Annotated in this window: 54 protein-coding genes, 1 rRNA gene and 2 pseudogenes (1 of these 57 running past the window's edge); 24 read left to right on the forward strand and 33 right to left on the reverse strand. The window is 58.4% G+C overall.

Going from position 1 to position 57671, the window contains the following annotated elements; genetic code table 11:
* Positions 1-167 precede the first annotated feature (167 nt).
* Positions 168-290 (forward strand): 5S ribosomal RNA (gene rrf / locus G9463_RS09015).
* Positions 291-675: 385 nt separating this feature from the next.
* Here the strand turns inward: rrf and G9463_RS09020 are convergent.
* The 3 genes from G9463_RS09020 to G9463_RS09030 all read right to left on the reverse strand — a co-directional run bounded on the left by G9463_RS09020 (position 676) and on the right by G9463_RS09030 (position 2960).
* On the reverse strand, positions 676-1191 hold the full coding sequence (locus G9463_RS09020; protein WP_165896512.1) for a hypothetical protein: 516 nt from the start codon (positions 1189-1191) through the stop codon (positions 676-678).
* Positions 1191-2183 (reverse strand): ParA family protein, encoded by a 993-nt coding sequence (locus tag G9463_RS09025; protein ID WP_004966660.1) that lies wholly within the window; start codon positions 2181-2183, stop codon positions 1191-1193. Before G9463_RS09025 ends, G9463_RS09020 begins: the two co-directional genes overlap by 1 nt.
* A gap of 414 nt (positions 2184-2597) precedes the next feature.
* Entirely contained in the window at positions 2598-2960 is a 363-nt protein-coding gene (locus tag G9463_RS09030; protein ID WP_165896513.1) for a hypothetical protein, read from the reverse strand.
* Positions 2961-3141: 181 nt separating this feature from the next.
* On the opposite strand from G9463_RS09030, the gene G9463_RS09035 reads away from it, so the two are divergent.
* On the forward strand, positions 3142-3906 hold the full coding sequence (locus tag G9463_RS09035) for an IS200/IS605 family accessory protein TnpB-related protein (RefSeq protein WP_165896514.1): 765 nt from the start codon (positions 3142-3144) through the stop codon (positions 3904-3906).
* A 304-nt stretch (positions 3907-4210) separates the two neighbouring features.
* On the opposite strand, the gene G9463_RS09040 is transcribed toward G9463_RS09035, so the two are convergent.
* From G9463_RS09040 to G9463_RS09050, 3 genes are all read right to left on the reverse strand, one after another.
* Positions 4211-4534, reverse strand: a complete 324-nt coding sequence (locus G9463_RS09040) for a hypothetical protein (RefSeq protein ID WP_011224875.1) — start codon at positions 4532-4534, stop codon at positions 4211-4213.
* Positions 4535-4856: 322 nt separating this feature from the next.
* Positions 4857-5060 (reverse strand): hypothetical protein, encoded by a 204-nt coding sequence (locus G9463_RS09045; protein ID WP_165896515.1) that lies wholly within the window; start codon positions 5058-5060, stop codon positions 4857-4859.
* Positions 5057-5230, reverse strand: a complete 174-nt coding sequence (locus G9463_RS09050) for a hypothetical protein (protein WP_011224876.1) — start codon at positions 5228-5230, stop codon at positions 5057-5059. Before G9463_RS09050 ends, G9463_RS09045 begins: the two co-directional genes overlap by 4 nt.
* 370 nt (positions 5231-5600) lie before the next feature.
* Here G9463_RS09050 and G9463_RS09055 point away from each other — a divergent pair.
* A pseudogene (locus G9463_RS09055) lies at positions 5601-6121 on the forward strand (GrpB family protein).
* Between the two features lie 51 nt (positions 6122-6172).
* On the opposite strand, the gene G9463_RS09060 reads toward G9463_RS09055, so the two are convergent.
* The 3 genes from G9463_RS09060 to G9463_RS09070 all read right to left on the reverse strand — a co-directional run bounded on the left by G9463_RS09060 (position 6173) and on the right by G9463_RS09070 (position 8966).
* A complete protein-coding gene (locus G9463_RS09060; RefSeq protein ID WP_164734796.1) occupies positions 6173-6331 on the reverse strand; it encodes a hypothetical protein in 159 nt (52 codons plus the stop codon).
* A complete protein-coding gene (locus G9463_RS09065; protein WP_165896516.1) occupies positions 6325-7689 on the reverse strand; it encodes a bifunctional UDP-sugar hydrolase/5'-nucleotidase in 1365 nt (454 codons plus the stop codon). Before G9463_RS09065 ends, G9463_RS09060 begins: the two co-directional genes overlap by 7 nt.
* A 170-nt stretch (positions 7690-7859) precedes the next feature.
* Positions 7860-8966 (reverse strand): tubulin/FtsZ family protein, encoded by a 1107-nt coding sequence (locus G9463_RS09070; protein ID WP_165896517.1) that lies wholly within the window; start codon positions 8964-8966, stop codon positions 7860-7862.
* A 193-nt stretch (positions 8967-9159) separates the two neighbouring features.
* Here G9463_RS09070 and G9463_RS09075 point away from each other — a divergent pair, with 193 nt between their 5' ends.
* Both G9463_RS09075 and G9463_RS09080 read left to right on the forward strand, forming a co-directional pair.
* Entirely contained in the window at positions 9160-10308 is a 1149-nt protein-coding gene (locus tag G9463_RS09075) for an FAD binding domain-containing protein (RefSeq protein ID WP_165896518.1), read from the forward strand.
* Between the two features lie 129 nt (positions 10309-10437).
* A complete protein-coding gene (locus G9463_RS09080) occupies positions 10438-10947 on the forward strand; it encodes a universal stress protein (protein WP_165896519.1) in 510 nt (169 codons plus the stop codon).
* 1152 nt (positions 10948-12099) lie between these two features.
* On the opposite strand, the gene phnE (G9463_RS09085) is transcribed toward G9463_RS09080, so the two are convergent.
* From phnE (G9463_RS09085) to phnD, 4 genes are read right to left on the reverse strand one after another with little or no spacing between them, the layout of a single operon-like run.
* Complete coding sequence (phnE, locus tag G9463_RS09085) at positions 12100-12894, reverse strand: phosphonate ABC transporter, permease protein PhnE (RefSeq protein ID WP_004966651.1); 795 nt, start codon at positions 12892-12894, stop codon at positions 12100-12102.
* Positions 12894-13709 carry a phosphonate ABC transporter, permease protein PhnE gene (gene phnE, locus G9463_RS09090; protein ID WP_004966650.1) on the reverse strand — a complete coding sequence of 272 codons (816 nt, stop codon included), beginning with the start codon at positions 13707-13709 and terminating at the stop codon, positions 12894-12896. Before phnE (G9463_RS09090) ends, phnE (G9463_RS09085) begins: the two co-directional genes overlap by 1 nt.
* Before the next feature lie 5 nt (positions 13710-13714).
* Complete coding sequence (gene phnC, locus G9463_RS09095) at positions 13715-14530, reverse strand: phosphonate ABC transporter ATP-binding protein (protein ID WP_004966649.1); 816 nt, start codon at positions 14528-14530, stop codon at positions 13715-13717.
* Positions 14531-14545: 15 nt separating this feature from the next.
* On the reverse strand, positions 14546-15715 hold the full coding sequence (gene phnD, locus G9463_RS09100) for a phosphate/phosphite/phosphonate ABC transporter substrate-binding protein (RefSeq protein ID WP_007187975.1): 1170 nt from the start codon (positions 15713-15715) through the stop codon (positions 14546-14548).
* Positions 15716-16015: 300 nt separating this feature from the next.
* Here phnD and G9463_RS09105 point away from each other — a divergent pair, with 300 nt between their 5' ends.
* Complete coding sequence (locus tag G9463_RS09105) at positions 16016-17317, forward strand: DUF4010 domain-containing protein (protein ID WP_011224882.1); 1302 nt, start codon at positions 16016-16018, stop codon at positions 17315-17317.
* A 121-nt stretch (positions 17318-17438) separates the two neighbouring features.
* Positions 17439-18227: an HAD-IIA family hydrolase gene (locus G9463_RS09110; protein WP_165896520.1), complete on the forward strand. Its 789-nt coding sequence runs from the start codon at positions 17439-17441 to the stop codon at positions 18225-18227.
* A gap of 59 nt (positions 18228-18286) precedes the next feature.
* On the opposite strand, the gene G9463_RS09115 is transcribed toward G9463_RS09110, so the two are convergent.
* The 5 genes from G9463_RS09115 to G9463_RS09135 all read right to left on the reverse strand — a co-directional run bounded on the left by G9463_RS09115 (position 18287) and on the right by G9463_RS09135 (position 23670).
* Positions 18287-19231 carry a glycerophosphodiester phosphodiesterase gene (locus G9463_RS09115; RefSeq protein WP_240149986.1) on the reverse strand — a complete coding sequence of 315 codons (945 nt, stop codon included), beginning with the start codon at positions 19229-19231 and terminating at the stop codon, positions 18287-18289.
* 305 nt (positions 19232-19536) lie between these two features.
* Entirely contained in the window at positions 19537-20676 is a 1140-nt protein-coding gene (locus G9463_RS09120; RefSeq protein ID WP_165896521.1) for an ABC transporter ATP-binding protein, read from the reverse strand.
* A 9-nt stretch (positions 20677-20685) separates the two neighbouring features.
* Positions 20686-21588 carry a carbohydrate ABC transporter permease gene (locus G9463_RS09125; RefSeq protein WP_004966643.1) on the reverse strand — a complete coding sequence of 301 codons (903 nt, stop codon included), beginning with the start codon at positions 21586-21588 and terminating at the stop codon, positions 20686-20688.
* A gap of 1 nt (position 21589) precedes the next feature.
* Positions 21590-22474, reverse strand: a complete 885-nt coding sequence (locus tag G9463_RS09130) for a carbohydrate ABC transporter permease (RefSeq protein ID WP_165896522.1) — start codon at positions 22472-22474, stop codon at positions 21590-21592.
* On the reverse strand, positions 22474-23670 hold the full coding sequence (locus G9463_RS09135) for an ABC transporter substrate-binding protein (RefSeq protein WP_127015090.1): 1197 nt from the start codon (positions 23668-23670) through the stop codon (positions 22474-22476). Before G9463_RS09135 ends, G9463_RS09130 begins: the two co-directional genes overlap by 1 nt.
* 454 nt (positions 23671-24124) lie before the next feature.
* Here G9463_RS09135 and G9463_RS09140 point away from each other — a divergent pair, with 454 nt between their 5' ends.
* The 3 genes from G9463_RS09140 to G9463_RS09150 all read left to right on the forward strand — a co-directional run bounded on the left by G9463_RS09140 (position 24125) and on the right by G9463_RS09150 (position 27079).
* Positions 24125-25243, forward strand: coding sequence for an NADH:flavin oxidoreductase (locus tag G9463_RS09140; RefSeq protein WP_165896523.1), 1119 nt, complete (start codon positions 24125-24127; stop codon positions 25241-25243).
* A 238-nt stretch (positions 25244-25481) separates the two neighbouring features.
* Entirely contained in the window at positions 25482-26651 is a 1170-nt protein-coding gene (locus G9463_RS09145) for a beta-ketoacyl synthase N-terminal-like domain-containing protein (protein WP_007188612.1), read from the forward strand.
* A complete protein-coding gene (locus G9463_RS09150; RefSeq protein WP_004966638.1) occupies positions 26648-27079 on the forward strand; it encodes a Zn-ribbon domain-containing OB-fold protein in 432 nt (143 codons plus the stop codon). The genes G9463_RS09145 and G9463_RS09150 overlap by 4 nt, the downstream gene beginning before the upstream one ends.
* A 113-nt stretch (positions 27080-27192) precedes the next feature.
* Here G9463_RS09150 and G9463_RS09155 read toward each other — a convergent pair whose 3' ends face one another.
* From G9463_RS09155 to G9463_RS09170, 3 genes are all read right to left on the reverse strand, one after another.
* Entirely contained in the window at positions 27193-28209 is a 1017-nt protein-coding gene (locus G9463_RS09155) for an AI-2E family transporter (protein ID WP_049919476.1), read from the reverse strand.
* Between the two features lie 175 nt (positions 28210-28384).
* Complete coding sequence (locus G9463_RS09160) at positions 28385-28672, reverse strand: amphi-Trp domain-containing protein (RefSeq protein ID WP_004966636.1); 288 nt, start codon at positions 28670-28672, stop codon at positions 28385-28387.
* 480 nt (positions 28673-29152) lie between these two features.
* Positions 29153-30232, reverse strand: coding sequence for a CNNM domain-containing protein (locus G9463_RS09170; RefSeq protein ID WP_165896524.1), 1080 nt, complete (start codon positions 30230-30232; stop codon positions 29153-29155).
* A gap of 729 nt (positions 30233-30961) precedes the next feature.
* Between G9463_RS09170 and G9463_RS09175 the strand changes: the two genes are divergently transcribed.
* Genes G9463_RS09175 through G9463_RS09195 form a run of 5 tightly spaced genes read left to right on the forward strand, consistent with a single transcriptional unit; the run spans position 30962 to position 39786 of the window.
* Positions 30962-31462 (forward strand): response regulator, encoded by a 501-nt coding sequence (locus G9463_RS09175; RefSeq protein ID WP_011224893.1) that lies wholly within the window; start codon positions 30962-30964, stop codon positions 31460-31462.
* Positions 31455-32351, forward strand: a complete 897-nt coding sequence (locus G9463_RS09180; RefSeq protein WP_121304015.1) for a winged helix-turn-helix transcriptional regulator — start codon at positions 31455-31457, stop codon at positions 32349-32351. Before G9463_RS09175 ends, G9463_RS09180 begins: the two co-directional genes overlap by 8 nt.
* Entirely contained in the window at positions 32348-38263 is a 5916-nt protein-coding gene (locus G9463_RS09185; RefSeq protein ID WP_165896525.1) for a PAS domain S-box protein, read from the forward strand. The genes G9463_RS09180 and G9463_RS09185 overlap by 4 nt, the downstream gene beginning before the upstream one ends.
* The gene (locus G9463_RS09190; RefSeq protein ID WP_165896526.1) at positions 38256-38693 is read left to right on the forward strand and encodes a response regulator; all 438 of its coding nucleotides are present in this window, start codon (positions 38256-38258) and stop codon (positions 38691-38693) included. Before G9463_RS09185 ends, G9463_RS09190 begins: the two co-directional genes overlap by 8 nt.
* A complete protein-coding gene (locus G9463_RS09195) occupies positions 38686-39786 on the forward strand; it encodes a hybrid sensor histidine kinase/response regulator (RefSeq protein ID WP_004966629.1) in 1101 nt (366 codons plus the stop codon). Before G9463_RS09190 ends, G9463_RS09195 begins: the two co-directional genes overlap by 8 nt.
* A gap of 125 nt (positions 39787-39911) precedes the next feature.
* Here the strand turns inward: G9463_RS09195 and G9463_RS09200 are convergent, their stop codons facing one another.
* From G9463_RS09200 to G9463_RS09210, 3 genes are all read right to left on the reverse strand, one after another.
* Positions 39912-41843 (reverse strand): ATP-binding protein, encoded by a 1932-nt coding sequence (locus G9463_RS09200; RefSeq protein ID WP_370457905.1) that lies wholly within the window; start codon positions 41841-41843, stop codon positions 39912-39914.
* 237 nt (positions 41844-42080) lie between these two features.
* Complete coding sequence (locus G9463_RS09205; RefSeq protein WP_011224898.1) at positions 42081-43109, reverse strand: sulfite exporter TauE/SafE family protein; 1029 nt, start codon at positions 43107-43109, stop codon at positions 42081-42083.
* Between the two features lie 3 nt (positions 43110-43112).
* A complete protein-coding gene (locus G9463_RS09210) occupies positions 43113-43274 on the reverse strand; it encodes a hypothetical protein (protein WP_004966626.1) in 162 nt (53 codons plus the stop codon).
* Positions 43275-43652: 378 nt separating this feature from the next.
* On the opposite strand from G9463_RS09210, the gene G9463_RS09215 reads away from it, so the two are divergent.
* Entirely contained in the window at positions 43653-44492 is an 840-nt protein-coding gene (locus tag G9463_RS09215) for a universal stress protein (RefSeq protein WP_165896528.1), read from the forward strand.
* A gap of 9 nt (positions 44493-44501) precedes the next feature.
* On the opposite strand, the gene G9463_RS09220 is transcribed toward G9463_RS09215, so the two are convergent.
* The 4 genes from G9463_RS09220 to G9463_RS09235 are packed head-to-tail and all read right to left on the reverse strand — an operon-like array spanning position 44502 to position 47912.
* Positions 44502-45683, reverse strand: a complete 1182-nt coding sequence (locus tag G9463_RS09220) for an inorganic phosphate transporter (RefSeq protein ID WP_165896529.1) — start codon at positions 45681-45683, stop codon at positions 44502-44504.
* A gap of 19 nt (positions 45684-45702) precedes the next feature.
* Positions 45703-46173, reverse strand: coding sequence for a YeeE/YedE family protein (locus G9463_RS09225; RefSeq protein ID WP_004966623.1), 471 nt, complete (start codon positions 46171-46173; stop codon positions 45703-45705).
* Positions 46173-46664 (reverse strand): YeeE/YedE family protein, encoded by a 492-nt coding sequence (locus tag G9463_RS09230; RefSeq protein ID WP_004966622.1) that lies wholly within the window; start codon positions 46662-46664, stop codon positions 46173-46175. Before G9463_RS09230 ends, G9463_RS09225 begins: the two co-directional genes overlap by 1 nt.
* Before the next feature lie 6 nt (positions 46665-46670).
* Complete coding sequence (locus G9463_RS09235; RefSeq protein ID WP_165896530.1) at positions 46671-47912, reverse strand: MBL fold metallo-hydrolase; 1242 nt, start codon at positions 47910-47912, stop codon at positions 46671-46673.
* Between the two features lie 249 nt (positions 47913-48161).
* Here G9463_RS09235 and G9463_RS09240 point away from each other — a divergent pair, with 249 nt between their 5' ends.
* From G9463_RS09240 to G9463_RS09250, 3 genes are read left to right on the forward strand one after another with little or no spacing between them, the layout of a single operon-like run.
* Positions 48162-48407, forward strand: a complete 246-nt coding sequence (locus G9463_RS09240; RefSeq protein WP_004966620.1) for a sulfurtransferase TusA family protein — start codon at positions 48162-48164, stop codon at positions 48405-48407.
* Position 48408: 1 nt separating this feature from the next.
* On the forward strand, positions 48409-48981 hold the full coding sequence (locus G9463_RS09245; protein WP_004966619.1) for a DsrE/DsrF/DrsH-like family protein: 573 nt from the start codon (positions 48409-48411) through the stop codon (positions 48979-48981).
* A 41-nt stretch (positions 48982-49022) separates the two neighbouring features.
* On the forward strand, positions 49023-49733 hold the full coding sequence (locus G9463_RS09250) for a type 1 glutamine amidotransferase (protein WP_007188604.1): 711 nt from the start codon (positions 49023-49025) through the stop codon (positions 49731-49733).
* A 9-nt stretch (positions 49734-49742) separates the two neighbouring features.
* On the opposite strand, the pseudogene G9463_RS23990 reads toward G9463_RS09250, so the two are convergent.
* Positions 49743-49874 (reverse strand): annotated as a pseudogene (locus G9463_RS23990) (aminotransferase class V-fold PLP-dependent enzyme); the annotation flags it as partial.
* A gap of 183 nt (positions 49875-50057) precedes the next feature.
* Here G9463_RS23990 and G9463_RS09255 point away from each other — a divergent pair.
* The 3 genes from G9463_RS09255 to G9463_RS09265 are packed head-to-tail and all read left to right on the forward strand — an operon-like array spanning position 50058 to position 51858.
* The gene (locus G9463_RS09255; protein WP_165896531.1) at positions 50058-50306 is read left to right on the forward strand and encodes a sulfurtransferase TusA family protein; all 249 of its coding nucleotides are present in this window, start codon (positions 50058-50060) and stop codon (positions 50304-50306) included.
* Positions 50303-51448, forward strand: a complete 1146-nt coding sequence (locus G9463_RS09260) for an NAD(P)/FAD-dependent oxidoreductase (RefSeq protein WP_165896532.1) — start codon at positions 50303-50305, stop codon at positions 51446-51448. The genes G9463_RS09255 and G9463_RS09260 overlap by 4 nt, the downstream gene beginning before the upstream one ends.
* 11 nt (positions 51449-51459) lie before the next feature.
* Positions 51460-51858, forward strand: a complete 399-nt coding sequence (locus G9463_RS09265) for a hypothetical protein (protein WP_007188601.1) — start codon at positions 51460-51462, stop codon at positions 51856-51858.
* Positions 51859-51980: 122 nt separating this feature from the next.
* Here G9463_RS09265 and G9463_RS09270 read toward each other — a convergent pair whose 3' ends face one another.
* The 3 genes from G9463_RS09270 to G9463_RS09280 all read right to left on the reverse strand — a co-directional run bounded on the left by G9463_RS09270 (position 51981) and on the right by G9463_RS09280 (position 53453).
* On the reverse strand, positions 51981-52205 hold the full coding sequence (locus G9463_RS09270) for a DUF2892 domain-containing protein (protein ID WP_004966614.1): 225 nt from the start codon (positions 52203-52205) through the stop codon (positions 51981-51983).
* 220 nt (positions 52206-52425) lie between these two features.
* Positions 52426-52836: a thioredoxin gene (trxA, locus tag G9463_RS09275; protein WP_007188600.1), complete on the reverse strand. Its 411-nt coding sequence runs from the start codon at positions 52834-52836 to the stop codon at positions 52426-52428.
* Positions 52837-53159: 323 nt separating this feature from the next.
* Positions 53160-53453, reverse strand: a complete 294-nt coding sequence (locus G9463_RS09280; RefSeq protein ID WP_240149991.1) for a hypothetical protein — start codon at positions 53451-53453, stop codon at positions 53160-53162.
* A 495-nt stretch (positions 53454-53948) separates the two neighbouring features.
* Here G9463_RS09280 and G9463_RS09285 point away from each other — a divergent pair, with 495 nt between their 5' ends.
* A complete protein-coding gene (locus G9463_RS09285) occupies positions 53949-55514 on the forward strand; it encodes an AarF/ABC1/UbiB kinase family protein (protein ID WP_165896533.1) in 1566 nt (521 codons plus the stop codon).
* A gap of 219 nt (positions 55515-55733) precedes the next feature.
* Positions 55734-56972 (forward strand): MgtC/SapB family protein, encoded by a 1239-nt coding sequence (locus tag G9463_RS09290; RefSeq protein ID WP_165896534.1) that lies wholly within the window; start codon positions 55734-55736, stop codon positions 56970-56972.
* A 133-nt stretch (positions 56973-57105) separates the two neighbouring features.
* Here G9463_RS09290 and G9463_RS09295 read toward each other — a convergent pair whose 3' ends face one another.
* Positions 57106-57671 carry the final stretch of a cation-translocating P-type ATPase gene (locus G9463_RS09295; RefSeq protein WP_165896535.1) on the reverse strand. Its footprint extends 1855 nt past the window's final position, so the window shows 566 of its 2421 coding nt (coding positions 1856-2421); the start codon falls outside the window, past its right edge — the gene reads right to left on this strand; it ends in the stop codon at positions 57106-57108.

Consider the following 57671-nt stretch of genomic DNA (forward strand, 5'->3'; position numbering starts at 1 on the left):
CACGAGCACTAACAGACCAAAGCCATCATTCATACGCACTGTGACTCATTCACCGACGATTCGCTCGTCGCTGAACGAGTCCAGGCGCAAACTGGGTCGCACGTAATCACACGGTGGAAGAGTTAATCGAGACTGGTACCCTCGTGGTTCGATTCCACGACTCGACGTTAGGCGGCCACAGCGGTGGGGTTGCCTCCCGTACCCATCCCGAACACGGAAGATAAGCCCACCAGCGTTCCGGGGAGTACTGGAGTGCGCGAGCCTCTGGGAAACGCGGTTCGCCGCCACCATTCATACCTTTCATAGCCCACTCAAGAGAGATATCTCTCCCGAGTGGGCTTTCCGTATTTAAACAGAGCCGAACCACTCAGTAAATGACCGGTTCTCGTACTCTGTGGAATACGGCTTCAATCGGTGAGATCAGACGTGCGACTAGTGATCGTGATCGAGTCGTTGAGTCACAGCCTAGGCGTTTGCAGACAACGGTCCGGATCTTGTTGCATGACTCGTCGAATCTCGGATCAACGAACAGGATGGCTCCCGTGTTGTCAAAATATCGAATGATAGCATCCAGAACAGTCTATCTAGTTCGATTACTGTCAGCAGCGTTATACTAGTGGATGAGAATGTGCGAGATACACCCTGTTTCGAGTGTAAGCCAGCCGTCTGTTACGATTAATCGAGTTCTCCGTATCCGTCTCCTCTCATGAGCTCTGCAACGGCCTCTACGTTGTCGAACGCTGCAAGAAGCGCATACTCACGGGCGTCCGTCTTCGCAATGTCGTCCGTTCCGAGTTCCGAAGCAAGCTGGCTCCGAAACTCCGCTTCTCGCGAAACGACTTTATCGCGAGCGAAGAGTTCGAGGCGGTTGTCTCGTTCGTCCCCGACGTTACTCCGACGGACGAAGTACGGATACTGGTGAGCACTCGTTTGGTGTGGTTCGGCATCGTTGGCCGTGAGAGTGCTTGTCGTACTCTCTTTGTTGGGACTATTGGCCCCCTTCGCTTCAGAGAAGTCCCGGCTGTCATCTACCTCCTCAGGGGTGGCTTCCTTGGGTTCCCGATCGTCCGCCTCCTCGTCTGCGATGTCATCGATTTCCTCACCGGCTTCCGCTGGCTCGTCGTCTGCTTCTTCCTGATCATCTCCGAAGCTGAGGTTACCTGATCCTGATTTGAATGAATCGCCCCCCATTAGTCAGCCACCTCCGGCTTAGCGGTGAGGTCAAACTGCATCGTCTCGGTTCCATAGTCGTCGATATCTAAGACCAGTTTGTCATCAACGTCGACATCGAACGTCTCAGTCGCAATGAACCCCGCCAGTTGCCAAAGTTTATCGAGAGTCTCGAGTTCACGGTCGGGCACTCGCCGCTCTCCCTTTTTTGAGACCATCTCCTCGTCCTCTTCGTAGGTCTTCCACCGCTCCTCTACTACTTTGAACGCAGAGCCACGGGCTTCCCACATGGCGTCCATCAAACTCTCGCGTGACCCGATCGACACTGGCGTTGCGAAGGCGTCCGTATTTTCGAACTGATCGCGATACTGCCTGTGGGCGTTTGTCTGGCCGACTCCGGATGGAACCACGCACGAAAGCCCGATTTCGATGTCCAACGCAGTCCCCATGTTCCCGACCATCTCTTCGAGACCATCAAGACTGAGACTTCCCTTTCCAGCTGGCTTGACAGGTGCCACTAATGTCCGAAGCGCGTAGATGGCATTGTAGAGCAGGTCTTCAGCGCGTGCGTTAGGGTCGATGAGGACCGCGTCGTATTCTTCGTTCAACTGCTCTTGCTCCCAGAGAAGATTGTAGAGAAGTTCAAAGCGGGGATACTCGTCTCGAGAAATTCCCTTCATACCCGTTTCGTAGGAAATCTTCTGCTCAAGATTGGAAGTGAAATCGCCCAGCATATCGTGACTTGGAATAATATCAACACCCTCTTCAGAGGTCTCGATGAGGTTGTCGAAGTCCCCGTCTGGCATTTCAAGAATGTGCTTTACGAGATTGTCAGCCTCCGGGTCTCCACGGTTCTTACCGACGTCGAAGAGTGAGGTGAGGTTGCCCGTTTGTGGGTCCAAATCGATCACGAGGACATCAAGTCCCATCCGTTTGAACCCAACCGCGAGATTTGCTGTCATGGTCGTTTTGTATGTCCCCCCAGACTCAGCGTAGACGACGGTCGTTATCATACGCTTCCTCATTTGAAGTTCTGTTAGATATATCTGTGTCAGACATTCGTGACTTCTGCCTGTACCAGTTGTCTGTATCTATTATCTGTAATTGCACCTCTACCGCAAGACAGACATCGGATTGCGCCTGATCTGGAACGTTTGTCTGTAGCAATTATCTGTAATAGATGTCTGTACTAAACGCCTGTAACGGCTGTATGGAACAGATGTTCGGTACAGATAATCGTCTGGAGTTACTTTAGATAGCAAGTCGCATTGATGCCAGAACAGCAATTTGTTACAGACAGCAATTACAGCTTTTTGTCTGTAATTGGTTTGGGCTAAACGTCTACACTAGCTAATGAGGGCGAGTGCCTCGCCCAACCGTGGGCGGGGGTGAAGCCCAGCAGCCACGCCGCAGCTTTTAGCAGATAATCACACGACACAACGGGTATGGAGCAGACCCTTTTCCTCACCTTCCAACTCACTGTTGAAGAGGGCGAGGAGCTGCTTGAACCCACCCTCCTCAAAGCCCGTCGCCTCCGAAACGAAATCATCTGTCTCCACTACCAAGGATAGAGTTGGGGCGAAATCAAAGACGCCGTGGTCGGGAAAGCCGCCCTCATCAACAACACCTGCCAGCAAATCATCGACAAAGCCTAACAGGAACTCACGAACTACGACGAGGGCGATGACGAGGACTGGGGCGCACCCAACCCCTACATCCACGAACCCTATCCAATGCGGATGAACCATCGCGAAGGCTACCGCATCACCGAAACCGACGATAACACGCACCGCTTCCCCATCTCAGCGAAACCATACCACCACGCCAAAGGCAAGTTGAAGGGCAGTCCTGACCACCACAATCTTCTCACGACTGCTCTCAACAAGTCCGCGTGGCGTGTCGGTACCGCGGAACCCCTCCAACATCGTGGCGACTGACAGTTCCACATCACCGTCACCAACACAGACGCCAATGTCCACACGCCAGCGAATCCAATACGTGGTCGGCGTGGACATCAACGAGAACCGCGTCGCACTCGCCGCGATGAACTGGGAAAGCGGCAACGTACAGGACTCGCTCGTTCTCGAATACCTGGACGTGAAGCGTCGACGGCACGAGTGCTTCACGAAGCGCAGGTGGATACGAGAGGCAGGTCAGAACGCGTTCAAGACGGTCGTGGGACAGGAGAAACGAGACTCTGTTCACGACCAGCTCCACAAGATGTCGCGTGACGTCGTTAGGTGGGTCTCGCAGTTCGAGAATCAGGCCATCGTCTTTGGAGACCCCAAAGACATGCGAGACTCGATTAACTACGGGACCCGGATGAACCGCCACCTGCACTCGGTGCCGTTCGCTAAGCTTCGAGATCTGATCACGTACAAGATGGCTCGTGACGGTGTGTCGTCGGATGACGTAGATCCGGAGTACACGAGTCAGCGGTGTCCTCGCACCGCGTGTTTATACACGGAGCGTGGGAACAGGCGGGAAAAGCGGTTCAAATGCCGAGACCGTGGGTTTCAGAACCTGATCCAGAATCCTGTCACAGATAATTACTACAGACGAGTATTACAGACAAAATTTACTTTGAAGCAGGCAAAAATAATAGTGGCCGCAGGCGGGGGGAGTGGCGTGCAACGCACCGTTTGGGGTCGTCATCTACGACGACAGGTTCTAGCCCCGGACCAGTCGATGCGTTTGGGGTGGAGTAGGGAGCGATTGAGCGGGGCCAGTACCTAACTAATCAATATCTGGTTGGTATGGAAAAGTTTTGTGACTCAGAGTTACAATCTTTCTATCTGCCATTACGTCGCATTTTATCCGCAAGGTGTGAACGCAACCAATCTCCACTCGCCGGCAGCACTCTCAAAGACGCTCGCAACCGGTGGTGTTCCGTGGTTGTCGGCGACAGGTTCCTTCTGTAGGTCGCGCTCCGACACTAAATTGATGCCACAGAACGAGCACCCGTCTGCTTCAAGTTGCTAGAGCAGGAGCTTTCGGCTCTGGTCGGTTTTGAGTTCGGCCAGCAATACATTGGCGCTACTCACACAACTTTCTGCCAGGCTGGGCTCGCTTCGAGTTCTTGAAGCGCCGAGCGGAGCTCTGACTGAATTGCCCCATAATACCGCTTTCGGCCAACTGGTGTCTGGATACGGATAATGGCGGTCTCACTTGTCACCTCAAACAGCGATAGCGACCACTGTCCAGCTTGATAGGACCATTTGCCGAGCTCCACCGTTTGCTCATCTTGAATAGAGCGTGTGCCCAATTCCCAGCTCTGCCGTGTCAAATGAGGTAAATGGAATGGAACAACATCAGGAAGCGTGGCAGCACGGCCGGTCTCACATCGATTGTTATCTACTGCCATAACACGAAATCTAGAATCGATCAGTAAAAACGTGTCTACTTCCCCGGCTGGAAGCGCCGACTGAGGTTCCCCTACGACGAGTCCTCGGAGGAAGGTATTTGTCGACATTCAGATACGTGGGCTGAGTTTGAGGGCACGCTCGACTTTGTGGACAGACACGAACTCCGAGACGCTGGCCTAAGGGACATTCCAAAACAGGAGTACCACGCGGGACCCCTGAAAATCGCGATGGAATACCCCCGGCTTACAAAACTCGTCACGGAAGACCAGAAGTCGTGAAATAACGCGTATTGGGGCGAGTGGATCAGCCGACAGTCGCTGTTTATCGCTTCGCATTGGGATCGAGCCAGTAGTAGACCACCGTCATTGTGAGTCCGAGCATCATTGCGTCGGAGCCGAGTGGCTTCCCGATGGCTACGCCAATCCCAAACAGTATCGACGCCGTCATGGCTCCTGTGAGGAGTGCGTATTCAGCGCGCGAACGGTTGCGGAGCCACTGGTCGAGACGGTTGTAGAGGTTGTTCATTGCTCTGTTGCATCCCGCTGATAGCTGGTGAGTACTGTCGGCAACACGACGCCAAAGCCAACGAGAACGGCCCAAGATACCCACGTGGCGACACTGCCCAGTGAGACGTACCAGAGCAGCATTGCGACGACAATGAATGGGAGGGTGGTTTTCGTCTGTCTGGAGACCATGACTTAGAGTTGTTGGATAGAAAGTGTAAGTCCACCGCTCCCGCAACTAGGCTGTTACCCGACCGACTCCAACCCAGCTATTGTGCAGTGCTGTGTTGTGTCGCTGGAAACGGCGCAAAGTTGCCCATACCATCCTATAGCTGGCCGACACTGCCGGGGTTGACGGCGAGTCCGTCACCGAAGGGCTCGGCGTATTGGATACTTCTAGACGGTCCCCTTCGGGAACTGGCCGTCCCAGAACTTCTCTGTAGTAAGGGTGTTATAGAACTGTTCACACACCATCTCCAAGACTCCTGAATCACTCAGCGCAGAGCAAAATTCTATCAGTTCGTGTAACAAACATTTGCTTGAAACGCAGCTCACGGCACTAATGCTTGGATTAGAACGCGGGACAGTCGAACTCGTCCCGCATCAAGAGGAGTGGAAACACCGCTATGAAAACGAAGTTGCACACCTGAAAGCCGTTGCAGGTGAGCGACTGCTCGATTTCGAACACATCGGTAGTACCGCAATCGAAGGAGTGCCAGCGAAACCGATAATTGACATACTCGCTGTTGTCGAAGACTTGGAAGCTGTGAGAGACCTGATTCCGGCTTTTGAAGAGAACGGGTATGAATACCGAGCCGATGACGACGTACGCGGCCGGCTATTCTTCGCCAAAGGACCACGCACGAACCGGACGCACTACCTTTCACTCGCGGAACGGGATAGTGACTTTTATCACGAAAAAATCGCCTTCAGAGAGTACCTTAGAGCCCATCCAGAGGTTGCCGAACAATATGCGTCGATAAAGCGGGCACTAGCGGAGAAGTACCCGGAAACGAGAGAGAAATACACTGCTGAAAAAGTGATTTCATCCGGGACGTACTTGACCGTGCAATGAGGACGTAGCTCATATTGAGCGGGTATTTCACGTAGCTTCTGGTGGAACTGCCCCGAGAACTACGGCTCTTCGGCGAGCGGCGCAAGGTCGTCTACGACCATCCTGATGAGCGAGACCGGGACACAGAACCCGAGGACTTCGCGCCAGCACTCCTTGCGGCTGGAGACGCTCCCGTTCCGGGCCATGCACAGGGATTCGTTGCGGATACTGGTCAGCATTCTTGGAGTCTCCCATCCACTCGGACAGTAAGGCCTTCTTCACGAGCGTAGTCTGCGACGGCCTTGAACGGGAGACCGAACGAATCAACGGTTGCCTCATGTGGGATTGGCCAGTCATCGCTGTAGGCGACATAGGAGTTGGTGGCAAGCCTGTACTCTTGACTGGCTTCGATAGGCTGCCCGTTGACGGCAACCCCCAGTAGCCGTCCAGCCTCGGTGTCGTACTCAACAGTCATTCCGCTGATGTCGCCGTGCCAGAGCCGTCCGTCCTCGCGGTGGGGACGGAAGGCAGCCTGCAAGAGGGTTCGTAGTTGTTCACCCGAGACATGGAGGACGTCTACCCTGCCGCCGAATGGGTTTACGCTGGCCACCTCGCCAGCGGTGACCTCGCCGGACAGGGGGCGACCTGTTCGGAGACCGCCATTGTGGACGAAGCTGACGTCGGTATCAGCCGCCCAGCGATAGGCGTCAGCCACGAGGTTGCCAACACGACTTTCGCCGCAGGTTCGCCGGTCAAGGTCCCGATGGATCGGGTCGTCGACAGTGGCAACAGTCTCCAGCAGACCAACATCGTCCAGCTGTTCGCGGGTCGTGTCAGCCACGGACTCGTCGATAGGTCCCTCGGCTGTCGAATGACGGGTGGCAATCGGCGAGCGATTCCCGTTGAAGAGTTCGACTTCCCAGACCACCTGTCCGTTCGCTCCGGGACGGACGACCAGTGTTCCGTCGACAACCTCGTGGCGTTCCCTGTGGACGTGGCCGCCAAGGACCGCGTCAACGCCGTCAACGGCCGCAACGTCGGTCTCTAAGTCGCTCCGCAAGTGTGCGAGAACGACGAACTGGTCGACACTGTGACCGAGTTCGCTGACCGCTGTCCGCACGCTCTCGACAGGACTGGTCACGGTCAGCTCTGACGCGCCGGTGGGTGCAATTTGGGGAGTCGCAGGATCGATTACGCCGACGAATCCGACTCGCTGGTCATCTCGATGCAGGACTGTCGTTCCGTCTAACCCAGCGAAGGGAACGCCACGCCCGCCCTCCCTCTCCCCTTCAAAAACGTTCGCGACGATCCACTTCTGTGGACTCTCTGAAACCACGTCCAGAATGGGAGCAGTCCCGAAGTCGAAATCGTGGTTCCCTACCGTCCCGATGTCGGTACTCACTGCCCGGAAAAACGGTATCACTTGACGCCCTTCGCAGTAATGGGCGAGGACACCCGGTGCAGTGTTGTCGCCGGTGCCAGCGACTACTGCGTCCTCCCCGCGGATCGACTGGATGGTTCCGGCAAGCCGACCCATTCGCACAGGGTCGTCACAGGCGTTCTCAATGTCAGAGTAGTGGAGCAACCGGACCGACATCGCTCAAAGCTGATTCCAGCGGGGCATAAAAGTGTATTTCGCTTGTGATATATTAGCCCAGGGCTCCCGCTCTGGCCCCCTCTGTGAAACCGCCTCTATTGCTGGGCGAGATACGCTTTCGAAAAATAGCCTTGACTGGCGCGTCCACCACCTGTTCCGATCCGAGTTCTTTAGCTCGATTGTTCGGCCAGCGTTTTGAGTTCCACCAGCCGCGGCAGTTCCGTGACGCCGCTAACTACGACCAGAACCGACAGCGTGTTCCGGTCGGGTGTCGGCATATCGCCGCTCCGCACCTCGGGTGACTGGAGTTCCTCCGTGAGCCATCGTCGCCCGTCGGTAACAGCATCCCGAATCAACCACGCGGGCGGCCCGGCAAACACAGCCAGGGCTCTATCAGCTGAATCCAGCTCGCACTGGGCCGTCAGTTTACCACGCACCGCTCGGCGAAGTGTCGTCTCGACGGCGTTGTACGCCTCGATTTCGTCGACATCGTCTGCGTTGTCACCGAGAAAGCGGTTCTTGAGTTGGTCTATGACCGTTCCGTCACCGCTGCCAGCACCCGGTTGCAGATCCTGACTGGCGTAGCCAAGCGTTGTGAAACCCGCGTCTGAGAGGGTATTGATTATTTCGCTGGCGTCGACGACACTCTGGCCGACAGCGTCGGGTGCCGTCGCCTCACCTGCTGCGAATAGCGCCCCCAGCCGCGCCACAACGGTCTCGTTCAGCGTCTCGGAGGCCGACTCGACCGTCTGTCCACTCCCGAGCCACGCTTCGTTGTCGAACAGTATTTGCCCGTCGACGGTCGATTCCAGCGCCCGGAGTGCCTGCATCGTGTTCGCGGCTGCGTCGTCGTCCCTGCCGGCGGGTAACACCGACAGACAGTAGACTGGAATCGAGTAAACCTCTCTGAGTGCATCAGCGATGTGGGCCGTGGCGCCGCTCCCCGTCCCGCCTGCAAGCCCGGCCACGAGGACGACGGCGTCGATATCGCTTGTCACCAGTTCGTCTATCGCCCGACGAACTTCGAGCCGTTCGTCTTCGATGGCGGCGGTGCCGCTCGTTCGGTCCCCGTTCGTTCCGGTCCCATTTGTTTCGGAGAGTCCGAAGGCATACCGCCGGTCGGCCGGGAGTGCGTCGAGTTCGTCGAGCGCTTCGGTGTCCGTGTCGACGGCACAGGCTGCGCCGAGATACGTTGTTTCGCGGCGTTCATTGTCCTGCCATAGCCGCTCAACGATCCGGCCCCCAGCACCACCGATTCCGACTGCCGCGACTCGCATACGTCGAGTTTGGTGTAGACTGACATTAATAGTCCGACTCGGTATGGCGCCCCACTGGCACTTCGTGGCATGATGAATTACAGCGGAATAGCGTCTGATTTGCACTGGCGCTTCCCAAAGCTGGTGTCCGGGAAGATACTGTCGCGTGTCGGAGGAACAGAGGCCTTTCATACGGCAAGCGCTGAGAGGGGCCGTGTCTCAGGACCTCGCCAACGAACCATCTGATACCCTCTCTGTTACTATCTCCGGCGGGTCGATGGGTGGCCTGTTTACCGGCATCGCGCTCGACAGTGCAGGTCACGACGTGACTATCGCTGAGCAATCGGCCGGCGACCTCCGAAGTCGCGGCGGCGGCATCGTCGCCCAGCAGTCAATCCGCCAGTTCCTCTCGCGCCACGACATCGTCGACCCGGCGAACATAACCACCCGAGCCAGTGAGCGGCGCTTTCTGACCGCTGACGGCGATGTGCGAACGTCGACGCCGGATTCAATGGTGTTCACCTCCTGGGACGCCGTCTATCGTCAGCTGCGAGCGGCGTTCCCGGACGACCGGTACCACACCGGCCAGACTGTCACGGGTGTCAGGGCCACAGACGGCACGGTTACATTTTCTGACGGGGACCGGACCGCCGCCGATCTGGTCGTCGCTGCCGACGGCGGGCAGTCTACAGCCCGTGCGCAACTGTTTCCCGACGCCAACCCGGAGTTTGCCGACTACGTCGCTTGGCGTGGTGTCGTCTCAGAAGCGGAGCTATCGGACGCAGTCATCGACGCGTTCGACGGCCGGTTCACGTTTTATCAGGGGGAACAGATGCTCATCCTCGCGTACTTCATCCCCGGCGAAGACGGCAACACCGCCCCGGGAGACCGCCGTCTCAACTGGGTCTGGTACGACACACTCTCCGGGCGAGAGCGTGAGACCATCTTCACCGACACAACAGGCACGAGCCAGCAGTTCAGCGTGTCGCCGGGACAGCTCCGAGACCCAGTTGAAAGTCACCAGCGCGAGCGGGCCGCCGAGACACTGCCGCCCGTGTTTACCGACCTCGTTGCAACAACAGCAGCCCCCTTCGTGCAGGCAATTTACGACCTGCAAAGCCCCCAGATGACAGTCGACAGAGTCTGTCTGGTTGGAGATGCGGCGTTCGTCGCCCGTCCGCACACTGCCGCTGGCACTTCGAAGGCGGCGAGTGATGCCGTTGAACTCAAAGCCGCTCTCGACCGCCACAGTTCCCTTGGAGGCGCACTGGCGTCCTGGGATGATGCCCGAACCGACTACGGAGCGCGTCTCGTTGCACAGGGCAAGCGAATGGGTGACGAACGGCTGTCCCTCGGGAGTTGATGGACTACCGTTCTGTGTGCAGGTTTTCTCGGGCAGATGCTTGGTACTGATTCTTAGACGCTGGCACTGTCTTCCCGCGTTGTAAGAATTGAGGGGGTGTTACTTGCCTGCTGCTTCGCTAGTCAGCATGTGACACTCGTTGTGCCGTTCGACGGCTCCGAACTGGCCGAGGCAGCACTCGTCCGGGCGGCGGAGTTCGGCACCGTCTTCGAAGAGGATGTGCTGGCCGTCAGTGTCATCCGGAACGGGAATGTCAAATACGCACGGGAACACGACTGGATCGGGCCAAACGAGGACTTCGATCTGGAGACGGTCATCACCTCACTACACGAACAGGTGATGGACCTGTGTCCGAGTTCGGATTTCCGCCATACAGTCGTGGATCGATACGCGCCGGCCGGGGCTGTAGCGAAAGCCATCCGCAAGCTGGCCAAGAGAGAAGACGCCTCAATGGTATTCATCGGAAGCGAAAACGCCGGGCACCTCGTTACAAGCATCAGCAGCATTGGCGGGTCGATTGCCTCGGACGACGCCTACGATGTCGTCATCGTTCGACATCGTAACCCGTCCAAGATCGCCAAGCTCAGGAACACGTCCCCGCACAGACAACCGAAATCCGACTTCTATCTCCCGGAATAGGTAACGTCGGTTGTTCAAGCAAGCCAAGTGGTACGAACGGGCACGGCGACTTTCTGGAGCAGTGGTAGCGAGGCATCTATCTGGTCACAGCTTCGGGAAGCATCTGAACGACTTGGTGATGGGCACCTGAACCATCCGGTCACAACCGATGTGAGCGAGATGTGAATAGTCTAAAAGAGAAGCACTACCCGTGACACAGCCAGAGAGGGTGTCACTCTGGGACTGTTTCGGTGTTCCCGTAAACGAGTGGGCATAATTGCGACAGTCTCGCTGACAGTTGACCGGACAATTCGCCGCTTCTGATAGCGCGTGCGTGCTGCACAGAAATCACAGAATCGACAGACAGCAAGCAGATATCACAACCGTTTTTATTACCAACTGTATACTGGTCGGTTGGGTTCTGGTCCTCGCTCCATTTCCCCTTGAATCCAATCCAGATCATCGATTGGCCCGAGTCCAGAACCTGTCGTCGTGGATGACGACTTCGAATGGTGCGTGCATGCCACTCCCCCCGGCTGCCCACCATTTCTTTGCTGACCTGCAGTGAGGAGCTGGTGGTTCTCGTGACACTTGTGCGGCTATTCGGCTGCCGCCATGCCGTGGCTCTCCAGCAGCGAAGCGGCTACAGTGCGACTTGGGCATGACGGCGTGGCTCTGGAATGCGTGTATACATTAGAATCAATCGTATACATAGTGGTGCAAGTGCCAGGGTCGGACGGGATATTCAATTCGGGAATCTAGCCTGCTCCAGTGAATCAGGGGCACTGCTGAAATCAAAACCACCGACTTGGACCCGTACTCGCAAGTTCTGGTTTGATCACTGCATCGCCTATCTGACCATGCTTTGCCCGGAGTCAGCGTGGTCAATTTTCCGACGGCGAAAGCAACGAGCGGACTGTAGCAGACTGCTCTGGTATTCGGGCCCAGACAACAGGTCGATGTCCTATGCATCTATCCAGAAGGACCCATCTCGCGAAACTGTCTCTGGCGAAAAGAGGTCTGTCAAAACGGAGAAGGGGAAAACCAGGTTGGCAGACACTGGCGTTGGCCCCACTGGCTATATATACTCCAAATACATAAGTCTTTTGACAATAGTTCTATAATATTATCTAAACAGATATCAGAATAATAGGCGATGCGAGCTGCGATCGCCTACATTACTTTCTTGCGCAGATAGGCCGAGATACCTTCACTGATGAGCACAAGGCCCAGAATCGAGATGAGGATCGTCAGGACTGCTTCCCAGTTGAAGTAGTTGATCTCAGTCTGCAGCGGGACGCCGATACCGCCTGCACCGACGAACCCGATGATCGTTGACGCTCTGACGTTGATGTCCCATCGAAGCGTCGCGACGCTGATGAACGCCGGCTTGATCTGTGGAACGATACTGTAGATGAGTACATCAACGGGCGATGCCCCAGCTGCAGTGACCGCCTCAACAGACCCGCGGTCGATCTCTTCGATGGCTTCCGCGATTAGCTTTGCAGTGAACCCGATAGATCTGATCGAAATCGCCAGCACGCCAGCGAGGGCCCCCGGGCCGAAGATGACCACGAAGATCAGTGCCCAGATGATGACGTTCACCGAACGGGTAAACGAGATGATGAACTTACCCAGCAGGTACGCCGGCTTGTTGGGTGTCGTGTTGCTGGCACCGAGGAACGCGACCGGAATCGCCATCACGATAGCCAGTGCCGTGCCGAGGATCGAGATATTGATCGTCTCAAGCAGCGGCCCGACAATCTTTCGCGAGTATCCGACATTGGGCGGATACATCCGACCGAAGAGGTCAGCCAACTCACGCGGGGCAGTCACGGCGTAGCCGTAATTCACTTCCATGGCGCGCCAGGCTGCGACCAGAATGACGAGGCCAGCCAGCAGCCCGAAGAACCGGAGTAAGCGCTCACGGCGATCGAACCGACTCCAGGAGTCAGTGCTGTTTGACATTATTGGATCCGCCTCCGGGCGAGAGCGCTGACACCTTCACCGACCATGACGATCGCGACGATGACAGCGATAATCGCCATGCTGAACTGGTAATCGTACTTATCGAAGGAGTTCAGCAGCGTGATCCCGATACCACCGGCTCCGACAATTCCGACGACAGTGCTGTGACGGAGATTGATGTCGAGCCGGTAAATCGACAGCCCGACGATCCGGGGCATCACCTGCGGGAGGACGCCGTAGAGATACGTCTGGACGGGCGTCCCACCGGCGGCAGTGATTGCCTCCATCTGCCCACGGTCGATATCTTCGATCTCCTCTGCGAGGAGTTTCGCGAAGAATCCGATCGTTTTGAACGCAAGTGCAAGGACACCAGCGAGTGGACCGAACCCGACCGCTTTGACCATGATGATCGCAACAATGAGCTCGTGGAGCGAGCGCGTGACGGCAACGATGCTGCGACCGACATAGTAGACTGGCTTCGGCGAGAGGTTATTCGAAGCCATAATCGCGACCGGCACGCTGACGATGATGCCGATTGTCGTGGCGACAATCGTCATCACGATGCTCTCGACGATGCCCTGAATGAGGAGTTCCCGTTGCGACGGAGTGTATGCCGGTGGTAGCATACTCGTGATGAGTTCGACACCGGCTCCGATCCCGCGAACAAATCGGCTGGGGGAAATCCGAAGGTTCCAGAAGCTATACGCGAAGAACAACAAGATAAGCCCGTAGATGAGATACTTGACTTTCTTGTTGTAGAAGACTGTGGGCCGCTCCCAAGATCCTTCAACGGTCGATCCAGATTCAGCAGCCATATTGATTAGTCACCTCGTTCGGCAATGACGTCATCAGCGTCAGTGCTGTTACCAGCACTCGGCTCTTCACGGTCCGCAATTGATTCACCGCCGCGATAGATCTCGTCTCTGGCTGCCTGATCTAGGTCGTCAGGTGGGCCGTTAAAGACGATTTCACCGTCACTGAGGCCGATTATCCGGTCCGCGTAGTCGACCGCTAGATCGACTTCGTGGATGTTGATGATGATCGGGATATCGTCTTCGTGGGCGATGTCCGTCAAGAGGCTCATGACCTCTCGGGAGGTGTCAGGGTCCAGCGCGCTCGTCGGCTCGTCAGCGAGCAGGATTTTCGGCCGCTGAATGACGGCACGGGCGATACCAACGCGCTGTCGCTGGCCACCGGAGAGTTCATCTGCACGGTTGTTCTCGACACCCTCCAGATTCACCCGGCTGAGAATCTCGCGTGCGCGCCTGATGTCCTCCGGAGGGAAGTTCCGCCGGAACGCGTTCCACGTACTGAGATAGCCCAGGCGACCGGAGAGGATGTTCTCCATGACCGTCAGGCGCTCTACGAGATTGAACTCCTGGAAGATCATGCCCATATCGCGACGGACATCGCGAAGGGCTGATTTCTCCAGCCCGGTCACCTCTGTATCGTCAAGCGAGATGCGCCCGCCAGTTGGCTCGGTCAGCCTGTTGATGCTACGAACGAGCGTGCTTTTTCCGGCCCCGCTTGGCCCGATAATCGCAACGATCTCGTTACCACTGACTTCGAATGAGACACCTTTGAGTGCTCGATCACCGGAGTCGTACGTTTTTTCCAAATTATCTACAGTGAGCATTATTTGGGTCTCTTCTTAGCCTTCGATGTTGTCGATCTGGTACGTGATATCGTTGTTCTCCTGAATCTGGAGGATGATATCGTAGGTCGTAGCGTAATCAATCTCCGTCCACGTTCCGCGACCACCGAACACCTCCGCGATTTTGGTGTCCGAGTAGTCGTAGTCGATGAACGCCGCCCTGATACCCTCCTGAAGTTCCGGCTTCAGGTTGTAGCGGTAACAGAAACTCGTCGTGGGGAACGGATTGCTGGCCCACACGACTTTGAGGTTCGTCGGGTCGATGTTGTCTGCTTCTGCAACGCGCGTGACACAGGTGCTACAAACGGGGGCAGCGTCGTAGTCGTCGTTTGCAACGCCCAGAATGCTCTGTTCGTGGCCGCCGGAATAACTCACCTCGTAGTCTTCGCCCGGAGTGACGCCCTGGTTCGAGAACAGCGCACGCGGGGCGAGGTTCCCGGAGTTGGACGAGGGCTCGGCATGTGCGACGCGCTTGCCTTCGAGGTCCGCCAGCGAGGAGATATCGTCGTTATCTGCCTGCGTAGCCAGCCACAGCCGATAGCCGAAGTCACCTGCCTTCGAAATCTGGAGCGAGAACGGGACAGCACCGGCCAGGTTCACAGCAAAGGGCGTCGGCCCAGTAGAGAACCCGGCGACGTGGAGGCGTTCGGACCGCATCGCCTCGACCTGGGACGCGTACGAGTTGAGGGGGAAGTATTTAACGGATTTCCCGGTCTCTTCGGCGATGTTGTCCATCAGCGGCTGCATCGTATCTCGATAGACCGCCGGGTCTTCCGTCGGCGTCATCGCAAACGCAATACGGTCCGGGTCAATGAGCTCGTCTTCATTATCGGGAGTACTCTGAACGGGGTCACCGTAGCGAGGCTTCTCGCGTTCCTCCATGTTCTTCAGGTCCTGTAGAGACCCTGTCTCGAACCCGGCCTCGATGAGCGTCTGCATCAACTGCGGGAACTCCGGATTCGACGGATCGAACTCGGGGTAATCGTTACTCTGTCCGGACCCACCGTCACCGCTACTGGACCCGTCACTACCGTCTCCGCCGGATGTTTCGGTGCTCTGACTGCTCTCCTGAGAACAGCCTGCAACGCCTGCTGCGAGCGCAGTAGCGCCGATTTTTAACACAGATCGTCGGTCAACTGGGTTCTGTTTCATTGTCGACGCAGACATATGCGAAATCTGGGTTAAAAAGTATTTATGTTTAAATCTGACAAAACTATAATTACCTCTTATCGGGTTTTAGGCTCTCTTCATATAGAATTTAGAATAAGCATCAGAATTCAATATATGACAGGCTCTATATACTAGCCGGTAATCGAGGGGGATTTTCCGGTCTCCGCAGGGGCCATGGCGATATTCAAGCTAGCCTCAAGGCCAACACCTATTACCCATCAGTATATTTGTCTCCATATAGAACATAGTAGTATATAGACTATATAAAAATGACGGAACCACCGTTTGTAAGATAAGATGACTGTAATGAGTGCAATCGCGAATACGGCTGTTTTCGGAGGTATAGAGGGGATAACTGTCGATACTGAGATACTACACCTTTTTATTGCAGGTGCACTGGGTATGCTGCTTGGGCTTGAACGAGAGTGGGCAAACAAGTCAGCAGGAATCCGCACGTTTACGCTGACCAGTCTGGTCGGCGCTGCCGCAATGTCTCTCAACGAGACGATACTACTTGCTTCGGGAGGGGCACTGGTACTCGTACAGGGCGGATTACTCGGAATCCGGGGCATAGTCGCACAGTGGACCGGCGACGATGGTGAGCTAGATTCTGGCCTGTCCCTGACAACATCGACTTCACTCCTTGTCGCGTACGCGGTCGGGATTCTGGTTGGAGCCAACCACGTCCTTATCGGCGTCATTATTGGCATCACGTCGTCATTCCTGCTCGTCCTTCGAAGGGAGTTACACGAGTTTGCGAACCAGCTATCGCGAGAGGAAGTACGCAGCGCCGGTGAGTTTGCGATTATTTCATTTGTCGTGTATCCGCTCTTGCCCGGCGGAACGTACGGGCCATGGGATGCGATTGATCCGAAACTGGTCTGGATGCTCGTGATCGCAGTCAGCGGGATCGGGTTTGTGAACTATATCGTGATGCAGCGATACGGCAGTAAAGGGATCGCTGTCACCGGCTTCTTCGGCGGCTTGGTGAACTCAACTGCAGTGATCGGCGAAATCGCGGGCCGGGCAAAGAACAACACTGGGATCACAGAGCTCGCGGTGGGAACGATACTGATCGCTGATGCGGCGATGGCGGTCCGTAATTTAGCGATCATCGTTGCGTTCGTCCCCGAGTCGGCAGTCAGTGTTGGACTACCACTCGGCCTGATCGCTATCAGTGGCGTCGGACTCGCATATTACGATAGCGACTGGGAGGGTGATCTGGAACTGGATTTCGACTCGCCGTTTAGCAGCGCGAACGCGCTAAAATTCGGCGTGCTCTTCCTTGCCGTCTTGATTCTCACTGCTGGCGCACAGCGCATATTCGGAACAGCCGGATTCCTGATTACGAGCTTCCTCAGTGGCATCGTCTCGAGCGGCACGACGACAACGACTGCAGTGACGCTGACGTCGACAGGACAGATATCGCCGACAGTCGCGGCACAGGGTGTGCTGGCTGGGACGCTCTCCAGTATCCTCGTGAAAATCGGGTTTGCAACGAGTATCAACCGTTCATTGCTGTCACCGGTCGTACGAAAATCGCTCTACTTGTCCCTCATCGGGATCGGTGGCGTGGTCATCAGCGTCCAATTAGTATGAACGGGCAAAGCTATCGGCGTGTTTCGAGGGTTGTCGCGGTCCCTACAGCCAAGAAAGCGCCTGTGATCTCGCCAGCAGCGGCTGCTGCGGAAGCGTCACGGTTTGAGACGGAGGATTCTAGATGACATACACAAGTGCAATTATCGACCTCGACGGTACGGTATATCGTGGTGATTCGTTAGTTGAAAACGCCGCCGAAGGCGTACAGACAGTGCGTGAAGCGGGGCTTTCGACGCTATTTGTTACTAACAAGCCGATTGACCGGCGAGAGAAGTATTGTGAGAAGCTGAACGCGCTGGGCATTGATTGCAGCAGTGATGACATAATCACGTCCGCCACTGCAGCAGCGGATTATCTATCCGCGCAGTATCCGGAGCGCAAAATCTATGTTATCGGCGAGGACGCCTTGGTTGCGGAATTGCGCGCCGCTGGGCTGGACACGACAACCGCCCCAGAGCGAGCAGGCACCGTGATCGCGTCACTTGATTTCGGTTTTGATTACCAGACGCTACAGGATGCGCTAATTGCACTCACTGAGAACAACGCGGTTTTCGTTGCCACCAATCCGGACCGGACGTGTCCTGTAGAGGGGGGTGAGATACCCGATGCGGCAGGGATGATCGGAGCGATAGAGGGAGTGACTGGGCAGGAATTGGACCAGTTGATCGGTAAACCGTCCAACGTAATCCTGCAGATGGCTCTGGAACGGGTCGGTGGAGAGCCGGACCGCTGTCTTATGATCGGTGACCGGCTTGGGACAGACATCAGGATGGGAAACCAAGCTGGAATGGAGACGGTACTGCCACTAACTGGCGTTACCAGTCCGGCGGACTTAGCGGAAAGTGACGTGATTGCTGACCACGTTGTGACCGACCTGTCAGAGCTGGCAGCGATCGTAGAAAACGGATGATAGGGCCGGGCGGGAACGAGGGGCGGTAACCCGTTCCCACTGCGCCGCTGCATCAAATATCAGTCGAGCACGCCGGGGTAGTCAGCGATGATGCCGTCAACACCGGCCTCGACCAGTTTCTCCGCCTGATGCCATGTCGTTATCGTGTACGGGATTACTTTCCGACCTTCCTCGTGAGCGGTCTCGACCAGATCGATCTCAGCGAAACCTGGGTCTTCGAGGTAATAATCCTCGTTGAAGAAGGGGGTGTTCATAATCATGTTGTACGGCGGCTGGATGTACTCTGCGTCCAGGTCACGGACAACAGCAAGGCCCTCTTCGATTGAATCCCAGAGCAAGTACGCTATCGGAATATCGGGGTCTGAGTTTTGGACAGACTGCAGCGCAGCCTTTTGGAACGACTGGACAATAAAGTCGTTCTCGTGAGTGGAGAGGACATCAAGTGCCTGTTCGGTAAACGGGTCCCAGGTCTCGACAGCGGATGCTGACGCGTCATCATCGGGCGAGACACCTGCAGCTTTCCACTCAATGTTGAGCGGGATGCTATCCGGAGTGGCTTCGACGAACTCGTCTAATCGGGGTATCGTCTGACCGCTGTCACGGATTTCGGCGTTCAGCACAGTCTCTACATCGTTCTCCCAGACGTATCCGGATTCATCTGTCAGGTTATCCAGCTTATCGTCGTGGAAAACGACGATTTCGAAGTCTTCGCCCTTCCAGGGCTTACCGCCCGCAGGAACGAGGTCACACTCCATCATGTCGGTGTCGTACCCCTGACTGCGACGCCCACCGTACGCTGCCTGTTGGACGGCAGCAATGGTGTTTTGAGGATACAGACCGCGGTAGCCGCGGTGTGCAGCCAGAATCGGTGTGGTAGCGATAGGCGGCTCGGTACTGTCGTGGTCGTTTTCCCTGGCAGCCCCAGTTCCAACGATGGACCCCAGAGCGGCGGCAGACGTACTCTTCAGCACAGTTCGACGGCATATGTCTGGTATTCGAACCATTCCGTGGGCCATTACCTACACAATCTATATATAACTATTTATTGGTAATATTGGTATATACCGTTTTGTTTACCTGAGTTTATTTACGCTGTAGAGAGCCAGCAATGGCTGTAGAATGAGAGTATATATTGGTATATAGTATAAATATTAGTAGAAGGGACGCTGTAGTTATGTTGGAACGACAGGTAGCGCCCGAAATAGCCGGAAGTGTCGGTGTTTGGCTTTCTCGCCAGCAACGACTCTGCGATAGGGCTCCCCTGTTATCAGGTGAGCCCAGTGTTTGTCTCGGGTTTACAGCTGTGAATTCAGGTGGTACAATCGATAGTGCCGGCTTGTTCGAGTGATTGTGCCGCCGCTGCGTGATAGATGGCTTCGCCCGTCTGTGAATCGAACAGGTGGAGTCGCTCAGCATCAAGCGTCAACGCGACTTGGTCTCCCGGCTCGACGGCGGTTCGAGGCTCTGCGTGCAGCTTGAACGCCTGATCGCCAGTCCGACACTCCAGCAAGAGGCTATCACCGAGCGGTTCGGTAACCGTTATCTCAGCGGTAAACGAACTTCGGTCGGCCGAATCAGCTAACGACAGGCTCTCGGGCCGAATGCCCAGCAGTGCCTGTCCTCCGGCTGCTGTTTCCAGTCCGTCACCCTCGGGTAGCGGTACGCGAAACGTCGGACCGACGGCCTCGTATTCGCTTCCGTCATGGATGATATCCACAGAGAGCATATTCATCGCGGGGTCGCCGATGAACTCCGCGACAAACCGGGTCTCTGGATAGTCATACAGCCGCTGTGGACTGTCGACCTGCTGGATGCGGCCGTCGTTCATCACGACCACCCGATCACCAAGCGTCATCGCTTCCGTCTGGTCGTGAGTAACGTAGATAGTCGTGGTGCCAAATTCGCTGTGGAGTTTCGCCAGCTCAGCCCGCATTTTGATGCGGAGTTTGGCATCAAGGTTCGACAGCGGCTCGTCCATGAGGAACACCTCTGGGTCCCGGACCAGTGCCCGACCGAGTGCGACTCGCTGTCGTTCGCCGCCGGATAACTCACCGGGCGTCCGGTCGAGGAGATTCTCGATGTCAAGCACCGCTGCGGCTTCCGCCACTTGGCGGTCGATTTCCTCGTCACTGAAGTCGCCGGCGGACTTCATCCCGAACGTGATGTTCCGGCGCGCGGTCATGTGAGGGTACAGCGCGTAGTTCTGGAACACCATCGCAACGTCCCGGTCTTTTGGTTCAACCCCGGTGACATCCTGATTGCCCATCTGAATCGTGCCGTCAGTGGCCTGCTCTAGCCCGGCGATCAGCCGGAGCGTGGTGCTTTTGCCACAGCCACTCGGCCCGACCACGGTCACGAACGCTCCGTCCGGGATCTGGAGGTCGATATTTTTCACAGCGACGACACCATCGAATTCCTTTCGTACGTCCTGTAAGGTTACGTCAGTCATAATTTTCTCTCATTTTTGTTGAATCGTGAACGTCTCCAGCAGCTGTCGTCGGAACAGCACTAGCAGCGCCAGCGGTGGCAACAGGGTCAGCATCGACCCGGTCATCACCATGGACCAGGCCACTTCACCGGTGCTGGCCTGGCCGCGAAGCAGACTCAGCCCGACCTGTGCGACCTGCAGGCTTTCAGCGTTGATGATCACCAGCGGCCAGAGGTACTGGTTCCACGTGTAGACGAACATGATCACCGACACGCCCACGAGAACGGCGCGGGACATCGGAACCAGTACCGACCACAGAAACCGCAGCGGCCCGACACCGTCGACCTTTGCCGTCTCAACGAGCGAGGCTGGAATCGACAAGAAGTGCTGGCGCAGGATGAACACGGTCGTCGCGCTGGCCAGATACGGGACCGTGATCGCGAAGAAGGTGTTACTCATGCCGAGCTCTGTCGTCAGGCGATACAGCGGCACAAACCTGACCGGGACCGGGAGCAAGAGAGTAAAGAGGATAAACAGGAACACGGCGTTCTTGTACGGGAACCTGTAGTAGACGATCACCAGCGCGGCCAGCAGCGACACGACCAGTTTCCCGACGACGACGGCAACAGACATCAGGAACGAATTGAGCATAAATCGCCAGAATTCGAGGCCAATGAGCGCACGCCGGTAGTTCGACAGCGCGTGGCCGCCGGGAGCCAGATCGCCGATAGACGTAACGATACCCGCCCGCTTCGTGGAGACGAGTGCCGCGATCAACACTGGCAGTATGATCAGGAACACGATTGTCGCTGCAAGCACGTGCAGCGTGAGCTGCTCCGTCTCGAATCGCCGAATGCGTTCACTGGTAGTTCGTCCCGCAGACCGGGAGCGCTCAGCAGCGGCGGTCAACGCAGTAAGGAGTGAGCCGAGCATTTTATCCTCCGTAGTAGGCATATCTGTCGCTCAGCCGGAACTGACCGTACATCAACAGCCCGACGGCGACGAACAGCACAACGGACTTCGCCGAGGCGAAGCCGAACTCGTAGAACTGGAAGGCGGTCCGGTAAAGGTCATAGATGAGGATGTTCGTCGCACCGGCGGGCCCACCCTTGGTCATGAGGTCGACCATCGCGAACGTCCCGAAAAAGCCGTAGATCGTGTTCATGATGACCAGAAACACGAGCGTCGGCGAGATGATCGGGACGTACACGCGGAGCAGTCGCCGCGTTCGGGAAACGCCATCGAGTTCGGCGGTCTCAGTCAGCGACTCGGGGACGTTGCCGAGTGCGGCTGTCATGAAGATAACGTTGTACCCGACCTGCTTCCACACCGCGGCGATCAGCACGACGACGAACGCCTGCGGACCATTGCTGAACCAGTTGACATCGACGCCAAAGGCCTCGATGTAGCTCGTGAAGATGCCGATGTTCGGGTGTGCAATGAACAGGAACACAAGCCCGGCGACGGCCGGCGGCAGTGCGTACGGCCAGATAACCGCCACCAGATACAGTCCCTTTCCGACATCAATCTCGTGGATAAGGAAGGAGACGCACAGGGCAACGGCCATCACGCCGACGACGACACACGCAGCGAACAGTACCGATATCAGGACGCTCCGGAGATACTCCGAGGAGCTGGCTAACCGTCTGTAGTTCTCTAGCCCGACGAACACGTCACCTCGGGCAAGCGAGGCCCGGTACAAACTGAGTCCAACTGCACGGACCGTCGGGTAGTAGAGGAACACCAGCGATACGACCATCGTCGGTAACAGCAACACGCCGGCCTGCAGGCGGTCTGTGAAGACTTCGCGCGTGGACATTAGCTGTAGTATCGGTCCAGTTCGTCCTCGACAGCCGACTTCAGCTCGGAGAGCCCCTCGTCGACGCTGACATCGCCACTGAACAGCTCGACTGACATATCTTGAATTGTTGTCTGGACCTGTCGAGCTGGGCCGATGAGCATCCGCTTCGTCGCCGGCGTGCTCTCGGCCTGTGTCAACTGGTCGAATGCGGTTCGGTACATTGGGTTCTCCGCAAACCAGCCGTCGTTTTCGAGCTGTTCGACAGCGCTCTGTCGGATCGGGTAGTAGCCGGTCCCCTTGTGCCAGGTGATCTGTGACTCCGGTCGTCCCATGAATTCGAGGAAGCTGCCGATGTCGTCCTGGCGCTCCTGTGGCAGTCCGGAGGGAACGAACCACGAAGCACCACCGATAACCGGCCCGGTTCGGTCACCGTCAATTGTTGGGTAGAAGGCGTTGTCCACCTCGAATCCGTTCTCCTCCGCGCCGGAGCGGATACCAGTGACCGATGCTGTCGAGGTCATCAACATAGCGGCTTTCCCGGTAAGGAATGTGGACGTTGCTTCCCCCCAGGCCTCGATCCCGGGGTTGCTGAACAGACCGTTGTCAGCCATTTCGTGCCACCACTCGTACAGCGACCGGGCCGTACTGTTGTCCGTCTGCATCGTCGTCGGTTGGCCGGCATGGCCGTTCTCGGCGTCAAGTAGCGTCTGTCCGTCGACGGAGTAGAAGTGCTCGACGAACCAGACGTGGTTCGGCCAGGTGAGCCCGGCTTCGGTGACTCCTTCGTCGACGAGCGTCTGTGAGTAGCTACGCACTTCCTCCAGCGTGGTCGGTGGGCTGTCCGGGTCAAGCCCGGCTTCCTTGAACGCCGACCGGTTGTAATAGAGAATAGCGTTTGAGTTGTTGAACGGCATCGATGTGAGCGTATCATCGATGGTGAAAAACGAGGTCACGTTCGACAGAAAGTCATCGACCGGGTAGTCGTCGGAGAGCAAGTTCTCGACGGGCTCGACTGCGTCCGTATCGAGGACTTGCTGGGCGAACAGACTGTCGATCTGGAAGACATCAGGGACCTCGCCGGAGTCGAGTGCGCTCAGTGTGTTCGTCAGCACTCCCTCGTAGGAGTCCTGAAACACGAGGTTGGCGTTGATGTCTGTCTCGGACTGGAACTGGTCGACCAGCCCCTGCAGCGTCTCACCGTTGGTCCCGCCCATGGCATGCCAGATAGTGAGACTGTCTTCATTGACCGGTCGGACGCTGGCACCGCTGCTACTGCTACACCCCGCTAAGCCCACGGTCCCGACCGTGAGCGCAGTCCCTGAGGCTTTCAACACCGACCGCCGCGATACACCGTCGTACCCGCCACCACTTTGCACCATATTCTGTGCGACCAAGGCATGAAGAATGAATGATTATAATTGATCTCTATACTGTCCAATATGTATATAAAGGTATTATGATAGGACAGTAGGCGCTGTCCGTTGCGATGGCGGCTACTGCGTGTCTGTCGGTCCGGAAACACGCTACCGAAGTTCCGGTCCAGTCACGTCATATCAGAAACGCATGAATCGTACCCACACCGTTAGTGTGCGCCTTTTGACAATTATAGGCACTGATTCGGCGTATGCTGAACCAGCCGTTAATTACGTTATCCGCTTACCGGGCGGTGTGACACTGTTCGACTCGACGACACTCAACGAGCTGCCATTAGATAACCGAGTTGGCCTTGCTCCGATGACACGGGTGAGCGCCACTGACGACGGCCGTGCGACGGCGGAGATGGCCCAGTACTATCAGCGGTTCGCTGACGGTGGGTTCTCGTTTCTCATTACAGAGGGGACGTATCCCGACGAAGCACATAGCCAGGGGTATCTGAACCAGCCCGGACTGGCGACCGACACGCAGGCAGCGTCTTGGCAACAGGTTACGGAGACAGTCCACGAGGCTGGTGTCCCGATTTTCGCACAATTGATGCATGCCGGTGCACAGAGTCAGGGGAATCCGCATGTTGCGGGGGAACAGACGATCGCCCCCTCAGCGGTACAACCGGACGGACAAAAGGCCGAAGCCTACGGCGGAAGCGGAGACTTCCCGACGCCCAAAGCAGCCACGGTCGATGAGCTTGCCGACATCCGTGATTCATTCGTCACCTCGGCGCAGAACGCCATCGACGCGGGGTTCGACGGCGTCGAAATCCACGGTGCGAACGGGTATCTCCTTCACGAATTCCTCTCGGCTGACTTCAACCAGCGTGACGACGAGTACGGCGATGAACCCGCAAATCGGGTACGCTATCCGCGCGAGGTTGTCGCTGCGGTCGACGAGGCCACACCTGCCGATTTCGTTGTCGGTATCCGAGTCTCACAGTCGACGGCCCTTGATGAAGACCACCGGTGGCCCGAAGGCGAGGACGCCGCCGCGGTGTTCTTCGAGGAACTGTCGGCGGCTGGGGCCGACTACATCCACGTTACTGAACCCGATGCGACCACGCCAGCGTTTGGCGACGATGGACCAACCCTGGCCGAGGCCGCGGCCGAATACGCCGCGGATGAGACGGTCATCATCGACAACGGCGGGCTTGGGACGCCTGACGCGGCCCGCGAGAAGGTCGATGCCGGTGCCGACCTCGTAACACTGGCGACGAGTGCACTCGCCAATCCGGACTGGCCTGACAAAGTCGCAGCGGGCGAGGAACTGACTGCGTTCGACCCTGCTAAATTCCTCGCGCCGTCCGCTGCACTCTCCGAGCATGAAGTGCAGACAGGCGGTGCCTCAGCCGACGACTGAGAGTGATTGCTGTGAGACAGTCTCCGCTCGCTCTCAGAGAGTCAAACTGTTCGACACAGCGGCCATAGCTGTCAGGGCCACGTGTCTGAAAGCCGTGTGATAAGGAAAACAGCCGTTCCAAGAGACCTCTTCTCTGCGGGCCGATAGAAAACGATGTGTGTAGTTTGCCAGCCGAATACATCAAAAATATAGAAAATGAGAACGACTAACTAGGTCTGTTGAGACGTGAGTGGTACAGATGCCAGAGCCAGTCATCGCATCGGTCGGTGCCTCACCGCTCGGCCGCACAGACCTCCCGGGCCGCGACCTGTTCTCAGTGGCCCTTGCAGAGGCGTTCGACGAACTGCCCGACCCTGCCGAGATCGTCGAGGCGGTGTACGTCGGGAACCAGTCGGAGAGCTACGAACACCAGATCATGCACGGGACGCTACTGGCTGAATGGGCCGGCCTCCGTCACGTCCCCGCCGAGCGGGTCGAGGGGTGTGCCGCCGCGGGCGCGCTCGCGCTACGCCATGCAGTCAAGGACGTTCGCAACGGCGAACACGAGGCGGTGCTTGCCTGCGGCGTCGAAAAAATGACGTCTGCGGGCACCAGCGGCGCGACAGATGCGCTCTCGGCGGCATTCGACCGCGCCATCGAGCAACGCTCCGGCATCACCGCGCCTAGCCAGTACGCACTGCTCGGCCAGCGGTACCTCTACGAGACCGACGCCACGGAGCGAGACCTTGCCGAGATCGCAGTGAAGAACCACGCCAACGCCGCTCGCAACCCCCGGGCACAGTTCCCGAAAGAGATCGACGTGGCGACCGTGCTGGAATCGGACCCCGTCGCCCCGCCGCTGAAGCTCTACGACTGCGCGCCCGTCGGGGACGGTGCCGCCGCCGTCCTCGTGACGACAGCCGAACTGGCGGCCGAGCTTGACCAACCACAGGTGCGCGTCGCTGGCAGTGGGGCTTCTGCGAACAACATCGCAGTCGCTGAGCGAGATATGACCGATATCGCGGGCGCTCGCGTTGCCACCGAGACGGCCTACGAGGAAGCCGGCATCGACGCCACGGCCGTCGACATCGCGGAGGTCCACGACGCTTTCACCGTTTGCGAGGCGCTGCTTGCCGAGGCCGCCGGCTTCGCTCCCGCAGGAACGGGCTATCAGAGCTACCTGCCACCAGCGGAGCGGGCTGACGGCTGGACGGACGTGCAGTTGAGCCCGAGTGGGGGACTGAAGGCCCGCGGTCACCCTATCGGTGCCACCGGGCTCTTGCAGGCGCTCGAAGCCTACGAACAGCTCACGGGCGGTGCGGGCGACCGGGCAGTCGAGGGTGCCGAGACAGCTCTGTTGCTCAACGAAGGAGGCGTCGGGGATGCCGTCACCGTCAGCCACGTGCTCACGACGGCGGAGGCACCATGACGGGCAGCGACCTCGATGCGACCGACCCGCGGACGCTACCGGGCTTCTTCGACGCCCTCGCAGACGGCGAACTTCTGGGCGGAGTCTGTGCGGACTGTGGACAGGTCCTGTTGCCGCCGCGACCGGCCTGCTACGCCTGTGGCAGTCGCGCTGTCGACGTCGAATCGCAGTCCCGCGAGGGCCAGATATTCTCGTACACAGCGGTCCACACGCCGCCGCCGGCCTTCGAAGCGGACGCGCCCTACACGGTCGCCGTCGTGGAACTCGCGGACGGTGGCCGCCTGCTTGGGCGCGTCACCGCCGACTACGCCGATGTCACCATTGGGGACCCGGTCGAACTCACGGTGCGTGAGCCGACGGCCACAGAGCAGGAAATCGCCCTTGACTACGAGACCGACTGGCCGGTTCACGTCTTTGAGCCGCGATGATAGACAGGCGACGGTGAGACAGTGTCGGCCACCGTAACCCGTCGACGCTGCTGATGGGGTGTACGGTTATCGTCGGCAGAGTAGGTTATCGTCGGCAGATTCGGAGCGGTCGGTCAACCAATGTTTCCGTCGTCGATCTGAGACCAGATATCCAGACCGACGCGGAGAGCGGCTTTGAGCGCCCCGAGGACGACGGGACCGAAGAGCAGTCCCATAACCCCGAATGCGTATGCCCCGCCGAGGATACCGAGGAGGATGACGGCCGGATTGAGCTTCGCGTACCTATCGACGGCGAACGGCCGGAGATAGTCGTCGGTGAGTCCAACAATGATGACACTGTAAAGGAATAACCCGACAGCAAGCAGTGGCTCGTTCGTGACATACAGGTACACTACTGCCCCACCCCAGACAGGGATTGTCCCGATGAGTGGGACCATCGCGAGCACGACCATGATAGCCGTCCAGAACAGCGCATTGGGAACGCCAGTGGCGGCGAGTCCGACGCCGGCGACAATTCCCTGAACGATGGCAACGAAGACGTGGCCGAAGAGGACACCTAGCATCACGTCGTCGATTTCGTCGTAAAAATCACGCTGGACGTCCACCGGAAGGGGCACTGTTTGTTGGAGCCAGTCGACCAGGTCATCGCCGTCTTTGAGAAGGTAGTAGATCAGAAAAAGTGCTAACGCAATCCCGATGAGATGGAAGGTGACCGTACTGAACGCCTGGGTCGACCGTTCGAATATGATCGTTCCGATGTCCCGCCCGGAACTGACGAGTTCACCGGCGATATCGACCTCGCGGCCAGTAAGTTCCTTGATTCGGGATTCGACTACGTCAAGCTGCACCGGCTCGGTGCCCAGCTCTCGGAGTATCCGGTCAGCACTATCGGCCACCGACGCGAGGACAACTACGACCGGGGCGACGAATCCAGCGACTGCCAGCGTCACGAGCGAGAGTGCAGCGACCATCGGTGAGACATACGTTTCGAGGCGGACCTGTAGCGGATAGAGAACGTAGGCGAGGAGGACAGCACCGAGAATGTACTGGAGAAACGGCCGTATCAGCATGCCAGCTAGCACGAGGAGGGTGACGATGAGGGTGAGGACAAACCCCTTGCTGAGGTTCACGACTGCGAGTTTAACGACCGATGGCAAAAAGATTCGATATCTTCACAGTGGTCTGTGTCGTCTCTGGTGTGCCAGAGCAGCCGTTAGCAAATGACCGATGGACGGTTCGAACAAGATAGTAGCACTCCTGTGTCAGTCAGAAATGACAGACAACGCCCCAGCGTGTGCGGAGTTCTCACTCGATTTCTAGCTGCCCACTTCCGCCGCCGTCCTCGCCATCAGTCTCGTCCCATTCGAGTTCGAACTCGACACTCAGTTCAGTCATGTTGCCTGCTGGACCTTCACGTTCAGCTTTGACTTCAAAGGTTGGTCGGGCAGGGGGAGCCAGCGTTACAGTCTCAGAGCCTGCTTTCAGGGTAATATCGTTTCCGCTGTCGAGATTGTCCGCGACTTTCCGGAGGTACGATGCAATCGCTTCTCGACTCTGGTTACTTTCTGACTTGAACAGAACTTCTTCGGGCATACGGGAGATGGTACACAGCCTGTCACAATAAACCCGCCCGCCGTACGACTAAACCACGATCAAATTTCGGTCTCTCGTCTCGGACGTTGGTATGCTCGGTGGAACACATCTCGACAAAATCTCGCCTACTCCCACCGCTGTGCAATCGTCTTCGCGTTGAACTATCCCGTTTCCGACATCCAAATGCTGACAGAACTCACGTTTCACGGTCTTGATATCGCCCGAGTCGAACCAGACGGCGATCTCATCGACTTCGTCGCAGACGAATTCCCCGCCGGGTAGCATTGCTGTTTGGACAGGCAGATCAACAGATACCCATCACGGCTGTCCGGGGACTGGAGTATCAACATGGGGAGGGCGAGCCGAATTCAGGCGGTGTCGTCCGCGCGGACTTCTCAAGAGCATCCAGTTAACGGCTCGCCTGAAGGCCGGTGAATGGGGCTGACAACAGCGCTGTGCTGATGCGTTCTGTGCCGATAGTCACTCGGCCGCGCGATCCATCGGGTCTTCGAGTTCACCGGTGATCGCCTCGAACGCGTCTGTCGCGGTGAGAAGACCAACGACATCGTCATCTGCGACCACGAGGGCGAGTTCCTGATTTTCGGCCTGACACCGGTCGATGAAGTCACTGATAGTTGTTTCAGCAGCGACAGTCAGCGGCGAGGTTACCAGGTCTTCGAGGGTTGTCGCCCCCGAATCCAGCATTTCGTAGTTGTGCAACACTGTCGGGGCGTAGACGACACCGATGAACGAGTCCACTGAGTCTTTGATCAACGGAAAGCGGACGTATGGCATCCCGTCGATCCGGTCCATGTTCGTCTCGAAGTCGTCAGTCGTCGAGAGCGCGACGATGTCACTGCGATCAACCATGATCTCACTGACTGGCGTTGCGCCGATATCGAGGGCATTGATAACTTCACTTCGTCGCTCTTTGGAGATATCGAGTCGGCTGAGTGACTCACCCATCTCGCTGCGCAGTTCGGCGCGAGTGGTTGCGGGAGCGCTTTCGGCTTCTGATTCAGTCCACGAACGGGATATTTCGACGCCGAAGAGGCCCAGCAACGCCTTCGCCACCCAGTCCGCTGCGATGATTACCGGATACATGAGTTTTGTCCAGACGTACAGCGGGCCCGAGCCGTATCCGGCGACGAGCTTGGCACGCTCGATTCCCAGATACGTCGGTGCCTGCTCGCCGATGATAACGTGCATGAGATTGACCACTACCAGCGCGAGGAGCACGGACAGCGTCGTGTGTCCGCCGCCGGTGACGCCAACCGCGCCCAGCAGGGGCTCCAGAACTGCTGTGATAGCCGGCTCAGCGACAACTCCCAGCCCGACACTACAGATGGTGATTCCGACCTGACAGCCTGTGAGGAATATCTCCAGCCGCTTGGTCATGTTCCAGGCGCGTTCAAGTCCACGTCCGTTGCCGAGAAACGCGCCCTCCTCAAATTGCCTGACGCGGGTCATCGCGAACTCGGTCGTGACAAAGAAGCTGTTTCCCAGAAGTAAGGCGACACCACCGAACAGACGGAGCCACGTTACCAGCGAGATAGGCATCAAACGCTGGTTTCTCTGGCCGTTATCTAAATCTACTGCTGCTACGCCGTGGTCGGACGCCCTATATTGGTTTCCACCTCCAGCAGTCGATACTGAATGCCTAGCGCCAGACTTAGTCAGCTGTTGAGTCGGAACTCGGTGAGATAGTGAAGAAGGCTGACCTTCGGGAAGCCGCGGTCATTATCGGTTTAGCGCAGGTTGTTGACCTCGCCGACATTCTCGAAGAGTGGGGATACGGACAGTAGAGCAGTCTTGCGATGCTGAAAAAGTGTGCCCCGAAAACGGCTGTCTAGTGGCTCACGCGAAAATCTCGGCGCGTCGTGAAATTTGGGTAGAGAGCGCTTCCCAGCAGTCCGTTCTCCGATGTACGTGTCTGAAACGGAGAGCATCGCTGAGTGGTGAGGCTGCCGACGCCGACCAGCAACCGCTTAATACAGCCTGGCCGATTGTGATGGCGTCCCCTCGCACTGCAGTCGGTCTGCCGCAGTCTCGGAGAAATTACTCTTCACGTCGCTGTGAATCGTGTTTACTGTCGTGGGAGGCGACAGCGAAGTGAGACTGCATCTCGCTCGAGTCAATGCCATCGACATCCAGCGGGAGCCATTGCACTTACCCAGAAGTTAGTTACTAGCTTAGCCTTTGGTTAGCGCACGCTCTTTACACGCTACAGCAACAGTTTGGCATGCACTGTTGGAGACAAGAGAGGAGCATATACCGAGGCACGGAGTGATGCAGGGCAACACAGATTCCGGGGACAACCATGCGAGTGTCCTGCTCGTCGGTGCAACCCCAATGGATGCCAGAGTGATCTCTTGTGGGCTCAAGCGCGAAGACATCTCAATGGACATTGCAGCAGATGTCCGCACAGTAATCGACCGCCTGACGACAATGTGTGAGGACGAGACCACTGTGGCGTCCTCCTGTCTCGTCGCTATCGACTTCACGACGGCCCCGGCCGACGGGCTAACCGTGCTCAACGCGATACGGGCGAGCCCCCGACTGCAGACGCTTCCAGCTATTGCGCTTGTCAATCACACAGTGGCCCCAGACGAGGCGAAAGAGCGCATACAGAGTGCGTACGAGCACGGCGTGAACGGACATATCTCGGGTGCCAGCGACATTGAGACCTACGCCGATGCCATTCAGGAGTTCGCCGCATTCTGGTTCAGCCAGGTGTCGCTACCGCCACAGTCGTTATATTCCGACAGTGCAACAATATCGTATGACTGATGTCTTTTCGGACGCTGAAAGTCCGCTCTTACCCGAATCTCTCCAGCAGAGCGTGTCTCTCGTCTCAAAGAAGTGGCATCCGGCCATCATCCGCTGTCTGGCGACGAGCGATGGACTGGGCTACAGCGACCTCGAGGACCGACTGGACGGTGTCTCCGCGAAGGTCCTAACCGACGCGTTATCTGAGCTTCAGGAACACGATATCATCGACCGGACCGAGGTCAGCCAGCAACCCCTCCGCGTTGAGTATACGCTAACCGAACGTGGGGATGAATTGGAGGGAGTCATTCAGTCGCTCGCGGACTGGGGCGAGACACATCTTGACAGTAACGATGAAGAACGCGTTGTCTTGATAGCTGACGACGATACGCGTGTCATCACCATGCATGAGACGTGGCTGGAAGACGAGTACACTGTCCGGACAGCACGAGATGGAAAGGAAACGCTAGACCAACTCGACACGGACGTGGATGTCGTCGTCCTTGACCGACGGATGCCGGGACTGACGGGTGATGAAGTGCTCGACTGGATCCGCTCGCAGCGCTACGACACTCGCGTGGTTATGGCCACTGCCGAAGACCCAGAAGTCGAAATCCTCGAGATGGGGTTCGACGAGTATCTCACCAAGCCGGTGCTGAAAGATGAGTTACAGTCGGCCGTGGCGAACCTTATCGAGCGAGCCGAGTACGACGAGCAAGTCAGGGAGTTGCTGGCACTCCGGTCGAAGCTAGCGCTGTTGGAGGCGGAAGTGCCGGGTGACGAGCTGGCAGCCGACGACGCGTACACCCGCTACCAGAAGCGCCTCGAGACGCTCGAACACGATATCGAGAACCCCTCAAAAGCCGCTGAAACAGCACTCGAACAACTACGGGCAAACAACACACAATGAGCACTGACAATATCGCGCAAGAAACAACACCTGAAACTGTCTTCGGCCGCATCGACGAGGCGGTTTTTGCGCTCGATACTGACTGGCAGTTCACTTACATCAATCAGCAGACGGCTGCGCTTGTCGACCGCGACCCGGCGACACTTCTCGGGGAGTCGCTCTGGGAGGTGTTTCCGGACAGTGCCGACTCGGCCGCGTTTGACGCGTGTCACAACGCGGTCGAGACACAGGAGCCCTGTCACTTCGAGATGGTGTTTGGCCCCCGTGACACCCGATTCGTAGTGCATGCATACCCGTCGAATGATGGGCTGACCGTGTGCCTCCGCGAACTGACAGCGGAACGCGAGCGAAAACTCGAACTCCAGCGCAGTCAACAGCTGTTCGAGTCCGTGTTCCACGAGACGGAGGACGCTATCATCGTTGCCGACACCGACCGCCGAATCACTGATTTCAATCCCGCGGCGGAGCGGCTATTCGGGTACGACGCGTCCGAGGTCATCGGCGAGAAGTCACAGTTGTTGTACGCTGATCCCGAGACGTTCGAGCGCCAGGGTGACAAACGGTTCAACGAGCAAGCCCCGCAGCGCCGCGACCGATACGTCGTCGAATACGAGCGGGCGGACGGGACAACGTTCGAAGGAGAAACAGTCGGAACGCCGCTCAAAAGAGAGGCGGATGGGACGTTCGCGTTCTTCGCGACGGTCCGGGACGTGACGAGCCAACTCAACTACAAGCGCAGCATTGAGCAGCGCAATCGCGTGCTCAAGCAGTTTCACGATATAACGACTGACGAGAAGAAACCGTTCGCGACGCAGGCGGCGGCAGTGCTCAAGCTTGCGGTCGACTATCTCGATGTTGAAACTGGTGTGATAGCTGAGATAGACGGGCAGACGCGGATTCCCCGTCACGTATTCACCGCTGGGGAAACGGCAACAGCCACTGAGCGACGCCCCCTCGACACGACGCTCGATGAGCGCGTCGCGACGACCGGCAAACCGTTTGGGTTCCACGACGTGAAGGAGGCAGAGTTCACAGAGCACCGTGCCGCCGAATCGGGGGAGATAGCGGCGTATCTCGGCGTCTCAGTCACCGTCGACGACAAGCAGTACGGAGTCCTCAGCTTCACGGACGGAGGTAGTCGGGCGTCGGCGTTCTCAGAGAGTGAGGAAACGTTCGTCCGCATCGTTGCACAGTGGGCGGGCAAAGAGATCAGCAGACGGCGAAATCAGAAGCGAGCGAACGCTGAGCGGGAACGATTGCGGCAGATAATCGACACCATCCCGCAGCAGGTATTTGTGAAGGACGCCGACGGCACTTACACGCTCGCAAACAAGGCCGCGGCAGCGGCCCACGGCGTCGCCGTCGAGAGGCTTGAGGGCGCAACCCATGACGAATTCGCGCTCTCGGACGAACAGCGAGACTTCAAATCAGACGATGCAGCGGTCATTGAGAACGGTGAGTCGGTCCACATCGAGGAGGACGAATTAGTCGAGGCAGACGGAAGCTCGCACACCGTCCAGACCGACATCGTCCCAATCGAGATCGCGTCCGGAGAGAGGCGGGCCCTCGTCGTGGCGACGGATATTACCGAACAGAAACAGCTGGAGGCGCAACTCGAGCAGAGTAAGCGGCGGTTGCGGCAGATAATCGATATGCTCCCACAGCTGGTGTTCGCAAAGGATGAATCGGGAACGTTCCTGCTGGCAAACGAAGCTGTCGCCGACGCGTACGGGACCACGGTCGACGAACTGGAGGGGGCAACCGACGCCGAGTTCGCCGACAGCGAGGCGGAGGCCGAACAGTTTCGGGCTGACGATCGGGCCGTCATCGACTCCGGGGAGCCAAAGCACATCTCCGAAGAGTCGCTGACGACCACTGATGGAATAGAGCGGATTTTATCGACGAGGAAAATCCCCTACGACCCGGTCGACACACCCGGCGACGCCGTGCTGGGCGTCTCAACGGACATCACGGAACTCAAACAGCGCGAGGCCGAGCTGGAGATGCAGTCGGCCGCGATGGAGGCATCGATGGACGGCATCTCCGTCCTCGACGACGACCGTGAGTACATCTACATGAACGAGGCGCACGCGGCGGTGTTCGGATATGACCCTGACGACCTCATCGGGAGTTCGTGGCGACGGTTGTACAGCGACGAGGAAGTCGAGCGAATCAGACAGGAGGTGTTTCCGGAACTGGAAGAGCACGGTCAGTGGCGCGGCGAGACGGTCGGACGGCAACGCGATGGGTCGCCGGTCACTCAGGAACTAGCGCTCTCGCTGCTCGACGATGGCAAACTCATCTGTACGAACCGTGACATCACGGAGCAGAAAGCCAGAGAGAACGTACTCGAACAGTACGAGGCGCTCATCGAAAACATGAACGAGGCAGCGTTCATCGTTGATGATGAGTGGCGACTCGCCTACGCAAACGAAAGAACGCTCTCGTTGGGAGATGTCGAGCCACGTTCGGTTCTCGGACAGGATATAATGGAACTGTTCGACGGCTTGGTTACCGACAAGGCTGATTACAAAACGTTCAACGACACATTAGAGCGAACGCTCGATGGGGAACAGGTCAATGAGCGGTGTGAAGTACCGCTGCAACTACCGACCGGGGAGTACATTCTGGAGTGTCTGTTCTCACCGTTCACCTCCGCCGGCGAACAACGGGCAGCAGTCGTTGCCCGTGATGTCACGGCACAGAAAGCACGCGAACAGGAACTAGAGCGCAAGCGGGCACGGCTCCGGGCGCTGTTCGACGAGTCGCCCGATGGCATTATTGTCCACGACGAGAACGGCGAGATTATCGACACGAACACCACTCAGATCGACCAGCTCGGCTACGAAGAGTTGTGCGGGGTGAATGTCGCCGAGTTCGAGGTCGGACATAGCCGGACGGAACTTCGTGCACTGTGGAGCGATATGGCACTTGGCGAAACACGCCGGGTTGAGGGGAATCACCGTCGTAAGAACGGGAGTATCTTCCCAGTTGAGGTCTGGGTATCGAAAACAGAGGTCCACGGGGAGATACGGTTTATCGCCATCTCCCGTGATATCAGCGATAGAAAAGCCCGCGAGCGGGAGATGGTCCGTAACCGCGAGTTCCTCGAGAAAACACAGAATATCGCGTCCGTCGGCGGCTGGGAAATCGACCTCCAGACAGATGAGCTGCGGTGGACGGACGAGGTGTATCGCATTCATGACTTGCCGCTCGATGCCGACGTTACTGTCGAGGACGGCATCGACTACTACCATCCAGAGGAGAGGCCGACACTCAATGCGGTGTTCGATCGGCTGGTCGAAGAAGGCGAACCGTACGACGAGGAACTGCGTATCGTCACTGCGGCTGATGCGGTCAAGTGGGTACGGACTGTCGGCGACCCCGAGTTCGACGACGGCGAAGTCGTCGGGGCCCGTGGTATCTTTCAGGACATCACCGATCGAAAGGAGCGAGAGCAGGACGTGCAGGAGCTGACAGAGCGACTTGACCTCGCCGTCGAAGGCGCGAATCTCGGTGTCTGGGACTGGGACATGACCACGGATGCCGTGACGTTCAACGAGCAGTGGGCGTCGATGCTCGGCCTCTCGTTGGATGAGATTGCCCACACGCTGGAAACGTGGGAAGAACGCGTCCATCCAGCGGATATGGACCGCGTCGAGGACGCGCTGGAGGCACATATCGCTGGGGAGGCAGAACTGTACGACTGTGACCATCGGATGCGGACAGCGAGTGGTGAGTGGAAGTGGATTCGGGACGTCGGCGAAGTCGTTGAACGTGATTCTGACGGCCAGCCGACCCGTGCTGTCGGTATCCACCTGGATATCACTGACCAGAAGCAGTCCGAGAACGCTCTCGAAGAAGAGCGTGATATGTTCGCACAGGGTCCCGCGGTCGTATTCAAGTGGCAAAACGAACCCGACTGGCCTGTGGAATACGTCTCGGAGAACGTCACCGAGACGTTTGGCTTCACGCCGGAAGAGCTGGAGTCGGGTGACATCCCGTACAAGACGCTGATTCACGACGAGGACATGGATACGGTCACCGCGGAGGTGCAAGCAAACACCGACACCGAGACCGAACGGTTCAGTCACGACCCATACCGGATGGTCACGGCCGACGGCGAGGTGAAGTGGGTCACGGACAACACGAAGATCATCCGTAACGACGGCGAGATAACGCACTATCTGGGCTACCTTATCGATATCACTGACCGAAAGCGACTCGAACAGTCTCTTCGGCAGAGTGAGCAGTCACTGCGCGAAATGACCGAAGTCGCATCCGATACAGACCGTGGGTTCGAAGGCAAATTGGCCGCGATACTCGAACTGGGCTGTGAGCGACTCAACCTGCCGTATGGCTTTTTGACCCGTATCGACGATGGGACACAGCATATTGTTGAGGCGTCGGGTTCCCATTCAGAGCTACAGGCCGGGGCGTCCGCACCGATGTCGAAGGCGTACTGCCGGCGGACTATCGAGCAGGACGAACCGCTCACCATTCAGAACGCGGTCGAAGAGGACTGGCCGGACGACGTCGCGTATGAAATGTTTGGACTGGGCTGCTATGTCGGCGGGAAAGTGACCGTCAACGGCGAACTCTATGGGACACTCTGCTTTGCTGACCGCGACAACCGAGACCACCAGTTCGATGAAAGCGAGCGCGCGTTCGTCGAACTCCTTGTCCAGTGGGTGCGGTATGAACTCGCCGGTGAGGCCGTCGAGACGAAGCTCCGCGAACTCAACGAGACCGCACAGCGACTCCTGTCGGCCAGCGACGCGTCGGAAGTCGCGTCTACCGCTATCGAGAGTGCAAAGCGGGTACTCGGCCTGCCGATGACGGGAATCTGGTGGTACGATGAGGGGAAGGACGCACTCGTTCCGGCGGGACTAACAGATGAAGCGGGGGCGCTACTGGGCACGCAGCCGACGTTCGATGGAGGGGGATCGCTCGCCTGGGAGACCTTCGAGAGCGGCGAGGTGCGGGTCTACGACGACCTACAGGAAGTGGAGGCACGGTTCAACGACGACACACCGATACGCTCCGAGACCCTCGTGCCGCTGGGCGATCAGGGGATTTTGATAAGTGGGTCCACCGAACAGCGGGCATTTTCCGAGACCGACCGCGGGCTGTTCGAAATCCTCGCTGCGACCGTCGAAACGGCACTCAGTCGGGCCGAGCGCGAGCAGGTGTTGCGAGACACTCGCGAGCGGCTGGAGCAGTCCAACGAAGAACTCGAACAGTTCGCGTACGCGGCCTCCCACGACCTGCAGGAACCGCTTCGGACCGTTTCGAGCTACCTCACGCTCCTCGAACGACGCAATGAGGAGGTGCTGGACGACGACGCGCTGGAGTTCATCGACTTCGCCGTTGACGGAGCCGAGCGGATGCGGGAGATGATACAGGCACTGCTGGCCTACTCGCGTGTCGATACTCGCGGGCAGGCGTTCGAATCAACCGATATGGATGCAGTGTTTGACACAGTCGCTCGAAACCTTGAGGTGAACATCGAAGAGTCCGGCGCGGTCGTGAACGTCCCCGATGCAGGCGGCCACGTCGTCGGCGACACGAACCAGCTCGTTCAGTTGTTCCAGAACCTCGTCGAGAACGGGATCAAGTACAGCGAAGAAACGCCACACGTGGATATTTCTGTCGTCCGGTCCGACGACGATACCGTCGAGTACGCGGTGTCCGACGACGGAATCGGAATGGAACCGAGCCAACTGGACGATATCTTCGAAGTGTTCCAGCGACTCCACACGCGCGAAGAAATCAGCGGGACTGGTATCGGGCTCTCGATGTGCCGGAAGATCGTTGACCGACATTCCGGCCAGATACGGGTCAAATCGGCACCAGACGAGGGCTCGACGTTCTTCGTGACACTTCCCGCCGCAGGTGAGGAACATGAGTGAGCCGACGCCGCTTGTCGTCTCGGTTGAGGACAACCCGGCCGACGTACGACTCATCGAAGAGGGTGTCGCTGCCGTCGACCGGGATATCGACTTCCGCGTATACAACAACGGCCGAAATGCCATCGAACAGTTGACCGGCGATGGTGGCGTCCCCGCAGAGTCGGTACAATTAGTATTGCTTGATCTCAATATACCAGGCAAGTCAGGGCTTGAAATCCTCCGATATCTCCGAAAAGATCCGGAATTAGACGCTGTGCCTATCCTCACTGTGTCGAGTTCGGAGAACCCGGACGACATCCGCCGTGTGTATGAGTCGTCCGCGAACGCGTACTTGACGAAGCCGACCGATCCCGACGAATTTATCCAGATGATCACCGCCGCAGTGCGGTTCTGGATGCCACCAATCAGTAGCTCAACTACCAATGACTGACACACAGCAATACAATATCCTGCTCGTGGAGGACAATCCCAGCGACGCGCGGCTCATCAAAGAGTATCTCAAAGAGCCGGGCTGGTCGGGGCAGCAAACAGTGCCGACTATCCAGCACTTCGACCGGTTGTCTGCGGCGGTCGATGCCCGGGACGAATCGATTGATATTATCTTGCTGGACCTTGGGCTGCCGGACAGCAACGGGTTCGAGACGCTCGAAACGATGCTCGAAGCAGCCGGGGACGAACCTGTTGTCGTCCTCACTGGACTCGACGACGACAGCGTCGGGATTGAGGCCGTCGAACGCGGCGCACAAGACTTTCTCGTCAAGGGCGACATCAACCCGAAACTCCTCCAGCGGACACTAAGCTACGCTGTCGAACGTGAACGCCAGCAACAGGTACTTGAACGACGTAACAAGGAACTCGCTCTACTCAATCAGGTCATCCGCCACGATATCAAAAACGACCTGACAGTCATTCTCGGCTGGGGTGATGCGCTCCGTGAACACGTCGAACCAGCCGGACAGGACCATCTTGAGCGGATTATGAACGCAAGCGAGCACATTGCCGGTATCGCTGAAACCGCCGGCGACTTCATGGAGATACTCGAAGGGAACAGGGAACCAGAACTCCATCCCGTTGCGCTCAAACCCGTTCTGCAGAGCGAAATCGAGAAGTCACAGTCCGCACACTCGGCGGCAACCATCACAGTCAATGGCGAACTATCCGAGACGCTCCAGGTTTCGGCAACCAATCTGCTCTCGTCCGTGTTCCGCAATTTACTGAACAACGCTGTCACACACAACAATAAGTCAAGCCCCGAGATCACAGTCGAAGTGGACGTCAGCCCGGATACAGTCGAGGTCTCCGTCGCTGACAACGGCCCGGGTGTGCCCGATAGCCAGAAGACAGAGATATTTGGTCGTGGGGAGATGGGGGCAAAGAGTCAGGGGTCAGGAATCGGCCTCTATCTCGTGGATACGCTGGTAGAGATGTACGACGGGACGGTCACGATTGCAGACCGCGACGAATGGGTCAGTGAGCCGGACGTGGACGGCAGCGTCTTCACAGTAACCCTCAATCGGGCCTGACAGCCGGTGACAGTTGCTCTGGCTAGCCTGCGTTCTGTTGGCCGGCGCTTGTGACCACAGGTGTCCAGTGCGTTTGTCGGCCTGTTTCCGTCATATGGAGATAAAAAGGACATACAGGTAGCAACTTACCCTCTTTTTCGCAGACTCTCGCTCGCCGGCACGTGCAGTGTCACTTCGGTCCCGCCCTGAGTCACATCAACGGAGACATCGCCGCCCACCTGCTTGACGATCATCCGCACCATACAGAGGCCGATCCCCTGTCCGTGGTTTAGTGGCGTCTCTTCGCCCGTCCTGAGTACGCTTGCTTCCGCATCCGGCAGTCCAAAGCCGTTGTCTGCAACGGTAATACCGACCCAGTCGTCAGCGGTTTGCGAGAGCGTTACTGTAATCTGTCCATTCGAGTCGGGAGTAGCATCGGCGGCGTTTCCGAGTAATTCACTGACCGCTTCGCGCATGACAGTCGGGAGGTGTGGTGTCACACCATCTGGCAGGTCGTTCCTGATTCTTGTCTCGGCGACGAACTCGTCAGCTCTGGCGGTCGCGTGGGCAACGAGTTCGTCTACCGCCGTGGTGGCTTGCGAGTGTCGTTGTTCTTCAAGCACCTGTCCAATCTGCCGTGTCTTTTCGATCATGTCGGTCCACTTATCCAGAATCGCTTCAATGCGCTCGAAGTATCTCGACTGCGCTTCCGAATCAGGCAGGGTGTACAGCGCTCCAGTGAACCCCCGGAGCTTCGTCAGGTCGTTGCGCATATGATGTCGCATCACACGCTGCATGACCTGTAGATGATCTCGATGTCGGCTCTGTTTTGTGATGTCCCGCCCCTCGACCACCAACATATTTACACACCCGTCTTCGTTGGTCACGGGCTTGACGGTGAAGTCGATAGTCCCGACTTCCTGACTGTCCCGAACTTCTGTCTCGTAGCGGGCAGACTCACCGTCGGCCGCGCGCTTGAGAGCGTCCCAGACACGGTCACGGACGGTTTCAGAGTGACTCCACCATGGCGCTTCAGCGAAGGGTTTCCCAACCATATCTGCACGGTTGAAGCCACCGAATTCGAGGGTCGCATCGTTGGTCTCGATGACCGTTCCATCGGGTTCGAGCAGTGCAGTGAACTGATAGGTCTGGTTGAACACACTGTCAAAAAGTCGGGCTCGTTGTTTGCTGGCAGTCGTGCCGCGGGTATGAGATAACAGGTCATCAACTGCGTCGGTTTCAAGTGCGTGGGCCGGCTCATCAACAGTTTCCAGTGCCATTTCACACCGTTCCAACCGTTTGCTCTGTCTCTCCTGCTCGATTTTACTCCCGAGCCACTGTGCAGTGAAGTCGACAAACTCCCGTTCGGACTGCCCAAACGCACCTTCGCGTGTCGCCAGACCAGTGAATTCAATGACACCGTAGGTATCTTCACCGACTGCCACGGGTGCGCCGGCGTACGCTCCGTGCGCGTCTAGAGAGCTGTGCTGGCCTTCGCCCACGACAAACGTGGCAGGATCCGTTACGGCACCAGTGACTACTTCACTGGCGATAGTCTCACCGAGGGGCATTGACTGCCCCGGTTCGTACACGGCGGATTCACTGCTGGTATACTCAACCGTGTACGTGGCATCGTCGATGCGTGCAAGCGCGCCGGCGTCAGCTCCAAGGTAGTCACATCCCAGCGTTAGCAATCGCTGTGCGGTGTCTGCAACGCTCTCGCTCTCCATCGCAGCTTTATGCAGTCGTCGGAACGCATCCTTTCCCGGCAGCGTCAACGACCCAGGTTCTGCCGCTGGCAGCCGAAGCGTCGTGCAGACGTATGTTTGCGGCCCGATACGAACCGTGTAGCTATGCTGTTCGACGGTTGTCCGCGTCCCGCCGGCACATTCAAGAACTACATAAGATCGTCCGTCCGTCTCGGATAACGCCGTCCCAACTTGCTTGTCGGAATCATCCGTACCTGCGGCACAGAACAGGGCAGATAGTGGCATCGCAAGCAACTCTGCTTTTGAGTAGCCGGTCACCCGTGAGACCAGCCCAGTTGTCTCAACGATTTCCCCGTCAGAAGCACTCACAACCAACCCTTCATTAGTGCCAATGTCTGGACGTGGACTCCCGCACTCGTTGTTACTCATGTGAAAAACTTCCCCTGAGTTCAGTCACGTTTAGGCGGGCCATTGGGGAAAGAACGCAATGTTTCCACTTAACGAGTTGCGAACTGTCCAGTGAGGCAGAGACATACTCGGAAGTAAGTACCGGCTCAATTGAGGGTGCGTGTCAGACTGTGACAAAAAAGATGGTCCGACGCACCCTCACGCGGGCGATGACGACTGACGCTCTTCCCGGAGCGCAGTGATGCTGCTGTAGACGACAGCACCACTGACCAGCAACGCGGAGCCGAGGATGAGCACCAGACTGACCGTGTTCAGGGCGTCGATACCGTAGACGTTGCCGATTTCACGGACCGCGACAGCGAGGGCGCCGCCGAGCAGCATTAGCCCGAAGTACACCTTGATTTCGTCTTCGTCGACGATGCTCGTCGCAGCGGAACCCACACGGGCCCCGAAGGCGCTCCCTGCCAGCAGCGGGAGCACAATGGAGAGGTCGACACCACCGTCCAGCGCGTACAGGAAGCTCCCGAGCCCGCCCGAGAAGACGATCTCGAAGAGGTCGGTCCCGACAGCGATGGGGACGGGAACTCCGATGAGATAGAACAGCGCGGGCATACGGATGAATCCGCCGCCGACACCGAGGAAGCCCGAAAGCAGGCCGGTGACGAACGCGACGCCAAGTATCATCCAGAGGGAGACGCTGACGCCGCCACGAAGCGATATCATCGGCGGGATGCGGTACGATTGAATCTTCTTTGCGATGTCCGGGATGTCGTCGGCGTCGACGTCGCCCTCCGCGGCATCGTGGTCGATCCCCTCGCCGCCATCGCCACCTCGAAGTGCCTCGTAGGTGACGAACGCGCCGATACCGCCCAGAAGGACGACGTACGTGACGCTGATGATACTGCCAGCCAGCCCGAGCGTTTCCAGATGGAGGACTATCTCTTTCCCGGCTTCGATGCCGGCGGTCGTTCCGGCGATCATCAGCACCCCCAGTTTGTAGTCGACCTGCCCCATATCCCGGTGCTTCAGTGTAGCGATAACCGATGTGCCAAACACGAATGCGAGCCCGCTCCCGACGGCAACCCGGGTGGGATACCCCATCACCAGCAGTGCCGGGGTGACCAGGAACGACCCACCCATCCCGAAGAAGCCAAACAGGACGCCGATGAGCAGGCCGAACCCGACAAACAACACCACCATCGCCAGGCTGAGTCCCAGTATCTCCATTCGTCACTCCCCTCGTAACCGCTCGACGACACGCTGTCCGAATGCCTCTTCTACTGCCCCGTACCCGACGTAGAGGATGGCCGCCTCCAGCAGCACCGCGCCGATGAGCATTGCCGCGTCGATGCCGTCTGCGCCCATCGATGTGAAGGCCGCGAGGTCTACCATGGGGATTCACCTCTAATATTGTGCTGTCGTGAACGTATCATACTTTTCTACTCAATCACCCCTAATCGGAGGGTACTGATAACAGTTTTGGGACTGTCAAACAATATTATCGACGGGTATCACACCGCTATCCCACGGAGATATCTGCATACGTTATACAAATATCGGCCACATATGGTCACTGTTCAAAACCCTGCTTCTTGCCCGTAATAATGTTGCGCGCGCTGTTCTGTCGCGTTTATGTAATCGGCTCTCAGTACGGCGTGGCTACCTAGATTGACCTACCGTCAGGTGAGACAGCAGCTCTACAGACCAATCCAAATCTGACTGTCTTGTACAAACAAAACAATATTAACAGTTGGCTGCGTACTGTCGAGTATGAGAGCCATCTATGCGACAGACCTCTCGGCGGCGAGTGAAGCGGCGATACAGAACGAGACGTGTCTCGAGTGCCTCGGACGCATCGGTGTCGATACGGTCCACCTCGTCACCGTCATCCCATCGAACGTCCACGCAGGGATGCCGGGAATGAACTTCAGCAAGCGGCGCAAACAGGGACTTACGCGGTACCAGAATGTGATGGAGGACGCCGGGTTCGACACTGAGACCCACGTCGTGCGTGGGACTCCCCACCGCCGCATCAACGGTATCGCGGAGGCAGAGAAAGCCGACGTGACAATAATCGGGTCCCGGGGGCAGAGTCCACTCAATAACCGCGTCATTGGTTCCACTGCTCGGAACCTCGCGCGAACCACGGTGGTGCCGTTGCTGGTCAACCGCATCGAACGCAGTACAGACGAACCGGACGTGCTCAGGGAGCACCTGTTCCAGCGGGTGCTCTACGCGACTGACTTCTCTGAGAACGCAACGCGTGCCTTCGACGCGTTTCAGTATCTCCGCCACGCGACCCAGGAAGCGACGCTCGTCCACGTGGAATCACCGAAAGATGCGACGAGCGAGGCGGACCCATCTGAACAGCTTGCGTCGCTCGCCGACACACTGTCACAGTGGGACATCGAAACGAACGTCGAGGTCCGCCGTGGCGACCCCGCTGAGGAGATTCTCGATGTCGAAGCGGCCGTGACGCCAACGACAACGCTCGTCGGCTCTCGTGGCCAGAGCCGGATGCGCCGGCTGTTGCTCGGCAGCGTCTCCGAGGATATCGTCGCGCAGGCGACCGGGAACGTCTACCTCGTCCCGCCGCCACGAACCGCCTGAAATGGGGGGTCAGAGCGCGCCCATCGCGGTCATTGACCCGAAGCCAACGGCCAGCGCAAGCGTGAACGACCCGGCCCACGCGCCAACCGTGACTACAATCTTCTGTGGGTCGACCGCCTCGCTGCCGCCGACTGCGGCACCGCTTCCGATGATAGCGCTGACAATAATCTCGTTGAACGACACCGGCACACCGAGGAAGACGGCGAGTTGCGCGATGAGGAACGAGGGGACGAGCGCGGCGATAGAGCGCCGCGGGCCCAGCGAAGAATAGTCCTGTGCGAGCGATTTTATCATCCGTGGCGCGCCGGTCCACGACCCGACCAGAATTCCGAGGCCACCCCCCAGCAGGACGACCGCTGGCGAGAGCGCCCCAACCTCGTCCAGCAATGGGAGCAACGGACCGACCGCCAGCCCGACCTGACTCCCACCGGCTGAAAAGGCGACCAGAGAACCGAGCGCTAGCAGGACGTGTCTGAGTCCGCCCGCCTCGTCGTGGCGGATGTCTCGGTACACCGCGGCCCACACCACGGCGGCGACAGTGCCGGAGAGAACGACTGTCGCCACGACGCCGTCGATGCCGAGCAGTCGCTGGCCGAGGCTCGTCAGCGAACCGGGGCCGCCGCCGGACCCGAGAAACGCGAACTCGACGTTGGCCAGCACGACGCCGACCAGCGCCGCGAGCGTCGGAATGGTGGCCTTTTCGGGGGCATCAGACCGCGGCAGCACGCTCGCGATGGCGTAGGCGAAACCGCCGCCGACGACCGGTGTCAGGACCCAGACGGCACCGATTTGCTGGTACTTCCCCCAGACGGGGGTGCCACCGAGGGCCAGCCCGACACCGATGATTGCGCCGGTCACAGTAAACGCCGTCGCGATGGGGTAACCGGTGTAGATACCGACGGCCATGAGCCCAGCGCCGGCCAGCAGCGCGACGATGACCCCAGTGGCGGGAAGGGTGACGCCGCCGATGAGGCCGCGGCCGACCGCTTCCGAGACGTTCGACCCCTGTGTCACCGCGCCCGCGAGCCCGAAGATGCCGACGATGAACGCCGCCCGCATCGTCGAAATGGCGTTGGCACCGACAGCGGGCGCGAACGGCGTCGCGCCGCTAGAGCCAGCACCGATAACCCACGACATGAACAGGCTCGCGAGACCGGCGGTCAAGAAGAGCGCGAGAAGCTGGAGTTCCATTGTGAAAATCGGGGTACGTTCAGTCCGCTCCCGTGGGGGACGGGTCGACGCCGTCGGTTGCGCGGCTTCGCCACCACCCTTGTAGGTACGCACCGAGGAACATCCCCGCGAGCGCCCACAGAATAGTCACGTTTCCGATGCCGAGGCTGGCGTAGGCGGCACCCGGACAGATCCCGGAGAGCCCCCAGCCGACGCCGAATATCGCGCCGCCGATCAGCACGTTCCGGTCGAAGGACTTCAGCCGACGTTCGAATGGGTCGCCGGTCAGCGGTGCCCGGTCCAGCACGCGCGGCATGACAAAGAACACGATCCCTGTCACGGCCGCGCCGCCGAACATCACGAACAGCAGGCCGAAGTCCTCGAACTGGAGGAAGTTCAGCACCACCTCGGGACGGGCCATGTGGCTGTAGCCGAGGCCGAAGCCGAAGATGAGCCCGCCGACCAGCACGAGCGGGATGAACAGCGGGTGCCGGTCCGTCGACGTCGCCATTACGGCGTCACCCCCAGTGCGGCGACGACCTGTGCAGTCAGTATCGCGACCAGCAGGAAGGCGAGGACGCCCGCCAGTGACGTTTTCGAGGCCGATCCCACGCCACAGACGCCGTGGCCCGAGGTACAGCCCTTCCCGACGCGGGTTCCGATACCGACGAAGATGCCACCAAGCAACAGCCGCCACCAGGAGACATCCGTTGTCCACGCGCCACCCTGGTAGACGACCGCGTACACGGCCGCGCCGAGGATGATGCCGAGCGTGAACACGAGCCGCCAGTCACGAGAGGCGACGTACTGCTGGAACCGCGACTGGCCGGAGACGTACGACAGCGTCGATTCGAGGAACGTGCTCGCGCCGGCGCTAATGCCGGTGCCCACGTAGATTACCGCCGCGCCGAGACCGACGAAGAGGCCGCCGATGGCGTACCGGCTGATACCGTTGGGGAACAGCTCGGCGGCCAGTTGCAGCGGGACAGGGTCAGCTACCATCGACGGTTAGTCACCCGCGAGCGATTCCTGGCTCGCCGCGCAGTTGTTCGGTCCGAGTTCCAGCGTGAACGCCTCCTCGTCGTCGACGGTGTTCTGGCCGAGGTTCGTCGCGATGATGTCCTCGTAGTTCGCCGGTCGCGGTGGCATATCGGCCAGAATCGTCTCGACGAAGTCGTCCTCGTCCATAGTGAGAGCGTCCATCTCCTCGACAAGCTGGCCGATGGGTGCGGTGTAGGAGCCGTCGGAGGCCGGCTCGGCCGCGTCGCTGAAGTGCGCGCCCCCGATGAGCGTATCATCGGGCAGTGTCAGCACGCGCTCCTGCAATGACTCATAGAGCATCCGAGCTGCGTCGGGTGCGCCCTCGTCGCCCTCTTCGAGGTCCGGTCGGGCGACACTCTCGATGAAAAGCCCGTCACCGGTGGCGAGCAGGCTGTCGTCGACGAGATACGAAGTCATACCGGTCGTGTGGCCGGGCGTCGCGACGGTCTCGATGGTGACATCGCCGACCTCGAAGGTGTCGCCGTCCTCGGCAGTCGTCAGGTCGTCGGCGTCCTGCCGAGCTTGCGAGACAGGGCTCGCGGAGCTCTGCTCCGCGGCGTAGGTGACCCCGCGGTCCACGGCGGCTGCGGGGATGACGCCCTCGACGCCCGCCGCATCGAGGCCGCGGACCCCCGAAATGTGGTCCGCGTGGATGTGCGTGTCAAGCGCGTATTTCAGGTCGACGCCCAGCTCGTCAGCATCGTCGAAGTATCGGTCGGCAAAGGCGCGCAACGGGTCGATGATAGCGGCTTCGTCGTCGTCGTAGACCAGATAGCCGAGACAGCCGGAGGACGGCCGCTGGTACTGTAGGAGTGTGCCGGCTCCGTCGTAGTCAGTGACTTCGACGGTCTCGTAGATGCGCGCCCACCCGTTCATGCCGTCTTCGAGGTGGTGAACGTCGTAGCCGCGGTCTGCGAGTGTGCCCGCGACATACTCGCTGGCCCCACCTTTCGCACAGAGAACCGTGACTTCGCGGTCGTTCGGCACGTCCGCGATGATGTCTGCATCTAGCTCGTCTTCCAGAAAGTGGAAGTACGGGACGTTGATGGATTCGACGTTTTCCCCGTCGATGTGCCATTCCTCGTAGTCCCCGGACATACGCGCGTCGAGGATCGTGACCGACTCTCCGTCGTCGATACGCGATTTCAGCGTTTCGGGCGTGACCGATTCGACGTCTGCGTCCGGCGTCGGGAAGTCTTCAGCGTTCATGTAGTACACTCATTGCTACAGGGTTGAGGCATAAAAGAGTTTGTATAGAAATTCCCAATCTACACAATATCATTACGTTAGAGAACACCGATAAAGTACAGTTATGGTGTAAGAGACTCTCTTAAAGCCATATGAGAGCGCATTGTCCAAAGTTGGTGTTGCTAGAATAGCACAATAATCGATATTCTTTTAACTATCCACCCGATATTGTGTAGTAGCTCCAATACAGTAGCTGGAGTCTTTCCAACAATGAGTGAAGCATTCGACATCGCAGAGACGCTCGACGTGAAAGGTGCATCGTGCCCAATGCCGGTCGTCAAGACGAAACAGGCGATAGACGACCTCGCCGAGGGGTCAGTACTGGAGGTCATCGCGACCGACAGCGGCAGTATGAGTGACATCGAGGGCTGGGCCGAGGGAACGAACGGCGTGGCACTACTCGAACAGGTCGACGAAGGCGACGTGTACAAACACTACGTCGAGAAGACGGACTAAAATGAGCACGGACACACCATCGGCGGGCGACGGCGATTCGATGACCGAGGCGGAACTGCAGGCTCGGATCGAAGAACTCGAAGAGACCGTCGCCGACCTGGAAGCCGACGACGAACAAAAGAAAATGACCATCGTGGCGACCCAAGGGTCGTTTGACATGGCGTATCCGCCGCTCATTCTCGCCAGCACCGCGGCCGCGTTCGGCTGGGACGTGGTCGTGTTCCACACGTTCTGGGGTCTGGATATCCTCCACGAGGAGAAGTCCGAGAACCTCCAGTTGTCGGCCGTCGGTAACCCGAACATGCCGATGCCGAACGCGCTCGCGGCGCTGCCTGGCATGGACCGCATGGCGACGCGGATGATGGAAAAGCGTATCGACGACAACGGGACGGCGACGATCGACGAACTCATCGAGTTGTCGCTGGACCAGGGCGTCGAACTGCAGGCCTGTCAGATGACCATCGAACTGATGGACTACGACGAGGACGACTTCTACGACGACGTTACTGTCGGCGTCGGGGCGGCCACTGCGCTCCAGCATATGGCCGAGTCCGACATCCAACTGCTCGTCTGAGCGACGAGAGCCACTGAGCGGCTTTTCCCGGCCCCCCAAACATGAACCAGACAATCGCAATCGTCGATGCATCAGTCGGTGAGACACCCGCAGAACGAAACCTGACCCGGTCGCTTGACGCCGAGACGACGGTGTACAAAGTCAGCGATGGTCATCTCCCACCGGTGCCCGCGGGCGGCGACTGGCGGTACGACGGCGTGGTTATCAGTGGGTCACAGACATCGGTGTACGACGACCACGGCTGGATTCACGACCTCACGTCGTGGGTCCGGGACGTCCACCGGGCGGACGTACCAACCCTGGGAATTTGCTGGGGCCACCAGTTCCTTGCGCAGTCTCTCGGTGGGCGCGTGGTCGACATGGGCGAACACGAACTCGGATACCGAACAGTTCACCGGCGAGGCGAGGACCCGCTGTTTGCCGATATGTCGCCGTCGTTCACCGCGTTCCAGACACACTCTGACCGCGTCGCCGAACTGCCTGCGGGTGCGGTAGAACTGGCGCGAAACCAGTACGGCATACAGGCGTTTCGGCTCGGCACACGCTACGGCGTGCAGTTCCACCCCGAGTACGACCGCGAGACAGCCGAGTGGGTCATCGGCAACAAGGACCTCACCGACGACCGGCGGGAGGCAGTAACGGCAACGATTACTGATGAGTCGGTCGCAGCCGCCCGGGAGGCGACGACGGTATTCGAGAACTTCCTCGGACTGGTCGCCACCCATCAGCGGCGACCGGGTCGACTCGACTGACTCGGTACGTCAGAATTCCGCGGTCAGTGCCGTCGCAAGCCGGTCGACTTCTGACTCAGTATTGACCGCGTGTATCGACGCCCGCACCGCCGATGGCTCGGGTAGCGAACGGACGACGATGCCTTCACCGGCCAGCCGTTCGTCGGCCCCACCGGATTCTTGCCATCCTCCCCGCTCTGAAGTGCGGCACGTTCGCCCCGAACTTTACTTAAACTGGTGTGTGGTCACCGAGGGTGTTTGCGTATAGATAAACTGCTTTCTCACAGTCTTGGAACACCCATACATTATTAAATTCATAGCTTGCCTATGTACGGATGAGAAAGCATGACCACCAATCAAAGTCACACTGAGGCTGACACGACTGTCGACGCTCGGGGCGCGACCTGTCCGGGTCCGCTGATGGACCTCATCTCGGAGGTTCGGGCCGTCGATACCGGCTCCGTTATCGCCCTGTTGAGCGACGCCGAGAAGTCGCCGTCGGAGGTCCAGGAGTGGGCCGACGAGTCCGGCAACGAAGTCCTTGATATCGCCGATGAAGGCGACCACTACAGGATTCACGTGAAGAAACTATGACCGAACATATCGCAATCGTCGGTGGCGGCACCGGTGGTACCGTACTGGCGAACACCCTCGCGGAGAAACTCGATGCGGAGCTAGCCGCCGGCGAGGTCGAGATCACGCTATTCAACGACAGCGGGGACCACGTCTACAAGCCGGTCTGGCTCTACGTCGCTTTCGGACAGCGCGAACCTGCGGACGGCCGCCGGCCCCTTCGAGAGGTCGTCGATAACCGCGTCACCATCCGGCAGGACTACGTCGTTGATGTTGACCACGAGCGCAAAGAACTCGAACTTGTCGACGCTATCGACCCTGCGCCGTACGACAAACTTGTCGTCGCGACAGGGGCACAGCTCGAACCAGAGCGGGTTCCGGGCCTCGCCGAGGGCGGGCACCACTTCTACGGCGAAGACGGTTCCCAAGCTCTCCGTGACGAACTCTTGGAAATGAACGGCGGCCACATCGTCCTGAGCGTTGTCGGGACGCCACATATGTGTCCGGCCGCGCCGCTTGAGTTCACGTTCATGGTCGACGACTGGCTCCGAGAACGCGGCCGTCGGGACGCGTTCGACATCACCTACACCTACCCCATCATGCGGGTCCACGGAAACGAACACATCGCGGAGTGGGCCGACCCGCGACTCCGGGAGCGCGATATCGCCATTGAGACGATGTTCAACGCCGAGGCTGTCGACCCCGATGCGGAGACGATTACGTCGATGGAAGGGACGGAGCTGGACTACGACCTCCTCGTCGCCATCCCGCCACACACCGGCAGCGACTTCGTCGAGTCGGCCGGCCTCGGCGATGGAGGGTGGGTAGATGTCGACAAGCACACGCTCGAAGCGACCGGCTTCGACGACGTGTACGCCATCGGCGATGCCGCCCAGACCGGGGTCCCAAAGGCCGGGAGCGCGGCGCACTATCAGGCCCACGTCGTCGCTCAGCGACTCGCGAGTGAGGTCCGCGGCCAGCCAGCGACAGCTGTCTACAGCGGCAAGACCGTCTGCTTTATCGAGACTGGGATGGATGACGCCACGTTCGTCGAGTTCGACTACGAACGCCCGCCTGAGCCGAGTGAACCGAGTCGGGCCATGCACTGGTCGAAGCTTGCGTACAACGAATCCTACTGGCTCACAGCGCGGGGGCTACTCTGAGGTGACAAACAATGAGTGAACAACAATCATCGGCTGACGATCTGAGCGAGGAACTGACCACCGCCATCGAGGAGAACCCCGAGGCCTTCGCCACGTTCGTCCGCAATCTCGATACGGTCAACGAACTGGTCGAAGTAGCCGAACTCGGGACCGCTGCGATGGACGACGAGATGGTCACCTCCCTCGCCGGGACTGGCGCCTCGCTCGGCGAACTCGCCGAGACAGCCGCCAGTGATGACACACGAGGCGCGCTACAGACTGTCCTCGGCGCACTCGGCGACGCGAACTCCAGCGGGCCAGTCGATCTGCACGATGTCTGGGATGGGATTCGAAGCGGCGAGTTTCTTACCGGCATCCGATACGTGCTCGCCATCGTCCGGTCGCTCGGTCGTGCGGTCCAGAACCAGTGAAATCGTATTTTTCGTCATTGCCAGATGCCTGGCCACCTGTCTGAGAATAGGCTGACCGGGAACCTCGATTCGAAGAATCAGTCGCTGCTCGGTGTGAGCCGATCAGGCCCCGCCCCGATTGTTCACCGGGTGTCGACAGAGCAGGTGTCGACACCCAGGAGTCCGTACAGCCCGCAGAATCCGGTGAAGCCAGTGACGAGCAATAGCACCGCGGCGAGCCCGAGCACAGGTGCAAGTATTGCTGGCAGCGGAACGGTGCTGGCGAGGATACCGAGCGATACCAGCCCCGCGATGGCACCGATGAGGATTCTGGCAGTCTTGTCTGTCGAACCGACGTTACGCTCCATACAACACACTTAGTCCTCCAAGAACAATAACTCTTTGATTGTACAATATAAACAATAGTAGCTCTGTTGAAACACTGGGTCGCTACCAGCGCTCAGAAGCCATACTGGCTAAAGTCCAAGCCGGTTAGCGATCTTCCGCTGGCGATTGAGACGTGAATCCACCAATACACCAGATGTGACTCCAGTGCGGTAGCAAACTGGGATGACACAGCCGAGAGAATCAGGTGTAGCTCTCGATGAGCGACCGGAGCTGCGGTTCCTGTTGCATCCCCACTAAGCGCTCGACCGGCTCGCCATCAGCGAACAGCAACAGCGTCGGTACGCTACGGACGCCGTATTTGGCTGCCAACTGCTGGTTTGCGTCGATGTCGACTTTCGCTACGGTCGCGGCGGTGCCAGCGGCGATGCGCTCGACGACGGGTTCGAGTTGCTTGCACGGGCCACACCAGTCGGCGTAGAAGTCCACGAGGACGACCCCATCATCAACGGTGTCCTGTAGGTCGCCTGCGCCGTGGACGTGGACTGGTTCGGCTGCCGACTCGCTGTTCTCGTTCTCAGCAGCGGTCCCTCGCTCTCCGTTTCTGAGCTCTTCGAGCTTCTTCTGTCGGATCTCTGCTAGCTCGTCGGTCATCACCGTTTAGTATGCGCTCGTGGCGTTTATTTGTTTTGCAGCTACCGCACAATACCGCGCTCTGGAACGGGGCCCTGAGTTCGTTGCGACACACTCGCGAGTCATCTCGCCGACACCTGTATTCGCCAGGTAGTTCGGACACGCACGGACTAACTTCCGATTATGACTGTTCATCCGTCCACCACTCCACATTTCCTGTGAAATCTGGTCGCTATCTGGTGGTATTTTACTGGAAACAGTGGTGTGTCCAGAACCGTGGCAGTAGCGTGATAGCGCTCGTCATTAATGACACTGGTTTCATGTCTGGCCGTCACCGCAGTCAGTTAGGTAGAGCCGGTGATGATATCTGCCACCCGCTGCCGGTCGAACACTGTCTCCTCGGAAAACTCGTTGGAGTAGATCCGCTGGGCCGCGGCTTCGGTCTGGAAGAGGTTGATGATCGGCCCCTGATCAAGATATCCACCACGGTAGACTGCGTCGTTCTGGACAGCGGTCAGTTCGCTGGCGACAGGGTTGTTCCGCAGCGAGTCGACGATGGTCTCCTCGAAGGTCGCCTGATCCTTTTCAACCTGTCCACGGACCAGCAGAACATCCTTGCTGGTGTGTTGACTGAGCAACCATATTGTGCAATTGTCAGCTAAATGTATTAACTTCATGTGGGTTTCCCAATATTACGGAATCAGGCAGAACGAATATAATTGGTTATGTTATACGTTCAATACTGGGAGCGGGAAGGGATCAATCCAGGCCTTCACTGAGCAACTATGTAGCTGGGACTCTCCTTTAGGAAGTCGCAACGGTTACAAAACAGCGGATAACACAATATATCCTATAAGATGAGATCACAGATATTCCGTGCGTTCTTTCGGTTTCCTTGATCGCTTCTATCGATAGTATTCGATATGTGAGACTGATTCCGTCGAGTTCGTTATCTGCTCGTTCGGCTGTTTCATCAAGTTCGAAGATATTCTAGCAAATCAGCACTTAATGCAATCCTAAGAGACTAGATATCCGAGGGGATCCAGTTTTCCTCCATTTATATATGCCACTTGATCGAAACCAGTGTATGTACTGTCAATTGACGCTCCTCAACCGCTATTCACTCCGATAGAATGAGCGGGTTGTTTCGCCGGTACTTGATCGTTCTCGTCCGGTTTTTCCCATTCGCGCTGGCATTTCTCCGCGATCGGCGGCGGTTCATCCTGTTTGGCTCACGAAGGCAGGTCCCGGACGAGGCCCATCGACAGCGAGCCGAGCAGATCCGGGATACGATGCTCGAACTCGGACCGGCGTTCATCAAAGTCGGGCAGGTACTCTCGACACGCCCCGATATCGTCCCGCCGGTCTATGCCGACGTATTCGGAACCCTCCAAGACGAGGTCCCCGAGGGCGCGGGGGGAGATCCAAAGCACGTCATTGCACAAGAGCTTGGCGACGAACTCGATCAGTCGACACTCGAACCGGTCGCCGGCGGGTCGCTCGCGTACGTCTATACGGCGACCTACCGAGGTGAGCGAATCGCACTGAAGGTGCGACGACCTGAACTGAAGCCCATGATTACGCGTGACCTTCGGGTCGTCCGGGGGCTGGTTCCGTTGATTCGCCCCTTCGCTACCGAGCGCCAGCAGTATTCGATCGAAAATGCGGCTGACGATTTTGAGGACATAATTCTGGACGAACTGGACTTCGACCGCGAAGCGACGGTCATGGCTGACATCAGGGAGAATTTCGACGGCGATGAGCGAGTCGTGATCCCTGCCGTCTATGAAGACCTGTGCTCGGAACGAGTGCTAGCGATGGAGTATCTGACCGGGCAGAAAGTAACCGACGGCAACGCCTTCGACGGTATCGATATGACGCCACACGAGATGGCGACACGGATCATCAATGTGTATCTAGAGATGGGACTCGTCGACGGCGTGTTCCACGCTGATCCCCATCCGGGTAACCTCGCCGTCACAGACGACGGCCGTCTGTTGCTCTTCGATTTCGGCATGAACGAACGCCTTCCACCCACGGTTCAGGAGGACATTGTCGCGCTCTATCGGGCACTCGTCCGTCGTGACGTGGATGATCTGGTAGATGCGCTTGTCGCGCTCGATGTCCTTGAGCCACACGTCAACCGTGCTGAGGTCGGCCGGGTGCTTGCGCTCGTCATCGAGAACCTCGAAGGCCGCTCAGAAATCACTTGGCGGATGATAATTACGGAATTGACGACAAATCTCCGTGCGTTCCCATTCCGGATTCCGCCGGACGTAATGTTACTCATCCGGGTCGGGACCGTCGGTGAGGGTGTCTGTCGGCAGCTCGATCCGGAGTTTGACTTTCTCGCCGCTGTGCGCTCATTCCTCGTCGAACAGGGGCTCATCGAGAACGAACTCAATGCACTCATCGAGGAAACGCGGGCAGATATTCGCCGGTCGCTTCCTGCACTGGCACGGGTCCCCTCTCGGGTCGATAGAACGTTGTCCCGGCTTGAGCGGGGCGAACTGGTCGTCCGTACAGACCCGGTTGAGGGACGCGGAACGGGTGCACAGAAGCTCGGCTACGCGGTGGTTGCCGGCGCGCTCATCGTGGCCGCAGCGATTCTGACGTTCCACGAGCGCCCGTACGAAATCCCCGTGGGTGCCGCCGCAGCCGGCTTTCTGCTGTTCTATCTTGTCGACATCGGGTCATAATTTTCAGATTCACCGGGTCCCAGAAGAACAGACGGCAATTCGCTCGAGGAACAGGACAGAGAGTGACAGCACGGGGAGACGGTCATCTGAAATGGCTCGTCCAGTTTTCTGCCCTCCAAATAACTCGAACCGAGCATGGTCCCATAGCACCCACAGTAGACAATTGATTCCGGGCCTCACACCCGAAGTTTGACAACTTGGAGGACTGAACTCTAGAGAATGGTCGAGATCATCGACTCGCTTCTCCTTCGTCTCCTCGTTGCATTCGGTATTGGCGCTCTCATCGGACTGGAACGGGAACAGGCGGAATCTGGGGGAATGTTCGCCGGCAGCCGGACGTTTCCGCTGTTTGCCCTCGCCGGCGCAACCGTTCAGGCGTTCTTTCCTGCCCTCTTCCCTGTCACAGTCCTCGCTATTGCAATCCTCCTGACCGTCGCGTATGCCGGGAAAGTTCTGACCGAAGGAGATATCGGACTCACGACGGTGACTGCTGCATTGCTCACTGTCCTTCTGGGCGCGTTAGCAGTGTCCTCCGAACGCGGGACGGTCTTCGCGATCATTCTCGGCGGGCTTGTCACTATCCTCCTGTCTGCGAAGCCGACGATCCACAGGTTCGTCGACCAGATTGACGAACGTGAACGCCGTGCGTCCCTCAAATTCATCCTCGTCGTGTTGGTCGTGCTGCCAATTCTGCCTGATCGTGAACTCGATGTGCTGTATGGTATCAATCCACGGTTTATCTGGGTGATGGTCGGCTTTGTCACCGGGCTGAGCTTCGTTGCCTACATCTTGAGTCGGGCTGTCGGAGCCAAGCGAGGAATTGCCCTCACGGGAATCCTTGGCGGATTCGTCTCTTCAACCGCGACGACGGTCTCAGTGGCCGAGCGAATCAGTGAAACTCCCGACCTCTACAGGATCGGCTCGTTTTCGGTTGTTGTCGCATCGATTGTCATGTTTCCGCGCGCACTCCTCGAGGTCGCTGTCGTGAACCGGGCACTCCTCCCTCAAGTCGCTGTGCCGCTCGGAGTGATGACTGGTGTTGGCGTGTGTATCGCCGGCATCGTCTACTGGCAATCGACCACAGAGTCGGCGGTCGAGACCGATCTCACGAACCCGTTTCGTCTCCGACCGGCACTGTTTTTCGGCGCTGTCTTCGCGATCGTGCTCCTGGTGTCCCAGTCCGCAAATACCTGGTTCGGCGATTCGGGTATCTACGTGACTGCGTTTCTTTCGGGGCTTGCTGACGTCGATGCGATCACGCTTACGCTGAGCGCACTCGAAGCGGACGGTGAGATCTCTGCCAGAGTCGCAACTACCGGTATCGTCATCGGTGCTATTGCGAATACGCTCACAAAGGCCGGCCTCGCGTGGCTACTGGGGACGGTCGAACTGGGCCGGCGGGTGACGGTCGCTCTTGGCGTCGTCGCCGCCGCTGGCATCGTTGTCGTCGTCCTGTGATTCGCTACGCTAGCGGAGCTACGTCGCTCTCAAGAGAGCGCGTCTAAAAGCCTGTACCGACTGCGGTCACACAACTCTGGTGTCGCGACGGTCTCAGAATAGCTATGGACGTGAGTGGTGAGGTGGCGAAACGTCAGGCGTCGAAAAACCGGTCAGGCTTGATTCGCGATAGCCGCATCGCGTTTCCGGTGACGCCGAGGCTCATCCCCATGTCGCCGACCACGACCGCGAGCGCGACGCTTACCAGTCCCAGTGGGACGCCCAGTGCGAGCAGGAGCTTCACGCCGAGGCTCACCCAGATATTCTGCCGGATCACGTCGGTGGCGGTGTGTGACAGCTCGTACAGGTAAGGGAGCTTCCCGATGTCATCGCCCATCAGTGCGATATCCGCAGTTTCCAGCGCGGTGTCGGTGCCGGCAGCACCCATCGCAATGCCGACCTCTGCGGTGGCGAGTGCTGGTGCGTCGTTGATCCCGTCGCCGACCATCGCCACCGTACCGTACTCCGCCTGCAACTCCTCGACCGCATCGACCTTCTCGTCTGGCAGGAGTTCGGCGCGATACTCGTCGACACCGACCGTGTCGGCGATGGCGCGGGCGGTGCCTTCGTTGTCGCCAGTCAGCATCACGACACGCTCGATACCGAGCGCCTGTAAGCGCTCGACAGCCTGTTTTGAGGCGGGGCGTACCTCGTCGGCGA

It is taken from the genome of Haloarcula sp. JP-Z28, assembly GCF_011440255.1.
In the GTDB taxonomy this organism is placed as follows: domain Archaea; phylum Halobacteriota; class Halobacteria; order Halobacteriales; family Haloarculaceae; genus Haloarcula; species Haloarcula marismortui.

Excerpts from the sequence above, each read along its gene's own strand:
- G9463_RS09020 (WP_165896512.1), bottom strand. The coding sequence starts at position 1,191 with ATGGGGGGCGATTCATTCAAATCAGGATCAGGTAACCTCAGCTTCGGA.
- G9463_RS09025 (WP_004966660.1), bottom strand. The coding sequence starts at position 2,183 with ATGATAACGACCGTCGTCTACGCTGAGTCTGGGGGGACATACAAAACG.
- G9463_RS09035 (WP_165896514.1), top strand. The coding sequence starts at position 3,142 with ATGTCCACACGCCAGCGAATCCAATACGTGGTCGGCGTGGACATCAAC.
- G9463_RS09040 (WP_011224875.1), bottom strand. The coding sequence starts at position 4,534 with ATGGCAGTAGATAACAATCGATGTGAGACCGGCCGTGCTGCCACGCTT.
- G9463_RS09045 (WP_165896515.1), bottom strand. The coding sequence starts at position 5,060 with ATGAACAACCTCTACAACCGTCTCGACCAGTGGCTCCGCAACCGTTCG.
- G9463_RS09050 (WP_011224876.1), bottom strand. The coding sequence starts at position 5,230 with ATGGTCTCCAGACAGACGAAAACCACCCTCCCATTCATTGTCGTCGCA.
- G9463_RS09060 (WP_164734796.1), bottom strand. The coding sequence starts at position 6,331 with ATGCTGACCAGTATCCGCAACGAATCCCTGTGCATGGCCCGGAACGGG.
- G9463_RS09065 (WP_165896516.1), bottom strand. The coding sequence starts at position 7,689 with ATGTCGGTCCGGTTGCTCCACTACTCTGACATTGAGAACGCCTGTGAC.
- G9463_RS09070 (WP_165896517.1), bottom strand. The coding sequence starts at position 8,966 with ATGCGAGTCGCGGCAGTCGGAATCGGTGGTGCTGGGGGCCGGATCGTT.
- phnE (WP_004966651.1), bottom strand. The coding sequence starts at position 12,894 with ATGTCAAACAGCACTGACTCCTGGAGTCGGTTCGATCGCCGTGAGCGC.
- phnE (WP_004966650.1), bottom strand. The coding sequence starts at position 13,709 with ATGGCTGCTGAATCTGGATCGACCGTTGAAGGATCTTGGGAGCGGCCC.
- phnC (WP_004966649.1), bottom strand. The coding sequence starts at position 14,530 with ATGCTCACTGTAGATAATTTGGAAAAAACGTACGACTCCGGTGATCGA.
- phnD (WP_007187975.1), bottom strand. The coding sequence starts at position 15,715 with ATGTCTGCGTCGACAATGAAACAGAACCCAGTTGACCGACGATCTGTG.
- G9463_RS09105 (WP_011224882.1), top strand. The coding sequence starts at position 16,016 with ATGACTGTAATGAGTGCAATCGCGAATACGGCTGTTTTCGGAGGTATA.
- G9463_RS09110 (WP_165896520.1), top strand. The coding sequence starts at position 17,439 with ATGACATACACAAGTGCAATTATCGACCTCGACGGTACGGTATATCGT.
- G9463_RS09115 (WP_240149986.1), bottom strand. The coding sequence starts at position 19,231 with ATGGTTCGAATACCAGACATATGCCGTCGAACTGTGCTGAAGAGTACG.
- G9463_RS09120 (WP_165896521.1), bottom strand. The coding sequence starts at position 20,676 with ATGACTGACGTAACCTTACAGGACGTACGAAAGGAATTCGATGGTGTC.
- G9463_RS09125 (WP_004966643.1), bottom strand. The coding sequence starts at position 21,588 with ATGCTCGGCTCACTCCTTACTGCGTTGACCGCCGCTGCTGAGCGCTCC.
- G9463_RS09130 (WP_165896522.1), bottom strand. The coding sequence starts at position 22,474 with ATGTCCACGCGCGAAGTCTTCACAGACCGCCTGCAGGCCGGCGTGTTG.
- G9463_RS09135 (WP_127015090.1), bottom strand. The coding sequence starts at position 23,670 with ATGGGCGGGACCAACGGTGAGACGCTGCAGGGGCTGGTCGACCAGTTC.
- G9463_RS09145 (WP_007188612.1), top strand. The coding sequence starts at position 25,482 with ATGCCAGAGCCAGTCATCGCATCGGTCGGTGCCTCACCGCTCGGCCGC.
- G9463_RS09150 (WP_004966638.1), top strand. The coding sequence starts at position 26,648 with ATGACGGGCAGCGACCTCGATGCGACCGACCCGCGGACGCTACCGGGC.
- G9463_RS09160 (WP_004966636.1), bottom strand. The coding sequence starts at position 28,672 with ATGCCCGAAGAAGTTCTGTTCAAGTCAGAAAGTAACCAGAGTCGAGAA.
- G9463_RS09170 (WP_165896524.1), bottom strand. The coding sequence starts at position 30,232 with ATGCCTATCTCGCTGGTAACGTGGCTCCGTCTGTTCGGTGGTGTCGCC.
- G9463_RS09175 (WP_011224893.1), top strand. The coding sequence starts at position 30,962 with ATGCAGGGCAACACAGATTCCGGGGACAACCATGCGAGTGTCCTGCTC.
- G9463_RS09180 (WP_121304015.1), top strand. The coding sequence starts at position 31,455 with ATGACTGATGTCTTTTCGGACGCTGAAAGTCCGCTCTTACCCGAATCT.
- G9463_RS09185 (WP_165896525.1), top strand. The coding sequence starts at position 32,348 with ATGAGCACTGACAATATCGCGCAAGAAACAACACCTGAAACTGTCTTC.
- G9463_RS09190 (WP_165896526.1), top strand. The coding sequence starts at position 38,256 with ATGAGTGAGCCGACGCCGCTTGTCGTCTCGGTTGAGGACAACCCGGCC.
- G9463_RS09195 (WP_004966629.1), top strand. The coding sequence starts at position 38,686 with ATGACTGACACACAGCAATACAATATCCTGCTCGTGGAGGACAATCCC.
- G9463_RS09205 (WP_011224898.1), bottom strand. The coding sequence starts at position 43,109 with ATGGAGATACTGGGACTCAGCCTGGCGATGGTGGTGTTGTTTGTCGGG.
- G9463_RS09210 (WP_004966626.1), bottom strand. The coding sequence starts at position 43,274 with ATGGTAGACCTCGCGGCCTTCACATCGATGGGCGCAGACGGCATCGAC.
- G9463_RS09215 (WP_165896528.1), top strand. The coding sequence starts at position 43,653 with ATGAGAGCCATCTATGCGACAGACCTCTCGGCGGCGAGTGAAGCGGCG.
- G9463_RS09220 (WP_165896529.1), bottom strand. The coding sequence starts at position 45,683 with ATGGAACTCCAGCTTCTCGCGCTCTTCTTGACCGCCGGTCTCGCGAGC.
- G9463_RS09225 (WP_004966623.1), bottom strand. The coding sequence starts at position 46,173 with ATGGCGACGTCGACGGACCGGCACCCGCTGTTCATCCCGCTCGTGCTG.
- G9463_RS09230 (WP_004966622.1), bottom strand. The coding sequence starts at position 46,664 with ATGGTAGCTGACCCTGTCCCGCTGCAACTGGCCGCCGAGCTGTTCCCC.
- G9463_RS09235 (WP_165896530.1), bottom strand. The coding sequence starts at position 47,912 with ATGAACGCTGAAGACTTCCCGACGCCGGACGCAGACGTCGAATCGGTC.
- G9463_RS09240 (WP_004966620.1), top strand. The coding sequence starts at position 48,162 with ATGAGTGAAGCATTCGACATCGCAGAGACGCTCGACGTGAAAGGTGCA.
- G9463_RS09245 (WP_004966619.1), top strand. The coding sequence starts at position 48,409 with ATGAGCACGGACACACCATCGGCGGGCGACGGCGATTCGATGACCGAG.
- G9463_RS09250 (WP_007188604.1), top strand. The coding sequence starts at position 49,023 with ATGAACCAGACAATCGCAATCGTCGATGCATCAGTCGGTGAGACACCC.
- G9463_RS09255 (WP_165896531.1), top strand. The coding sequence starts at position 50,058 with ATGACCACCAATCAAAGTCACACTGAGGCTGACACGACTGTCGACGCT.
- G9463_RS09260 (WP_165896532.1), top strand. The coding sequence starts at position 50,303 with ATGACCGAACATATCGCAATCGTCGGTGGCGGCACCGGTGGTACCGTA.
- G9463_RS09265 (WP_007188601.1), top strand. The coding sequence starts at position 51,460 with ATGAGTGAACAACAATCATCGGCTGACGATCTGAGCGAGGAACTGACC.
- G9463_RS09270 (WP_004966614.1), bottom strand. The coding sequence starts at position 52,205 with ATGGAGCGTAACGTCGGTTCGACAGACAAGACTGCCAGAATCCTCATC.
- trxA (WP_007188600.1), bottom strand. The coding sequence starts at position 52,836 with ATGACCGACGAGCTAGCAGAGATCCGACAGAAGAAGCTCGAAGAGCTC.
- G9463_RS09285 (WP_165896533.1), top strand. The coding sequence starts at position 53,949 with ATGAGCGGGTTGTTTCGCCGGTACTTGATCGTTCTCGTCCGGTTTTTC.
- G9463_RS09290 (WP_165896534.1), top strand. The coding sequence starts at position 55,734 with ATGGTCGAGATCATCGACTCGCTTCTCCTTCGTCTCCTCGTTGCATTC.